Origin of the sequence: Maritimibacter sp. 55A14 (assembly GCF_003122205.1) — a bacterium.
GTDB lineage: Bacteria > Pseudomonadota > Alphaproteobacteria > Rhodobacterales > Rhodobacteraceae > QEYE01.
Map to the genome: position 1 here is coordinate 1 of NZ_QEYE01000025.1, position 48,386 is coordinate 48,386.

Genomic DNA, 48,386 nt, shown 5'->3' on the forward strand with positions numbered 1-48,386 from the left:
GGGATACGGTCGATCGGGATCTTCATCTCGGCGTTCTTCATCATCGAGATCACGTTCTGCTTCTCGAACCCGGCCTCCTGGGCGATCTCGCGCTGGCTCTTGCCGGAGACACCGATCGCCATCTTCAGCAGATCGGCGGTGGGGCTTTTCCTGGTCGAATTGTTCATGTGTCGGCACCTCTTCATGACTGACTTCAATTGCGTCGATGCACAGTGATAGTCAGTCGCGCGGGGTCCGTGCCCGGCACTTGGTTCTGATCTCCGGGTGGGTGCTGTTTCGGGGGGGGGGGCCGAGCCCGAGGGCTGCACACGTCATCAGGGGCCCAGTGAGCGTCACTGGCTGGCTTCAGGGGATTTCATGGGGGAGACAGTGACCGGGACCTTGCGCCAGCGTACGGGCGTTTCAGAGAAACCCGATGTACGTTTTCCGGTCCAGGACTTCGTGCAACCAAGGCCAGCCACCGAAGGTTCCATTCCGATACCGCCGCCGCAAGACCGCCAGCAGGGAGCGCGAAACGTCATGCCGTGTGGCCGTCGTCGACGCCTAGCGGTGTCCGGCAATGCTTTCCTCTAATCCGAAGCTTGTCGGCAACGCTCCAGTGTCGGCGGCGCGCCGCATCCGGTGCAGAAAGAACTTCGATTTCGGATCTGAACGTAGGATCTGCCATAAGGTCGGACTTAACATCGTTGCACCGATCCCGGAAGGATACGGTCCAGCCTGTAACCCATAGCTAATACGATCCGCACCAATATGCGTCACCCAGGCAGGGCCGCCGGGCTTGATCGTCATGATGTCTCACGCTGTCAGCGCCTCCAGCACGGGGCAATCGGGCACCTCGTCGCCGGAGCACTGCGCCGCCGTCTCGGCCAGGACCCGCTCGATGCGCTTGAGATCGGCGATCTTCTCACGCACGTCGGCAAGATGCCGTTCGGTGCGTTCCTTCACCTCGGCGCAGGTCTGCGTCCCGCGATCGACGAGCGCGAGCAACCCCCGGATTTCGTCGAGCGAGAAGCCCAGCTCACGCGCGCGCAGGATGAAGCCGAGCCGCTCCAAATGGCCGTCATCGTAAACGCGATAACCGGCTTCCGAGCGCGGCGGCGGTGGCATCATGCCGATCTTCTCGTAGTAGCGGATGGTCTCCAGGTTGCAGCCGGTCCGGCGCGCGAGCGCTGCCCGATGCAATCCCTTCCCTGACGTGCCGTGTTTCATCTTTTCTGCAAGAACCCCTTGAGCCTGTAGTTACTACAGACCTTACCTTGAATGATGAGCTAGATCGAGGACAGACCGACATGCTTGAAGCGCGAACCGGCTCGGAAGCCCACGAAGCCCAAGGAAAGACGGGGGAAAACAGAACGCGCTGGTACGCGGCCGGCGGGCTGATCGGCGCCGTTCTGGCGTCATCCTGCTGCATCGCACCGCTTGTTCTGCTGACGCTTGGCGTCTCGGGGGCATGGATCGGCAACCTGACGGCACTGGAGCCCTACAAGCCGTACTTCGCCGCAGTCACCCTCGTCTTCATCGGGCTCGGCTTCCATCAGGTGTATGTCAAGCCGAAGAAGGCTTGCGCCGAGGACAGCTACTGCGCGCGGCCGCAGTCCTCAATCATCACACAAACGGCCCTCTGGATCGGGACGGCGCTGGTCATTCTGGCGCTGACGATCAACTGGTGGGCGCCGCTGTTCTATTAGGAGACCGCCATGAAACGACCCCTCGTCATCACTGCCGCCGCCGCCCTGCTGAGTATCGGCGCGGCACTTGCCATGACACCCGTGGCACAGGCGAGCGCTCAGTCGGCAACTGGGGCGGCGGAAACCGCCGCGCAAACCTTCGCGATCGAAAACATGACCTGCGCCATGTGCCCGATCACCGTGCGCAAGGCCATGGAAGGGGTCGAGGGGGTGCGCTCCGTCCAGGTGGACTTCGAGGCCAAGACCGCCACGGTCGTGTTCGACCCGAGCGCCACATCTGCCGCGGCTATCGCCGCCGCGTCGACGAATGCGGGATATCCCGCCAAGCCGGAATCGTGAGGGAGCGCGAATGAAAGACGCCACGATCATCAAGACCGGTGTCATCGGCACGGTCATCGCCGCCATCTGCTGCTTCACGCCCGTGCTGGTCATCGGGCTGGGCGTGGTTGGCCTCTCGGCCTGGCTCGGCTGGCTCGACTATGTCTTGTTCCCGGCCCTCGCCGCCTTCATGGGAATCACGGCCTACGGTCTCTGGCGGCGCCAGCGGGCGGCCGCCTGCTGCAAAACCGGCAAAACGACAACAAAGGAAGACATCTGACATGACCGACTGTTGCACACCACCCTCGGGCGGGCGCTACGACCTGGCCGTTGTCGGCGCGGGCTCGGCGGGGTTCTCCGCCGCCATCACGGCGGCCGAACAGGGCGCGAATGTCGCGCTGATCGGCCACGGCACAATCGGCGGCACCTGTGTCAATGTGGGCTGCGTGCCGTCGAAGACCATGATCCGCGCCGCCGAGGCCCTGCATGTTGCGCGCGCCGCCAGCCGTTTCCCCGGCCTTGCCGGAGAGGCGCAGGTGACGGACTGGCCAGCTCTTGTGGACGCCAAGGACGACCTCGTGGCGAGCCTCCGCCAAGGCAAGTACGTCGACCTGCTGTCCGCCTGGCCCGGCATTTCCTATGTCGACGGGGCCGCACGCCTGAGCCCTGACGGCATCGCCGTTAACGGACAGACCGTCCCGGCAGGCAATGCCATCATCACGACCGGCGCCGTGCCGGCAAAGCCGGACATCCCCGGCATCGACAACGTGCCCTGGCTGACCAGCACCACCGCGCTGGAGCTGACGGACCTGCCCCGCTCGCTGATCGTGATCGGCGGCGGCTATGTCGGCTGCGAGCTTGCGCAGATGTTCGCGCGCATGGGCACGGCGGTGACGCTGGTGACCCGTTCGCATCTGCTACCCGAGGTCGAGCCGGAGGTATCGGAAGCACTGACCGGCTATCTGCGCGACGAGGGCCTGGCCGTGCGCGATGGCCTCGCCTATCGGCGGATCTTGCAAGCGAATGGCGGCGTTGCCCTGACCGTGGAGATCGACGGACAGGATGAAACGCTGACGGCGGAACAGGTGCTGGTGGCGACAGGGCGAACACCCAACACGCGCGGGCTCGGCCTTCCAGAGAACGGTGTGCAACTCGGCAACAATGGTGCCATCCCGGTCGACGAGCGGATGCGCACCTCGAAGGCCGGTCTCTACGCCGCCGGCGATGTGACCGGGCGCGACCAGTTCGTCTACATGGCCGCCTACGGCGCCAGGATCGCCGCGCTCAACGCGTTGAACGGCGACAGCCTCGTCTACGACAACGCCGCCATGCCCTGGGTGGTGTTCACCGACCCGCAGGTGGCGGGCGTGGGCCTGAGCGAGGCCGCGGCCAGAGACGCGGGCTATGACGTCAAGACCTCGGTCCTGCCGCTCGACCAGGTGCCCCGTGCGCTTGCGGCGCGCGATACGCGCGGGCTCATCAAGCTGGTCGCGGACGCAGGAACCGACCGCCTGCTCGGCGGCCAGCTCCTCGCGCCCGAGGGTGCCGACAGTGTCCAGACGCTGGCGCTTGCCCTCAAGACCGGCATGACGGCGAAGGCGCTCGGCGAGACGATCTTTCCGTACCTGACCACCGTCGAGGGACTGAAGCTCGCCGCGCAGACCTTCGACAAGGACGTGGCGATGCTGTCCTGCTGTGCGGGTTAGGCGTCTCCGTCACCTCGCGGGATGACCGCACGCGCGGCACCATGAGGGTCCGGTACGGCCCACGAGGAGGAAGCACATGGCGAATCCGACCAATGGCAGGACGGCAGAGAGCCGACCGAGCCGCAAGAGAAGGTTGCAGCCGATGCGTAAGTTGCTCCCGCCAATCCTGTTGGCACTCGCCCTGACCGTCGCCACGGCGGCCCACGCCGCCGGCCCCACCTACAGGGTGCATGTCGCCGGCCTCGCCTGCCCGTTCTGCGCCTACGGGATCGAGAAGAGCCTGGGCGCGATCGACGGGGTCGCGCGCGTCGAGACCCATATCGAAGACGGCGTGGTCATTGTCGAGATGGCCGAGGGCAAGACGCTCGACCGGGCGGAGGCGGCGCAGGCCGTTGAGGATGCGGGCTTCACGCTGGACGGTTTCGAGGCACCGGCGGGCGGCAGCCAATGAGGACAGACGACGCCCGCATGCAGATACACACCCCCTCTTCCCTCTCCCGATCCGCCCCTGGCCTGTTGCTTCTCGCCCTGACGGCGAGCCTTCCAACTGACGCGACCGCCGCTTCGCAGACCTTCAACACGGCGCTGCCCGTCGCCAAGGGCGAGTTCGTGTTTCGCCAGCAGCTCCTCTACCGTAAGGCCGATGATGACCCGAGCGCTTTGAGCCGGGATCTGGAGGTGCGGGGCAGCATCTCGGTGCTCGGCTTTGGCGCAACGGGCGATCTGGCCCTCTTCGGCGTCGTTCCCTTTCTCGACAAGAGCCTCGATCTCACGACCTCCGGCGGCGCGCGCGTGAACCGCGACACAAGTGGCCTCGGCGACATTCGCCTGTTCGGCCGCTACACGGCGTTTCGCGCCGACGCCAAGGGACGCACCTTCCGGATCGCCCCCTTCGCCGGCATCGAGCTTCCCACAGGCGATGACGACGATGCCGACAGCCTGGGTCCGCTTCCCGCCACGCTGCAACTGGGCTCGGGCTCCTGGGACCCGTTCTTCGGCGTCGTAGCCACCTGGCAGACGCTTCAATTCCAGATCGACGCGCAGGCCAGCTACAAGGTCAACACCGAGGCAAACGGCTTCGAGTTCGGCGATGAGCTGCGCCTCGACGCCTCGCTGCAATATCGCCTCTGGCCGCGCGAGCTGGGCGCGGGCGTGCCGGGGTTCCTCTATGGCGTGCTTGAGGGCAACTTCGTGCACCGGGCGAAGAACCGGATCGGCGGCGCCGATGATCCCGATTCCGGCGGCGAGCAGCTCTTCATCTCGCCGGGACTGCAATACGTGACCAAGCGATGGGTGGCAGAGGCCATCGTGCAGCTTCCGGTCGCCCAGAATCTCAATGGCGCGGCGCTTGAGGACGATGTCATCATCCGGACCGGGTTCCGGGTCAATTTCTGAGGGCGCCCGGATGGTGACGCGCAAGACGATCCTGAAAGCGCTCGCGGCCGTGGCCGGGGTGCTTGTGCTGCTGGTTCTGGCCGGCTGGATCGCCTTCGTCCCTTCGGCCAGAGAACCCGGCTACGAGTTCGTCAAGGCCTGGGGCGGCAAGGGCACCGCACCCGGCGAGTTCAGTGACCCGACCGGACTCGCCGTGGCCGGCAATGAGCTTTTCGTCGCCGATGCCCGCAACGGCCGTATCCAGGTCTTCGATCTCGACGGCACCTTCAAGCGGATGTTCGGTCAGCCCGGCGACGGTCCGCGCGAATTCGGGCGGCCGATGAACCTCACGATCCATAATGGCGCGCTCTATGTGCCGGAGTATTTCAACGACCGTATCCAAGTCTTCGGTCTCGATGGAACGTCCAAACGGCTCATCGGCGAACCGGGCGACGGTCGCGGCGAGTTCAACGCCCCGGGCGGTCTGGCCGTCGGGCCGGATGGCGGCCTCTACGTCGCCGACTTCTACAATCAGCGCGTCCAGCACCTGCGCGCCGATGGCAGCTTGGTGCGCCAGTGGGGCACGACCGGCGAGTTCGGCAATGGCCCAGGCGAATTCAACTACCCGACTGACGTGGCGTTGGCCAGCGACGGGCGTTTATTCGTCGCCGATGGCTATGGCGACCGCGTGCAGGTCTTCGGGCCCGACGGCGCATTTTCCCACAAATGGGGCGGCCCGTTCGCGATGAACATCTTCGGACCTTTCCAGGGATGGTTCGCCACGGTCACGAGCATCGCCATCGGCCCGGAGGGCAATGTCTTCGTTGCCGACTTCTACAACGACCGGGTTCAGAAGTTCGCGCCGGACGGCACCTTTCTCACCGCCTTCGGCGAGACCGGCGCGGGCCCCGGGGAACTCCGCCACGCCATGGCCATCACCGTGGCCGAGGACGGCAGTGTCTTCGTTGCCGACTTCCTCAACAACCGCATCCAGAAATGGCGGCCGCGAGAGTGAAATTGCCGGTCCTTGTTGTGCAAGGCCTTACACCACTGCGGACATAGGCTCTGGTCCGCTCACGTTGCCCGGGCGCTCTCGATCAACCCTGTGCAATCTTCTGCGGCGCACAGAACCGGCCCGAGCCCATTGCGATCTTGAGCTACCCAAGGTGGTCCGTTAGCTTCCGCGCCATCAACTATAATTGCGAGGATCGCGGCCATGGTGGGATCTCTCAGGGGGCTCTGGCCCTGCTCACACGAACGCGGATGACCGGGCTTCATCGTCGCTGCGATCATGGCCCCGCTCACTTTGTGGGATGCATGGGTTGTGATGCGCGCTGCGTGGGATGAGCTTCCCGTGCCTCCCGATGCGGGCATTCGGGCGCCGCGGCTCCCGCAGGGGCTCCGCCACCCACCAGGCAATGTGAGTGGACAAGACGACCGATCGCGCCTATTTCCTTCGCATGAAGCGCTTTCTGCCGGTCATGCCATTGCTGTTCCTCGCGGTGTTCGCGGCGGGTATCATCACGCATGCGGTGAGCGCGAATGCGATGGCGCTGGATATGGCGATTGCGGACGGCGGCGCGATGTCGATGGCCGACTGTCAGGGCTGTCCCACGGACAATGACGGCGATCCCGACGAGGCCGCCTGCGAGTTGGTCTGTACGGCGCCTGCGATGTCCCTCCTTTATGGCGCGGCGTCCGCCCAATATGTGACGCCTTTACTCGGTCACGCCCCGCCAATCGGCATGCCCCTTCCGAATGGGCTGCGCGCACCGCCGGATCCGTTCCCCCCTCGATCCCTCATCTGATCTGACGTCACGGACGCCAGCCTGGGCGCTACCGTGATCGTCCGCGTGCGTATCCGCGCATCTGACTGGCGCCGGAATACGTTTATCACTCACGTCACACACGCGAGTCCGTCGGCACGTATCAGATGAGACAAGAACATGAGCTCGAGATTTCCATCAGCGCTGACACGCCGCCGCTTTCTGGCCGGCAGCGCCGCGGCCGGTGCCGTACTGCCCCTGGGGCCGGCATGGGCCGACACCCACCGAACCTTCACATTGCGCGCGGCACCGGGGCGCGCGCGGCTCGTCCCCGCCCCCTGGGGCGAGAGCGATGTCTGGTGCTATGGCGGCACCGTACCGGGGCCCGGGCTCCGGGTGCGGCAGGGCGATCGCTTGCGCATCGAGGTGGAGAATGCACTGGCTGAGGAAACCACCGTGCACTGGCACGGGCTGCGGGTGCCGAACGCCATGGATGGCGTGCCGCATCTCACGCAGGCGCCCATAACGCCCGGCGGCACCTTCGCCTACGAGTTCGACGCGGTCGATGCCGGCACCTTCTGGTATCACCCGCACCAGCGAAGTTTCGAGCAGGTCGGCCGCGGGCTTTATGGTGCGCTGATCATCGAGGAGGCCGAACCGCCACGGGTGGACCGCGAGCTTCTCTGGGTGCTCGACGACTGGCGGCTGACGCAGGCCGCGGCCATCGCCGACGATTTCGGCGGCTTTCACGACAAGAGCCATGCCGGGCGTTTGGGCAACACCGTGACCATCAACGGTCGGGTGCCTGATGCCGTGCCCGTCCGCGCGGGCGAGCGGATCCGCCTGCGCCTGATCAACGCCGCGAATGCCCGCATCTTCGCGCTGGACTTCGGCAATCCCGCGCCGCGGATCATCGCGCTGGACGGGCAGCCGGTCGCGCCGCACGCCGCCCCCGGCGGGCGGGTCGTACTCGGCCCGGCGATGCGTGCCGATCTGATCCTCGACGTGACCGGAGCACGCGGCACGACGACCAGCGTCACCGACAGGTTTTCCGCGCGGGATGCCTATCGTCTCGTCGATCTGACCGTCGTCGAGACCCGCCTTCGGGATGCGCCGCCCGACTGGCCCATGGCACTTGTGCCCAACCCGCTGCCCGAGCCCGACCTCACCCGCGCCCTGCGCCACGCGGTGACCTTCACCGGCGGCATGATGGGCGGGATGGTCGAGCGCCAGATGGGTCTGGCCGGCGGCGGCGGCATGGGGGGCATGATGGGCGGTGGCATGATGAACCGGATGCACGATGGCGGCATCTGGTTTGTCAACGGCGTCGCGGCGGAGGGCCACATCCTCGACCCGCTGCTGGTGCTGGAGCGGGACGCGACCCACGTCATCGCGATGACGAACGCCACGGCCTTTCACCACCCGATCCACCTGCACGGCCATTCCTTCCGCGTGCTCAGCCGCAACGGCGCGCCGACGGCCCGCCGCGAGTGGCAGGACACCGTCCTGATGGCCCCGCGCGAGCGCGTCGAAATCGCCTTCGTCGCCGACAATCCCGGCGACTGGATGTTCCACTGCCACATCCTCGAACACCAGGCGGGTGGCATGATGGGCGTGATCCGCGTGGCGTGAGGGGAAAGACATCATGCACAAGACAGCCATCATCATCGCGCTTGTTGCGGCATTCGGCACCGATAACGCCCGTGCCGACGGGAACGTGGAGCGGGGCGCCGTTCTCTACCGGGCCTGCGTCGCCTGCCACGCGCTGGAACCGGGCCTGCATCTGACGGGGCCAAGTCTCGGTGGAATCTGGAACCGCGCGGCCGGGGAAGCTGCGGGTTTCACGCGGTATTCCGAGAACCTGCGCGGCGCGGGGTTCCAGTGGAACCGTGCCGCGCTCGACGGGTGGCTCGAGAACCCCGCCGCCATGATCGAGGGGACAACGATGGTCTATGCCGGCCTGCCGGACCCGGCGGCGCGGGCCGACCTGATCGCCTTTCTCGAACGTGCGGGCCAGCCCGGCGGGGCCGAGGCTCTGGTCGCCGAGGGCGTGATCCCTGCCGGTTACCTGCGCGCGCAAGCGCCGCAGCCGGTCCACGACGCGCCGGCCCATGCCCGCGTCATCGCCATGCGCCATTGCGGCGACGGATACGAGATCGAAACCGCGGACGGGGTCAGCAGCCTGCACTGGGAGAAAAACATCCGCCTGAAGATCGACAGCACGGAAACCGGCCCGCCCGACGGCACAGGCGTCGTCCTGCCCGCGGGCATGCGCGGCGACCGTTTCTCCGTCATCTTCGCGAGCCTCGCCGATCTGGAACGCATCGTCACGACCGAATGCGCAGACGGCGAGGAGTCGCGGCCATGAATGGGCGCGTCGCATCTTTGACGCGGCGGTCCGTCCTGTATCTCGGGGTCGGCGGCGCGGTGCTGGCCCTTGCGGGGACAGGCCGGACGGCGACGCCGGAACTGGCGGGGGCTGTTGCGCTTGCTTTCGACAGCGACGCGCTGATTGCCGCGGGCGAACAGGTCTGGCATCTCGATCTGTCTGGCGGCATCGCGGCGCGTCTTTCCACGCCTCGCACACCGATCCGGGCGCTCGCCTGCCATCCTGCGCGCGCGGGGCGGATCTTTGCGGCGACCAGGGCCGGTGGCGTTACCCGCTCCGACGATGGCGGGCGGTCCTGGCACACAGCCTACGGCGAGCTTCCACAGACGCCGATCACCGCGCTCGCCATCGCGGCAGGGGCGCCGGACACGGTCTATGCCGCAGTGGCAGGCGACGGGCTCTGGCGCAGCGAGGATGCCGGCGAAACCTGGTCCTTCGTGATGGACCGCCCCTGGATCGCCGAGGCCGAGCGCGATGTCCTGACGCTGGCCTCGGTCAATCTCGCAAGCGGCATGGGCGGCATATGGATCTATGCCGGAACGCAAGCGGGGTTGACCCGAGTGCCCGACTGCTTCTGCCGCTGGCAGGACGTGGTCGCGGGCGACGCGATGGAGGCGTTGGTCGCGGGCACCGCGCCCGCACCGGAAGCTCCTTTGCCAGAGAGTGAGACCATACTTGCCCTCGTCTCGGCCCTCGCCGCGCCGGAACGGCTCTTCGCTGCGTTGCACTCGGGCCTCTGGGCCTCGGCCGACGGGGGCGTGACCTGGGATGCGGTCTCGGATCACCGCGCGACGGCGCTCGCCATTCACCCGACTGATCCGAACCGGATCGCCGCCGCGACGCCGGATGGCCTGATCCTGAGCCAAGACGGCGGCGCCAATTGGGCCGCGCTCCCGACCATCTGAAAGGAGACCGCATGATACGCACTACTCTCGCAGCTTTCCTGTCGCTCGCCACCCCGGCGCTTGCGGCGGAACCCGTCACCATCTGGCGCAGCCCCGGCTGCGGCTGCTGCGACGCCTATGCCGACTACCTCAAGAATGAGGGCTTCGATGTCACGGTGATCGACGACCGCAATTTCGACCGCCGCTCCGTCGAGATGGGCGTGCCCGAGCGCGGGATCGGCTGTCACCTCGCAATGATCGACGGCTACGTCGTCAGCGGTCTCGTTCCCTCCGACATCATCGAGCGGCTGCTCGAGGAGCGCCCGGACATCACCGGCATCACCCTGCCGGGCATGCCCGCCAACGCCCCCGGCATGGCGCCGCAAAAGACGGGCAGCCTGCGCACCTATTCCTTCGGACCCGACGGCGTGGAGGTCTATGCCGATGAATGATGCCCCGATCATCCCGCGAACGCCCCTTGTCGCTGCCATTGGCGATGCGCTGAGGGCGCTTTTCACGCCGCGCGGCCTGGTCACGATGCTGCTGGCAGGCGCCTGTGCAACCGTCGCCTTCGACTTCTTCGGCCAGAGCCTCAGCCCGATGCTGGGCTTTGCCAACCTCGCACCCGTCCCGCTGGCCAACAATGTGATTCAGACGCTGTTTGGCGCCACTTACCGACCCGGCGCAGAGTTCCTGCACTATTTTGCGGGGATGGTGGCCTATCCGCTGGGCTGGATGCTGCTCGCACGGCCCATCGCGCGGACGCTGGCGCCGGGTCTCGGCTGGGTGATGCCCGCTGCGGTCTACGGTGTCCTGCTCTGGGTCTTCGCGCTTTACATCATGGCGCACCTGATTGCCGGCAACCCGGCCTTCCTCGGATTCACAGGCATCACCTGGGTCGCGCTCATCGGCCATATCCTGTTCGCGCTGGTCGCAGCCTGGGTGGTGGCCTGGCGGGAGGGTGGATCGTGACCGGCCGGGCGGCCAAGCGCCGCGTCAGCACAGGGCGTTGGTCACACGCCGCGCACGATCTCGGGCCAGCGTATGTCCGCGCGGGCGATGAATCCTGGAATGTCGCCTTGCCACCGGTGCTGGATTTCGTCGTTGAAGTTCAGGTACAGGCGGTTCTCGACGATCGACCAGTTCCGCGGCTGCGTGCTGTAGAGCTTACCCTTCTCGGCGACGGCCCAGGCGCAGAATCCGCCATACCGCGGGGCAAAGCGCTCCGGGTCGACCGCGAAGGCATCCCGGTTGCCGGCCGAGGCGAAGCGCCAGGTCGCGCCGTTCCACTTCATCGCGAAAGCGGCGTCGCCGGGGACGGTGCGGCCCTCAGTGAAATAGGCGACCGGATCGGTACCGCGGATGGCAAGTCCCTCGATGGCGAAAACGGGCATCGGCGGCAGTTCCTGGAAGCCCTCTCGGAACAGGGCGGAGCCGGCCACCAAGGCGGCAACTGTTACAGTCACCGCGCCGGACGTTGCCAGCAGACGGCGTCGGTTCAATCGGGTCATAACGCTCTCCAAGTCGGTCATGATGCCGTTAGTGGGCATCCAATACAATGGAAGGTAGACGCCGGATCGGCCATTGTTACCACACCTCGCGGCAAGTTGAGCCACAACACCCCACGGCTCGCCCGGCGCCATTTTGCAATCCTCCCCGCGATTCTCACGCTTGCCGTGTTCAGCCCCGAGGCGCGCGCCGAACCGCCGGAGGGGCTGACCTTCCTCGGCGCACCGGTCACGGCCGGACAGATTGCGCTCGGGCAGGAGGTCTACGCGGCCAACTGCGCCTCCTGTCACGGGGTCAGCCTGGAAGGCCAGCCGGACTGGCGCAGGCGGAACGAGAACGGCCGGATGCCGGCGCCGCCGCACGATGCCAGCGGCCATTCATGGCACCATGCCGACCGCCAGCTATTCGCCATCACCAAGCTGGGCGTGAGCGCCATCGTGCCCGGCTACGAAAGCGACATGCCAGCGTTTCAAGGCACACTCACCGACGACGAGATCGCGGCGGCTCTCGCCTGGATCAAGAGCACCTGGCCCGCGCGCCCGCGCGGCTTTCAGGCGGAGGTGACGGCCAATGACGAGGGCGGGTCATGACGATCAGGGCGGAGCAAAACAGGCGCCGGGTCTCGCCGCTGGCGGTGTTGCCCTTGATGATCTTTGCCGGGCTTGGCGCCGCCTTCTACTGGGGGCTATTCAACAATGACGACCGGCTGCCTTCGACATTGATCGGCAAGCCGGTGCCGGAGTTCAACCTGCCGCCCATCGCGGGCCGCAGCGACGGTCTTGCCACCGCCGACCTGACCGGCGAGATTTCCATCGTCAATGTCTGGGCGTCGTGGTGCGTTCCCTGCCGGGTCGAGATGCCGCTACTGGTCGAATTGGCCGAAACGGGGACAGTTCCAATATTCGGCATCAACCACAGAGATCCACCCGACGCCGCACTGGCCTTTCTGGGCGAACTTGGCGACCCCTATACCCGCATCGGCGCCGACCGGAACGGGCGCGTGTCCATCGATTGGGGGGTCTACGGCCTGCCGGAAACCTTCGTGATCGATGGCGATGGGCGGATTGCCTACAAGCATGTCGGGCCTTTCGACCGCCGCGCGCTGGAGCAGGTAATTCTGCCTGTCGTGCGTCGGTTGCAGGCGGAGGACGGATCATGAGGCGGCGCGACCTGCTGGCCGGCGCGCTGGCGCTCGCCGCCACGCCCGCTGCCGCGCGGCCGCTTATGCCGCTGCACGAGACCCCGCGCGAGATGCTCTCGCCGCCTTACGTCGATGGCGACGGGCGCGACCTGACATTGGCGGATTTTCATGGCCGCGTGGTGCTGTTGAACATCTGGGCCACCTGGTGCGCGCCCTGCCGCGAAGAGATGCCGACGCTCGATGCGTTGCAGGCACGGCTCGGGGGTGACGATTTCCACGTCCTGCCGCTCTCCATCGACCGGGCGGGACTGCGCCCTGTGCGGCGTTTCTACGATGAGATCGGGATCCGGCATCTGGACATGTATTTGGCCGAGGACATCCGCGCGATGGCGGCCTTCGCGGTCGCGGGTCTGCCGACGACGATCCTGATCGACCGGCAGGGATTTGAGTTGGGCCGCCTTGCCGGACCCGCCGAATGGGACAGCGCGCGAAACGTGGCGCTGTTCGAAGCCATCATTGCAAATGAGAGGACCTGACCGATGACCGAAACACCCTATCCGACACCCGAAGCGCGCCCTGCCGGCATCCGCCTGCCATTTGGCCGCAGGGGGCTGGTGATTGCCGCCATGGCCATCACCGGCGCCGGCATGGCCCTGAACTGGGGCTGGCTCACGGCGATCGGGGCCGCGCCACTGATCCTGAGCCTCGCCCCCTGCGCCGTGATGTGCGCCACCGGATACTGCGTCATGTGCAAAAGCAAGGGCTGTGACGCGGACAAGACCCCGGCTGACGCGCCGGGTATGACGAGGGACTGACCCCCAAATCCAGCCAAGGAGACGACCATGACGACGAACACCAGACTTCGCCTTGCAGTCGCGTTTGCGGCTCTGATCGCCGCGCCTGTGGCCTTTGCGCAGGACGACGCCGCGCCCGGCCAGATGATGCAGGGCGACACCATGAACGGCAACATGATGGGCGGTGACTTGTCCGGCATGCAGAACATGATGGGCATGATGCAGATGATGCAACAGATGGGCCCGATGATGGAGGCCTGCACCGAGATGATGCAGGCAATGGCCGACCATCCCCGCGAGAGCATGCCGCAACAGGACGGCTGACGCCCGCGCCGGCCCGGCCCGGACGGTCGGGCCTGCGCCCTCTCACACCGAAAGAGACCCGATGACTTCAAGCAACCTCTCCATGTCGATCCTTCGCCGCAGCCTCCGGGTGCTCGCCGGGGCGGCCACGCTCGGCGTTGGATCCGTGCTCCTCTGGCAGGCGCGCGCCCCGCAGGACCTGCCCGCCCCGCTTGTCACCGGCGAGGCGGCGATCACCAACGCCTATACGCTCACCGACCACACCGGGCGGACGGTCACGGCCGATAGCTTCGCCGGCCAGTGGCAACTCGTCTTCTTCGGCTTCACCCACTGCCCCGACATCTGCCCGACGACGCTCGGCTACATGGCGCAAGTGATGGACCTGCTGGGGCCGGACGCCGAGCAGGTCACACCGATCTTCGTCACTGTGGACCCCGCCCGCGACACCCCAGACGTGATGGCCGCCTATGTCGAGGCGTTTCATCCCCGCATGGTGGGCCTCTCCGGGACGGAAGCGCAGGTCGCAGAGGCGGCGGCCAATTTCCGCGTCTGGTATGAGCGCAGCGAGGATGCGACCGCGCCTGACGGCTACACCGTGGCTCATGCCGGCCACATCTATGTAATGGCCCCCGATGGCGGCTTCGTCGATGTCTGGCTGGAAGGCGACGCGCCGGCGGACGCCTTCGCCGCAAACCTTGCTTCGCTCATTCAATCGACTGGAAATTCTTCATGAAAACGATTGCAATTGCCTTTCTCGCCGCCGCGCTTCCGGGGCTCGCCGCCGCTGACGTGATCGTCACCGCCCCCTGGGCGCGGGCCAGCATCCTCGTCAGCCGGCCCGGCGCCGCCTATCTCACCCTGACCAGCGATACCGGCGACCGCCTGATCGCCGTCAAGACCCCGGCAGCCGACCGTGCCATGCTTCACGGCACGGAGACGGACGCGGACGGCGTGTCCCGGATGGCGCATATCGAAGCGCTCGACCTGTCGCCCGGTGAGACCGTCACGCTTGCGCCCGGCGGCATGCATCTGATGCTGATGGGCCTTGCCGCAAAGCTTGAGGAAGGCGCCTCCTTCCCGCTGATCCTGCGGTTCGAGTCGGCGGGAGAGGTCGCGGTCGACGTGCCGGTGCTCGGTGTCGCCGCCACCGGGCCGGAGGGCGAGGAATGAAGCGCCTCCTCTTCGCCGTCCTGCTGCTTGTGCTTCCCGCCCTTCAGGCTGCCGCCCACCATCCCGGCGAGCGGATCGACGAGGTGATGGCGGAACGCGAGCCCGCCTTCGAGCCCACCGATCCGGGTCGCGCGCCAAGGCTGCGCGGGGCCGGGGCTGACAACGCACCGCTGCGCCTCGCCGGCCTTCAGGAGCGGATCGTCGTGGTCAGTTTCGCACTCCAGGACTGCGGCACGCTTTGTGCCGCGCAGCAGGCGCTTCTGCGCGAAGTGCAGGCGGGGGTGAACGTCACGCCGATGCGGGAGCGGACGATCTTCCCGACGGTCGGTCCCGCCACCGACGAGGGATGGGACGATGAGAACTGGCTACGGCTTGCGGCGGAGGATGGCGCGGCCGAGGCGGCATCGGCCTTCGCCGCCCTCTCCGACCGCGGCGGCAACGCGCCGACGGTCCATGTCATCGACCGGGGCGGACGCCATTCCGCCATATTCCATGGAGCGGATTTCACCCGTGTGAACCTGATCCTCTATATCAATGAACTGACCAACGCGCCGCCGCCGGATCCGGGCTGGCTCGACTGCATCCTCGCGGTGTTCCAATGACCGCGGTAATGTTCCCTTGTGCGGCAGAGGGGCGAAACTGGCTGATCGCGCTGCGCCGCTATCTTGCCCTTGCGGCAGCCGCGCATCTTTTCTGGGAATTTGCGCATCTGCCGCTCTACACGATCTGGCTGACCGGAACTGCCGGCGAGCTGGTCTTCGCGGCGGTGCATTGCACGGGCGGCGATATCCTGATCACGCGCAGCGCACTCGTGCTCGCGCTCCTGCTGTTCGCCGCGTCCGGCTGGCCGCAGGCGCGGGCGGGACGAGTGCTCGCTGCCGCGATCCTGTTTGGCGTCGGTTACACGATCTTCAGCGAATGGCTGAACATCGATGTGCGCGGGGCCTGGGCCTATCGCGAGATGATGCCCGTCATTCCGCTGATCGACGCGGGTCTCAGCCCGATCATGCAATGGGTGGTCGTTCCGCTCGCCGCCTATGCCTACGCGATTGGCTGGCAGCCGTGGCGTCGGGCGGCAGGGGAGGCGGCGCATGGCTGACCTCTCGATCATCGGCATGGCCGCCGCGCTGCTCGCCGGCGCGATCTCCTTCGTCTCGCCCTGCGTGCTGCCGCTGGTGCCGGGGTATGTCTCCTACATCGCCGGGCGGTCTGTCGGCGGCGCGGCGCAGCCGGATCGGGGTCAGGTCGTCTGGCTCAGCCTCTGTTTCGTGCTGGGGTTCTCGACGGTCTTCATGATGCTTGGCGCCTCGGCCACCGCAATCGGCCAGTCGCTGCTGCGCTGGCGGTTTGAGCTCAACATCCTGGGCGGCGGCATCATGATCCTGTTCGGGCTCTTCATGCTGGGCGCCGCGCGCATACAGGCGATGGAGCGCGACTTCCGCTTCCACCTCGACCTGCCGGGTGGGCGGCCCGTGGCCTCCTATGTTCTCGGACTTGCCTTCGGCTTCGGCTGGACCCCCTGCATCGGCCCGATCCTCGGCGCGATCCTCACCGCGAGCGCCACCAGCGCGACGGTCGGACAGGGCGTGGCGCTGCTCGCGATTTACTCCGCCGGGCTTGGTGTCCCGTTTCTGATCGTCGCCGCCTTCACCGACCGCCTCACGGGTCGCCTGCGCGGCGCGGGCCGCCTCGGGCGCCGCCTGCACCAGGGTGCTGGCGCTGTGATGATCGTGATGGGGCTTGCGATGATCACCGGGCAACTGAGCGCGATGTCCTACTGGCTGCTCGATGCGTTCCCAGTGCTCGGACGAATTGGATAAAAGCAGCTTGAGAGCAGGATCTTATAATGGAACCGCCATTCCTGGCAGCACACAGCTTTCCCGAACGGCTGCGAGCACGAGCCTCGCCTCACTGACGCTTTCGATTTCCACCAACCGACTCGCCGGATCCCATGAGATCCTGGCAGTCGGGTCAAGTTCCCGGACAGCCTGGATAAGTCGGCGAACGTCCGAGGAACCAGTACAAAGCGGCAGGTCTATGAGCAATTTCCATTCCTCCACTTGAAGGAATGGCTTACTCCAGCGCTGGAAGGTCAAGCCTCATCCGGCGCAACGAGAGTTGGGCCACAGCTTTCGCCCAAGGTGATGTTTGCTGCTGTCGCGAAGCACAGAATGTGGCCGCCAGGATGCCTGCAGAGAACGGACAGTTTGTCGCTCAGTACGAACCTCTGAGCTGGCATCAATGTTGCACCAAGGAGCGAACGGCGGGTCCGGGGAAGCTGCGGTGCAGCGCTTGACGGACAGGTCAAAGCCCGGTCAGGGCCGGTTCCGGATCAAGGTCGGAGCCTCCCCTCTATAAGGATGGACATCCTTGGTGGATTTCTACCGAGGCTATGCACCCTATACACCGCCACCTGCCCTAGGACTTCGTGCAACCGCTGCCGCTCCGCGAATGTCTCGCTGATGCACGCTTTACGTCGCCTTTGAACATGCTCCCAGCTCGTACCGGCAAGAACATTCCCTTTTGTTGGCAAACATTTCCCGCACCTTGGACATTGCAAGCAGAGCACCTGACCCTATCTCGATCGGACGAACAAATCACAGCGGACAGGCAGGTGCGATGACGACCAAGGGGACGGGCATTCAAGGGACGGCGCGCCGTGGGTCCCCATCTCGTGATGATATCTACACGCTCATGGCAGATGCGCGTCCAATCCGGGCTGGAACCGGAGCATGAGACTTGCGAAAGAGGCGACCCGCGTCGCGAAGGACATCCAGATCGACCTCCAGGCAGGGAGACGCGTCAAGGATATCGGGGATGCAAACCGCATCGCGTTTCTGAGTGCCGAGCTGACGTCCGAGTTGCTCGCCGATGACCATCCGGATGCGATCTACGCGTTTTCTGTCCGGCTTGGGCCCGAACGCCTCGGAAAATACACCGACAGCGATGGGAACGTAGATTCCCATGCGCTTAGAAAGGAACTGGCAAGGACGCTGAAGCGGAACCTGCAACGTAACACGGATGAAGACATTGCCGGTATCCATTGGAATGTCCTCGAACTCCAAAGCCGGGACGGAAGCGAGCTCAACCCGTGTCTCCGAGGCATGGTGGCATTCCGGCCTGAATACGAAACACGGGTGATATCTGCCTTCCAGAGTTTCGGCACGTTCCGCTCACAACCAGGCCAGCCCGTCAGGTTCGAGCTGATCAGTACACCTGCAGATGCATTGAGATGGGCGGTGCACGCCATGAATGCCGGCGCGAAAAGCTACAGGTCCAGGGAAGCCATAGAGTGCACAAGCATGCTCTGGAGCGCTGCCTGCAGGAGAATATCCGGCACATCTGATCCGTGGATTACGGGGCTGTAGTCTCCATGCCGATGTCATCGATATGCGCGCGCCCGCCGAGATCATGTGACGCGATCACCTTTCCGACAAGAGGATCAAGGATGGGCAGCGAAGGCGAAAAGCCGGTGCCATGCGGACCCGAACCATAGCCGCGCTCGACGGCGTCCGTCGAACGATCTCGGGGTCCATCAAGGATCGCAGAACGCCGCCTTTTCCGGTCGATACTGCCGGCCTGTCCTGCGATGACCGACAGGCACGCCCTGACCGCCCCTGTACGGCGCACTGAGCGGCGTTAAGGGGTTGCCGGGACCGTGACGAGCCAAAATACGCAGCGCCGCTCTGTGGCGCGAATCCGAAGCCATTCCGGGATGCTGGAGACAACCACAGATGACGAACAGTTCGCATGAAACCTTCCCGCTGAAGTTCGGGGAATCTTTCGACTGGCCCTCCGACTTGGAACCACCGGAATGTGGATATCGACCGTTCGCTGCCAATGTCACGAGGTTCGGCCATTGTAACGTTGACGCAAGCTATTTCGGCGAAGAATGAGCTAACGCTCCGATCGAAAATGACTGACGCCCACGCTCACGTCACAATCTAAACGGCAACGCAAAGATCCACGAATTTCGATATCATAGTCTTCGGCCGGCCGGATCGAGGCTTCAAACGATCTGCGCCGCGCGGATGTCATGCGTGGCGAAGTCGATGAGGGCGCGGGTCTTGCGCGGGAGGGCCCGGCCTTCGAGGTAGATCGCGCTGACAGGACTGTGCTCGCACTGGTAGCCGGGGAACAGCTCCACGAGACGCCCGCTTTCCAGCGCCTTTGCCGCCGCGAACCTGGGGGAGTAGGCGATGCCGTGCCCATCGGTGGCAAGGTCGCATGCCGCCTGCGCCGAATTGACGTGAAAGCGTCCGGCCACTGTGACCGGCAGTTCCTTGCCGTCCCGGAACAACGTCCAGCGCCGGGGACTGCGCCGGTTTGTATCGACGATACAGGCATGGTGAGAAAGATCCTCGGGCATTTCGGGCGCCCCGATTTCGGCCAGGTAGTCTGGACTGGCTGTTATGACGCTCTCGAAACTGCCGAGCTTGCGCCCCTTGATCGAAAGCGTGTCGGTCACACCAATCCGAAACGCCAGGTCGATGCCTTCAGAAGCGAGGTCGACATAGCGATCGCTCAGCCGCAGATCGATGGAGAGGTTCGGATGTTGGGAGGCGAAACGCCCCAGCATCCTGGCGACATAAAGCTCTCCGAACGTGACCGGCGCCGAGATTCGGATCACCCCGGAAAACCCCTGCGAGCCTTCCGAGACTTCGCTGAGAATATCGTCAAGATCATCGAGCAGCCCCGGCGCGCGAGCCAGCAGATCTTCACCCACAGAAGTTAGCCCCACCTTGCGGGTGGTCCGTTGGAACAGCCGGACGCCGAGGTGAGCTTCCAGTTCAGCCACGTATTTGGATGTCAGGCGGTTGGACACGCCCAACTGGTCCGCGGCCGCCGTGAAGGAGCCGGTCTGCGCGGTGGCGACAAAGGCTTTGAGCTGGTCGACGATATCCATGGTGCCGTCATATTAGGAACAAAACATGGGCAGTCATTCCATATCTTCATCATTTCATGGATTGAGTGCAAGGCGTAAGTTCCTTTCAGAACAAACACGGGGCCAAGCGACACGCCGCCCCGCCATCAAAGGAACATACCATGACGCATATCCACGACACTTCCGCCGACTATGCCGGCTTCATCCTGCGCGTCGGCAGCGGCGCCCTCTTCATCGCCCACGGGCTGTTGAAAGTTCTCGTATTCACCGTTCCGGGCACAGTGGGCTATTTCGAAAGCCTTGGCCTGCCCGGTATCTTCGCCTACCTGACCATCCTCGCGGAACTGGGCGGCGGCGCTGCGCTGATCCTCGGTGTGGGGGTGCGCGCGGTTTCCCTCGCGCTGATTCCGGTGCTTCTTGGGGCGACATGGGCGCATTCGGGCAATGGCTGGAGCTTTTCCGGCGAGGGCGGCGGCTGGGAATTCCCCGCGTTCTGGACCCTCGTTCAGGTTTCGATCGCGCTGCTGGGGGCCGGTGCCTACGCGGTAAAACTCCCGATCCTCGAACGCCACCTCGGCAAATTCGCCTGACCGGAAACGGCTCAAACTCGGCGGGGCGCCACGATGGTCGCCCCGCTTTCTTTCGAGGAACATCGACATGAGCAGCGCACAAGCCCTTCGCGACCTGCATGACAGCCTGCCCGGCAGCGACCGCATGCCGCTGGTCTTTCTGGGCCATGGCAGCCCGATGAACGCCATAGAGGATACCGGTTTCAGCCGGGCGTGGACGCAGCTGGGCCGCAGCTTGCCTCGGCCGCAGGCCATCCTCGTGGTGTCGGCCCACTGGATGACGCGGGGCTCAACGCTGGTGAACGTATCGGAGATGCCACGCACCATTCATGACTTTTCTGGCTTTCCTGACGCGCTCTACTCAGAGCAGTACCCCGCCCATGGCGCGCCCGCGCTGGCGCGCGACGTCGTCGCGCTTCTGGCCAGCCACCGCGCCGCCGAAGACGACACATGGGGGCTGGACCATGGCGCGTGGACGGTTCTGAAGTTCCTCTACCCGGAGGCGGATGTACCAGTGTTCCAGATCTCGATTGATATGACGCAGGACCTGCCGTGCCAGCTTGAGATCGGCGAGGCGCTTTCGGCCCTGCGGGATCGCGGAGTGCTGATCCTGGGTTCCGGCAACGTGGTGCACAACCTGCGCGCCATGCAGTTCGGCGGCGCGCCACTGGACTTCGCCGTGGAGTTCGACACGCTCTTCGCCGACCGACTGATCGAAAGAGATTTCAGCGGACTGGCGGATCGGCAGGGACTGGGCGGCCTCCTGACAATGGCGCACCCCACTGTGGATCATTACCTGCCTGCGCTGACCATCGCAGGAGCGTCGGACGCCAAGGATTCGCTGACTTTCATGACCGACGAGATCGATCTCGGATCCGTTTCGATGCGGTCCTTCATGTTTCACGCTGCCTGAGGAGAAATAGAATGTTAGTGGACGGCAAATGGGTGGAGAATTGGCAGCCGGTGCAGAAGGCTGACGAGAAGGGGAATTTCATTCGTCAGGTATCCTCTTTCCGTAACTGGATCACTCCTGATGGTCGCCCGGGCCCAAGCGGCGATGGCGGCTTCGAAGCGGAGGCCGGTCGCTATCGGCTTTATGTCGCGCTGATATGTCCCTGGGCGTCGCGCACCTTGATGGCGCGTAAGCTCAAGGGTCTGGAGGAATTGATCGAGGTTGTGGTGGTCAATCCCGCGCTTAGCGATCAGGGCTGGCAATTCGGCGGCTATGAAGGCGCGGACGACGACCCGCTGATGGGCGCGCGCTACATGCATGAGATCTACACCCGCGCCGACCCGCATTTCACCGGCCGCGCCACCGTTCCGGTGCTCTGGGACAAGAAGCGCGACGTCATGGTGAACAACGAAAGCGCCGACATCCTGCGCATGTTGGACACCGCCTTCGAGCCCATCGCGCCCAGCGATCTGCGACTCTACCCTGACGCATTGGCGGACGACATAGACAGCCTCAACGCCCGCATTTACACTATGCTCAACAACGGGGTCTATCGCGCCGGTTTCGCGTCATCGCAGGAGGCCTATGACGAGGCGGTCTCGGACGTGTTTGCCATGCTCGACGAGCTCGAGGCGAGATTGACCGGGGACTACCTGTTCGGCGACCAGTTGACCGAAACCGACATACGCACCTTCGTGACCCTGATCCGGTTCGATGCCGCCTATCACGGGCTGTTCAAGACCAACCGCAGACAGATTGCAGACTACCCGCGCCTCTCGGACTATATGCGTCGCATTTACCGGCTGCATGGTGTCGCCGAGACTGTGAACATGGACCACATCACGCGGGGGTATTACTCGATCAAGGCCCTTAACCCTACTGGCATCGTTCCAGCTGGCCCCGAACATATCAAGGTGCTTACGGAGTAGGCTTGCCAAAGGCCGCTGGGCAAAGGATTGATACCGGTTTGCACTCGGTCATAGGAAAACCGTGAACTTGCCTGACGACGTTTCGGCGAGGTCTGCACTCCCATTGTTAATGTGATCTATCGCAAGTCCATCTGTTTCAGTCTCGACGGCCCCAAGCACCTTCCGGCACCTCGTCAAGAGCAGTCCACCAGGCATCCGTGCGCTCGACCGGGCGCGAGGCCAAGTCGAGTGCCGCTTGCGCGACTGCATCGATGTAGCCTTGACGGATTTCCGGCGTCGTTCTCGGCACGCCGAATGCCACGCAGGGCTCGGCGACATCGAAACCCATGTATTCCAGAACGAGCCGCCGCATCGGCATGAGGAGCGGGTCGATCGGGCCGTATACGCCTTCGTCGGAGAACCGTTCCGGAGTTCCGCCGGTCGTCACGCTGAGCATCGCCTGGCGCCCCTTGAGCACACCGGTCGCGAAACGCCGACCGTCCACGTAGGCGAAGCCGTAGCTCAGGACCCTGTCTACCCACCCCTTGAGCAGCGCCGGCGGGCCGCCCCACCAGATCGGGAACTGCAAGATCAAATTGTCGGCCTCCGCCACGCGTGCCTGTTCGCGGGCGATATCCGACGCGAACAGGCCGTAGCGTGTAGCGTTGGCTTGCTCGGCCTGCACGTGGAAACGGCTTTCGTCGGCCCGGACGGTGACGTCAGCGGGGCCGACATCCGCGCGAAATCCCTCCTTTGCAAGATCAGAAATCGTTACCCGATGCCCTGCCACACGCAGGGCGTCTGCGGCCCCTAGCGCGAGAGCATGGTTGAACGAATGCGGGTCGGGATGAGCAACCACGATGAGCACGTTGCGCGTATCGGACATCCTATGCGCCTTCAGAACAGGTGGCGGGGGATGAACAGCGTAGCCTGCGGAACCAGCGCGATAAGCGCCAGGACCAGAAGGCAAATGCCCACAAGCGGCAGCGCTTCGCGGATCACCCGGGTCACGGGCTCGCCGGAAATGGCCGAGGCGATGAATAGCAGGATCCCGACCGGGGGCGTGGCCATCCCGATCACCACGTTCAGTACCACGACCGTTCCAAACTGAACCGGATCCATCTCGATCAGCGCCTGGAATTTCAGTAGAATCGGCATCGTTAGGATCAGGATCGAGATCGGCTCGAGAAACATGCCCAGAAGCAGCAGGAAGATGTTGAGCAACAGTAGGATGATCCAGGGATTTTCGGTGATCGACAGCATCAGCTCCGCGATCAGGGTAGGCACCTGTTCAAGCGTGAAGACGAAGGAAACGATGCTCGCCATCGAAGTGATGAACAGGATCGAGGCGGAGACCAGCGCGGTGGCGATCAGCGCCTCCCAGACCCGCTTCACGGTGAGATCCCGGTAGATAAATCCGATCAGCAGGGCATAGGCGACCGCAACAGCTGCGGCCTCCGTTGGAGTGAAGATGCCCGCTTTGATGCCGACGAGGATAATCAGCGGAAGGATCAGTGCCGGCAGCGTCCGCCGGGTTGCCAAGAGCCGGGCTCGCGCTCCCATCTTCTCGGTGATCGGGAAGCCCTCGCGCTTGGCTCTCCAGGTGGCGTAGACCAAGAGGCCCGTGGCAATTCCGATGCCGGGCACTACCCCCGCCAGGAAAAGCTGACCGATCGATGCGCCGGACAGCACGCCGTAGATGATCATGGTAATGGAGGGCGGGATAATCGGCCCCATCACCGAACTGACCGCGATCAGCGCGGCGGCATAGGCCGGCGGCATGCCCTGGCGCGACATTGTGGGGATCAGAATGGTGCCGAGCGCCGAGGCCTCCGCCGTGGCGCTGCCAGAGATACCGGCGAAGAAGCCTGAGGACAGGATCGAGACCGATGACATCCCGCCCCGGCGGTGCCCGACCATGGCGCGCGCGAACGTCACGATGCGTTCGGTCACGCCGCCGACGTTCATCAGTGTGCCAGCCAGAAGGAAGAGCGGGATGGTCAGCAGGACGAACTGGTCGATGCCAGCCATCATGCGCTGTGGCAACATCAGCGCCATCATGCCGTTGCCGGACAGGTACAGATAGGCGGTGCCTCCGATCCCGAGCGCCAGCGCGATAGGGATGCCCGAGGCCAAGAGGCCAGCGAAGACGAGGAAAAAGCTACCCATCAGGAATCGGCCTCCGTGGTATCGGGGGGCGCTGGCGCCGCGTTGTTCAGAAGCTGCGGGCGGAAGGTGACGACAAGATCGGCGATCACGTGCAGAGCCATCAGGACGAAACCCACCGTAACCGAAACATAGATATAGCGAATCGAGAGGCCCAGCGCGTTGCCGGTCAGGGCGGACCAGATGAAGTCCAGCGCGGGGATAGTCTGGTTGTCGAACCGCGAAGAGAAATCAAAGCCGTACCAAGACAGCAGTCCCAGAAAGGCGAGGATCGGAACCGACATAGCCGCTCGGAGAATCCACTGCCCGCGCGGTGGCAATGCTGAAGGCAGGAAATCGAGCGCCACCAGCTCGCCCCGGGAATAGGCCATCCCGAGCACCAGGAAGGTTTGCCAGATCAGCAGGTAGCGGCAAAGTTCTTCAGCCCAGATCAGGCTATCGCCCATCACATAGCGGGCGAAGACCTGTACGACCATGATACCCACGATCAGCGCCATTGACACCCCGGCAAGGGTACGGATGACGCGGACATATCCGCGGGTCAAAGACGTCACGATTTTATTGGCAGAGGGTGTCAACATGGAAATGCAATGTCCGCCGCGCCGGTGGTTTCAGCGCGGCGGCCAATGTCCTCAAGTGCCCGTCGCCGCGGCGACAAACTCGGCGATCAGCGGATCTTGCTGGCTATACTCGGCATTGACCGAAGCGACGGTCTCGCGCACGGCGGCGGCGTCTTCCAATGGAGCGATCTCGACGCCCTTGGCAATCAGCTCTTCGCGGCCGGTAAGATCCTGCTCCTTGGCATAGCCAAGGGCCTCGCCGGTTGCGCGTCTGCCCGCTTCCTGGACGGCGTCCTGTTCTTCTTCGCTCAACGTGTCCCAGAAACCGTCGGACATGACCAGCGACATGTGCCACGGGTAATGGCCCGTCAGGGTAAAGTGCTTGCCGATCTCCCAAAGGTTCTCACCCAGCATCGAGGAGACGTTGATTTCGACCGCGTCGATCACGCCGGTTTCCAGAGCTCCGTAGATCTCGCCATACGGCATGCCGACCGGGGCTGTGCCAATCGCCTCCCAGATTGCCTTGTGCAGCGGAACCGGGACTATGCGGGTCTTGAGCCCTGCGAAGTCGTCGAGAGTGGTTACCTGGTTCTTCACCGACAGGAAGTTGCGCTGTCCCCCATCGATCAGTGACAGGCCGACCAAACCCGCGGGACGCAAATCGTCGAGAATCTGCTGCCCGATTTCGCTCTGTGCAAGCTCCCCGAAGTGGTCGTAATCGCGCACAAGGAACGGAAGCTGCCAAGCGTTCATCGCAGGGCGCCCGGTGACAAGCGGAAGAAGTACGCCCGACGCAGTGCACATTTCAAGCGACCCGGCAATCGTGGCCTCGAGCACCTGTTTGTCGTCGCCGAGCTGGCGGTTGGGAAATATCTGGACGTTGAAACCGCCCGGCAACATTTCTTCCAATGCTGCGGCAAAGGACGTGCATTGGATATGCCCAGGATGGACCTCGTTTGCCGCGTGGGCGAGGCGGATGCTCTTGCCGGCGGCCCGGGCAACATACGGCATGGCCAGTGAAACGGTCATCGCGGCACTGGTGTGAAGCAGGGTTCTTCTGGTGATCATCTTGGTTCTTCCTCCTAAGATATGATGTGAGGCGGTGTGCGCGTGAAATGATCTGCCCGTCAGTCGGGCATAGGGTAGTCATGTGCGTTCAGTACCCAGCCGGGCTTGCTGGAAAAGTCCTCCCGGGGCGGGCCGAAGATATCGACGAGAAGGTTGCTGCCGGTTCCGGTCGCGCGCGTCGTGTGAATAACCGGCGGCGGGATGACCAGCATCGAAGGCGCGCCCATTTCGAGCGCCTGATCTTCGCGCCAATCCGCCATGTCACTTGTCCACTGCCAGCGCAGGTAGTGCGTGAACTCGCCAGTCAGCGCCAGCGAGCCTTGCTCGAAGTCATCATGGTGATGTGGGGACATCTTTGACGGATCGCGCGGGCCTTCGAACGGATCGAGCACATTTACCATCAGAGTTGTGCAACGGAAGATCCGGCCGAAGCGTCCATCTTCCTTCGGCACGTTGAGCGAGTAGGTCCGGATTTTCCAGCCATCCACCGGATCGGGCCACGGTCGGAACTCCGGGATATGTCGGCGAGGCTGGTCATACCCGCGGGCATTACCGCAGCCCTCGCACAGATCTTTGCTGGCTGTCGAAAACAGCCGGACAAGCACACCGCCCTCGGGCATCGTCACGACGCTATCGCCCGGCGGAACGAAGGCGATGGAGAAGCCGGGGACGGCCTCCGTTGTCCCGTTCCACGTGATCTCGGCTCCCGTTTCGGGCAGCAGAACGCAATACTCGTCGGACTGGTCTTCACGGGTGAACGTCGCGCCTGCTTCAGCCTGCGTATAGCAGACAAGGAAGTTGTGCCCGCGATGCAGCCAGCTTTGGCCGTTGGCGTCATCGACCTGCGGGGCGGTCTCGTAAAAACATGCGACCTGCGGCTCTGCGATCAGGCCGGTCTGCGCCAGCACGCCCGGATTGGACGAGGCGAGCGACGCGCGCGGATCGGTCTTGTCGTACATGCGTATCCCTTCCGAGTTTGTTCCGCACAGCATAACACTGTTCTTGCAAACGGAACATAGAAGTGGGATGATCGTTTTGTCAAGTATCGTATTCTTTAGCTGCCAATCCTCTTGCACGGCGGCGAAACAACAGGGAAAAGCGGATGATGAAACCCGATAGCACCAACAAGAAGGATACGATCCAGAGCGTTGCCTTGGCTCTGCAAGTTCTCGAGACCCTTGCGGACACTTCAGGGGACATGGGTGTAACGGCGCTCGCATCTGCGCTCGGCACGACGAAGAGCCGGATCCATCGCCATCTACAGACGCTCGTTTCGTTGGGCTATATCTCGAGAAACCCCCAGACAGAACGCTATCGGATCGGGACGCGGCTGATTGCATTGGGACAGGCGGCCTCCGGTTTTACTGATCTCACTTCGGTCGCTCAGCCTCACTTGCGCACGCTACGCGACAGGACCGGTCAGGCGGTCAGCCTTGGTGATATCGAATCAAACGGCATTCGGATCCTGCAAACGCTGCATGGCAATATGGAGATAGAGGTCGGTGTCAGGCCAGGCTCGCTACTCGGCTTCTGTACTTCGGCGCAGGGCAAGGTTGCGCTCGCCAGTATGACTGACGAGAAGATGCAATCGCTAATCCCTGAGAAGATTCAAGCGGCGACAAAATACACGATCACCGACCGCGACGAACTGATCTCGCACGTAGGCGAGATTGCCAAGCGTGGCTGGGCGACTGCACCTAATGAAACACTGCTGGGCCTCAACGCGCTGGCCTGTCCGATCTTTAATTCGGAGGGCGAGCCAGTCGCAACGATCGCGCTCGTCAGCCTGACGCAGCACATCGAAACACCGCCGCAGCCGGAACAGGTCGATGCCGTGCGCGAGGCCGCCGCACAGATATCGCGCGAACTGGGCTACACGCCCTGACCTGAGCAGGCTCATCACAAGCTGTCCTCGCCTGGCTGCGCCCCCGTCATTTCCATGCCGGCAGAAGAGGCGTGTCTTGACATGTCGGAGAAACGAAAATAGTGAGAGGCTGTTCCGTTCAGTGGAACAATGGTTTGCGTAGCGTAACACGCTTGGATAATCGGGCAGCCTGGGAGAAAGCGAAATGACATCCATTGAAACCATCGAACGCGACGAAGCCGACCGGATCAGCGAGATTCTCAAGGGCGCGGTCGATCCGCATGTCCACAGCGGCCCCTCGATTGCGCCGCGCGCCATCGACCATCTCAACCTTACCAAAACGCTGTCGAATGCCGGCTTTGCCGCTGTCGTTACCAAGGATCATGACTATTCTGGCGTGATGTGTGCCCAATTGATCCGGGATCATTACCCTGATCTGACCACGCAGCTCTTCTCGGGCATTGTGCTCAACAACGTGGTGGGTGGAATCAATCCCCATGCCGCGGAACATACGGCGGCGATGGACGGACGAATCGTCTGGTTGCCGACACTGGCCGCGGAAAACCACCTCGAGTGGGAAAAGAACTCGGGCTGGACGCACCCGGCCTCGACCCAGAAGATACGGCCCGCGTCGCCGGTGCCGCTCTTTTCGGATGGCGAGCTGCGCCCGGAGGTGCTCGACCTGCTCGATGTCATGGCCGCGACCGGCATGGCGCTGGCAAGTGGCCATATCCACGCCTCGGAAACCAGGAGAGTGTTCGTCGAGGCACGCAAACGCGGCGTCGAGCGCCTGATATTCACCCACCCGGAAGACATCGTCGGCGGTACGCTTGAGGATGCCAAGGCACTGGCCGACATGGGCGTCTATGTCGAGCACTCCCTGGCGTTCTTCGTCGAGGGTTCGAAGTTTCGCACCCGCACCCACGAGGAGCTGAGGGCACACATTGACGCCGTCGGGCCCGAGCGGACGATCCTGTGTTCCGACCTCGGCCAGGCCGGCACGCTGAGCCCACTTGAAGGCATGCGCCGTGGTGTCGCCACCTGCCTTTCCCTGGGGTATTCGGACGCGCAGATCCACAAGATGGTCGCCACCAACGCGGCGGCAGTCATCGGGCTGAACGCATGAGGGGAAACACGGGAAACGGAAAGGAACCCGGCATGGCGACGGACCTCAGAGCGCGCATCCACGCGGGCGATACGCTTGTGGGCACATTCATCAAGACGCCGGCGCCGCATATCGTCGAGATTCTTGGCCATTCTGGGCTCGACTTCGCGGTGATCGATCAGGAACACGCCCCGATCGGGCTGAGCCAGATGGACATGATGGCGCTGGCCGGAAAGGCTGTCGGCCTGCCTCTATTGTCGCGCCGCTGGGGTGCGCAAAGGGACTGGATTGCGCCGCTGCTCGACTTAGGCCTCACCGGTGTGATGGTGCCGCATGTACTCGACCAGACGGATGCTGAGGCGGTCTGCGACGCGGTGCGCTTCTCGCGCGGAAAACGCGGGCTGTCGCCATCGCCGCGGGCCGGCAATTACGGTGGGCTTAGCATCCCGGATTACCGCGAAATCTGCGATGCGCGCAGCGTGGTCATGCTGCAAATCGAAGATGAGAGTGCACTCGACCATCTTGACGAAATTGCAGCGATCAACGATATCGACATGCTTTTTGTCGGCCCAGCCGACCTTTCTCAATCCATGGGCGTAGCGATGCCATCCCCGGAGCTTGATGCGGCCATTGGGCGCGTCATCGCGGCGGGACAGAAAGCCGGCGTCGCCGTGGGCCTTTTCGTCGGCGATCCCGCGCAGATCCCCGTATGGCGCGAACGTGGCGTCACCCTATTCGTATGCGGCTCCGACCAGGCGCTCCTGCGCAAATCCGCGACGCAGCTTATGGCGACGGTTTCGCAGTAGGACACACCGGCATGGGCGGTCGGTTGGACACGGGCTCCGTCCCGTTCGGTAACCGAACGTCGTCGCTATCCATCGCTATCGAGGAAGTGAAGTTTCCATCAGCACCTATGTGACATCTGATTTGAATTCGTCACGGAGGGTTTCTGACTCATCGGAACCGCCTCGGAGTGGAGATGAGACAGAAACCCGGAACGCCCAAAGAACCTGCCGAAAAGGTCGTGAAGGACATTCTGGGGAAAACCAGGAAGCTGCCTTCGGCCGAAGAAAAGATCCGGATCGTCCCGAACCAAGGTCGGAGCCTCCCCTCTATAAGGATAGACGCCCTTGGGGGATTTATACCGAGGCTATGCACTCTATAGACCGCCACCGGCCTTAGGACTTCGTGCAACCGCTGCTGCTCCGCGAATGTCTCGTTGATGCACGCTGTACGTCTCCTTTGAGCATGTCCCGAGCTCGTACCGGCAAGAACATTCCCTTTTGTTGGCAAACATTTCCCGCACCCTGAGCATCGCACGCAGAGCACATAACCCTATCTCGGTCGGACCACCAACTTACAGTGGACAGGCAGGTGCGATGACACCCGGAGCGGCAGGCATTCAAGAGACAGCGCGGTTCGGTTCCCCATGTCGTGATGCTGTGCATACGCTCATAGAAGATGCGCGTCCGATCCGAGTTGGAACCCTGACATGATAATCGGACAGGAGGCGATCGGCGGATAAACCCTGCGTGCAACAGAATGTCGTCAAGCAGCAGAACTTCGTTCCGGGCCCGTATGGCAACACGACAGGACATGGTCGGTGCCATGACGGATTACGGTCAAATCGCTTTAGCCAAGATGTATGGGCACCGGCACGCCCGCCGCCTAAACAAGCACCTTGTCCGGGGCGCGAGACGAAGGCGCGCGACATCGCGGAAAGACGGGAGCGGGCGTCCCTGCGCGGGTCAATCATTATGGCCGCGTTTGACCGTGAAGCCAGAAAGATCCAGATACTCGGATGATCAAGCAGTAAACTTGGACCATTCGGCATTAAAGCGACAGGTGATTTGGGGTTCCTTGTCGCTGCACCGAAGCGGATGGAAAGGAGCCCTTCTGCCGCAGGGCTGCGGCGCCCCTACTCCGTGCGGATCGGGGGCGTTCCCATCGATCAAACAAGGAAGTCCGATGTCTCGTAAGCTCACCTTCGCCGCCGTTGCGCTGACCGCGCTCTGCGCCCTCAATCCCTGGCGTAGCGTTCGTGCAATGCGGACGGGACATTTCCTTGTCTTGATAAATTCCGCCGTGGTCGCACTTCTCACCGCTCCTGCCGCCTCGCAAGAACGAATGGAAGTGCATTTGGTGCTGGCCTTCGACGTCTCGGCAAGCGTCAATGACGTGGAGTTTAACTTGCAGCGCCAAGGCACCGCTTGGGCCCTGCGCACGAAATCGGTCGCCACCGCGATCGACGAAGCATCAGGCGGCGTGGCGGTCGCGGTCGTCCAGTGGTCCTCCATCAGCCGTCAGGCGCTGGGCCTCGACTGGGTCACCCTGCATACCTTGGACGACGCACTGAGTTACGCCGATTCAATCGAGGCCCTGCCCCGCCGCATTCCCGGTGGCGGCACCATGATCCATTCCGGCCTCGACTTCGCCGCGACCATGTTCGATACCGCGCCGGGCACCGCCATCCGGCAGGTGATCGACATCGTTGCCAACGGGCGCTCCGACGACCACGACAAGCTGCTGGCGTCCCGTGACCGGCTGCTGCGCCGGGGCATCGTGATCAATGGGCTCGCCATCGAAGAACACCGAGACGACCTGACCAGCTATTTTCACCGCTTCGTCATAGGCGGGCCGAGCGCCTTCGTCGTCACTGCGCAGGATTTCGAGGATTTCGGCACCGCCATGCAGATGAAGCTGTACCGCGAGGTTGCAGGCCCCGTGATTGCAGAACGTCCGTACAGAACAGTTGTCTTTGCCAATGCATGGAAAGGCTATGCGCGCCAGCAATGACGACCCGACCCTGCACCATGCGCGCAAGTGGTGGCTGGCCGCACGTGGTGGACCCCGCGGCCGCGGGCAGTGCCGTCACGGTGGGCAGGCTTCCCCGCACACGCGGGGATAGACCTTGGTCTGCGAGCACCTTGCCGAGCCGTTCCCGGGCTCCCTCGCAAATGCGCTGAACGGCCCTGGCGCGTCTAAGCCTACGACGTACGTTGGTCCAAGAGCCAACAGACAGCAGCGAACCCGGTAGCCCGCCTTCAATGATCCGGGCGCACGAAGTTCCTGCGGGCCCTTTCGACGTCGGACCTGATGGCGCAGGCTCTGACGTGATCGTTGATCAAACCGGTGGCTTGCATGAAAGCGTAGACCGTCGTTGGGCCGATGAATTTCCAGCCCCGCTTCTTGAGCTCCTTCGACAAGGCGATCGAGGTTGTCGAAGTCGAAACCGATTGTGGTTCAGGAAGCTCGCGCTCATCAGGCTCATAGCTCCAAAGGAATGCTGCAAGCGAGCCCTCGCGCTCGACAAGGTCCTGAGCACGCCTGGCGTTGTTGATGACCGCCTCGATTTTTCCCCGGTGACGAACGATACCCTCATCCCGCAGCAAGCGCGTGACGTCGGCTTCAGTAAACCGTGCGACCCGGTTGAAATCGAACCCATGAAAAGCACGTCGGAAGTTCTCGCGCTTGGCAAGGATGGTCCGCCAGCTCAAGCCTGACTGAAAGCCCTCCAGGCAAAGTTTCTCGAACAGGGCATGGTCATCAGCGACCGGAACCCCCCACTCGCCATCGTGATAGGCGAGAAACTCCGGCGCCACGCCGCACCATCGGCAACGCGGTTTCCCATCCGGCCCTTCAATCGTTTCACCCATATGTCCGGTTTCCTTTTCTCGTGGGTTCCAAGGCTGTCACGCGGGCCGTTCACGCGGCAGTAGAAGACGCAGCCACCCAATCGTTCGCCACAGCGTCGAGGTCCGCCATTGCTTTGGACAACGCTGCTTTTCGCGCAGTGTGATCGGCAAACTGCATGGGCTGCGCATCGACGAATTCCGGTTCCGACACGCCCATGAAGCCGAATGCGGCGCGCAGTGCGTGGGTCAGCGCGTCCATATGCGCCAACTGACCGCCGGGTCGAAGATCACCGCCCCGGCTGGTGATGAACAACACCTTGTGTCGATTGAGCTGCCCGATGTAGCGGCCATCATCTGTAACGACGTAGGTCACCCCCGCACGCACCAGGTTGTCAACGAATGCCTTGAAAGTCGAGGGTATGGTGAAGTTGTGCATCGGCATCGCGAACACAAGTGCGTCGGCGACCAAAACGCGGCGGCAAAGATCATCTGAGATTTTCAACTCGGCAACCATCTCGGGCGTCCGTTCGGCCGGTGGAGTGTAGATCGCCCGCGTGAACAACGCTGTCGGATGCGGGGGCGGTTCCGCCGCTACATCCAGGTAGTCGATCGAATGATCCGAGAGGCGGCCCGACAGCCGATCGAGAAAGTAGCGAGACAACATGCGCGAGTTCGAGTTCTCGCCCCTGGGGCTTGCGTCCACATGCAACAGTTTCAACGGTTCTCTCCGGGATTGCGGGATTGCGACTCTGCATTGTCATGGAACCGGGTGAGCATGCCGCCACCCGGTTCAACTGATGGGTTCAGCCGTCTCGCCGTATGGGAATCGCGACCGGGCGGATCGGAGAGCCGGTGGCTCCCCGCAGTTTCAGCGGAGTGGCCATGAACAGGAACTCGTAAACCTCATCCTCGGACAGCTCTTCGAGCCAGACGAGTTCCATGAACGACACGCCTTTTTCGGCCAGAAGATAGGAGTGGACCGGCGCGAAGTTCTCAGAGTTCCCGGACGGGAAGCTTTCCAAGCCGAAGTTGTCGGCGCCAAGAAGCATCGCCTGCTGCTCCTCGGCGAGCCACTGCGCCGCCTCCAGACTCAAACCCGACTGCTGGAACAGGGAAAGCTTTGTCTTGTCAGGCCAAAGGATCATCTGACCAGTCCGGACAAGGACGACATCACCCGGCGACAAGGTTGTTTCCTGCCTTGCGAGCGCTTGCTTCAGGTCCTCCACCGTTATTGAGTAGGACGGAGGGAGATGCTCCATGTCCTTGGATTGCGCGACATCGATCATCACCCCTCTGGCCACGATCGGCGGATACTTGTCTGCGCCCGATCTGGTCCAGCCGCGAACGCCGAGCGCGTCGTTGGCCGCGACGCCATTCCAGATTTCGCCGTGCAGGCCAAAATGGCTCAGCGCGTCGAGATGCGTGCCCGTATGAGTGTTCATCGATATTGCTTCGCTCGAGTGGGACAGCAATTCGTCACGGCCGCGCGCCGGCGTATGGGTCATCCACATCTGATAGGTCGGGTCGCCAAAGGCGGCGCTGCAGCAGTCCGGCATGCCGACAAAGAGGTCCACTGCCAGGTCGTACACCTTACCGGTGTCAACCTGCTTCAGGACGTCAAAACGGGAGTTTTCGGTCATCATGTTGAGCGTACCGATTTCATCCTCGGCGCCCCATGGACTCGTTCCCGCCACATTGGCGGGCTCGGCTAGAGTACCCGTGCCCACCGCCATGAGCACTGCAACGAGGCAAGCCCTTACCAAGTGTTCCGACAGTCTTTTCATAGTATTTTCTCCTTCTTTCAAGTGGTTGCTGCACTCGCCCATTCGGGACGGCTATCATGTCCTGACGGTTCACGCGGACGCAGAATTACCGTCACTGAATGGGTTTCACTCAGTGTCGTCATAGTTTGGCAACTTGGGTGGTACGTCGCTCCGGCGGCGCCCTCCGGCCTGATTGTTCTCAGAACTGGTACGACTGGCGCGATCAGATCAGCCCGATGAACAGACGTCGCTCAGCCAGATAGAAACTCCAGGTTCCTATCGGTCTTCTTCGGCGTGATCTCGAGTATCTCCGCGCGAACGACATCCTCCGAGACAAACGGGTCTTCGCTCACGCGCTTTCTGAGGTCCGGCAGCGACGTATTGTGCGCGATGATCGCGCCGCCGGCGTTCGGCTCAAGACTACCGGCCATGGAGAATACCCCATCGTTGAACCCGCGCTTGATCCATTCGTTGTGGCCGTCCATGAACTGGCCGGCCTGTGCCTTGTTGCCGGTGAATTTCAGCAGCACGATGAACATTGGTCGTTGTCTCCTTCGTCTTCGATTTGCAGCGGTCGGTCCTGGTGCCGATCCGCTGACGCATCTTTCGCGCCAATTGATTACGTGCCCTGCTCTAGATGCCCTCGGCGCAAGATTTCACCCAGTCGCACATGTGCCGGACTTCCTGCCGGACGAATTGCTCATCGTGAAAGGCGCTTGCCAGCGTAGCGACACCCTGGCTTCGGGCGAGAAGGTGCATCGCCAGGTCATCGGCATCCGCCTCGCGGCCGAGCAAGGTAAATTGCCGCGCAAGCCAGGTCCGGAACAGCGAGAACAGTTCGCTCGCATCCGCGTGCGAAGCGTGATTTAGCTTCGCAAGTTCCGTGTTGAGCGTACCGACCGGGCAACCGTAGGCCATGATTTTTGCCTGGTTCGCGATCAGGATGTGAATGAAGCTGCGGATGCGTTCCTCTGGATCGTTACCCTCTTGCTCCCACTGCACGAGCATCTTCCGGGTGTTCTCGAGCCGCAGGTCGATGACGGCATCAAGGATCTCGTCTTTGCATTTGAAGTGATAGTAGAAGTTCCCGCGCGATATTTTCACCTTCTCGGCGATATCCGCGAAGGACGTGTGTGCGTAGCCCTGCATGTAGAACAGCTGATCGGCGGCATCGATGATGTGATCCCGGGTGGTTAATTCATTCATCCCACTCTCCATTCGCTTACGCCGCCCAAAGGACGACGTTTCTGACCGTTCCAGGTGCGCGCTGCACTTCGATTCTTTGGCGGCGAGGCCGCTAGGACGAATGTCCTACGAATCTGTTTAGGACATCCATCCTAGGTCGTCAAGCCACCAATGACGCCGGCCTGACTGCAGATTTCAATCACACCAGACCCTCCGCCTGCCGGTACCGGTAAGTTCAACCAGCACCAACTGGAATCAGATGAACCTCCAGTTCCGCGTCCTGCGCCGCGCCCACTTTGCGATAGAAGGCCCGTGCCGATGCATTATCGGCCCACAGGTCCAGCACAATCGCATCGCATCCCAATTCCACGGCCTTCTGGCGCAGCGCCACCACGAGCGCTTCGCCTAGACCACGGTTTCGGCACCGGTGTGTGACCACCAGATCGCCGAGCCATAGCCTTCGGGATCGTGTATGAATTTCGAAGCGCCTGCTGTAGGACGCAAAACCCACAACTTCCGCACCGATTTCGGCAACGAGGCAATCGAACCACCTGTCTTCCCTGAACCCAAGCCGGAACAACTCGTCCGTTTCGACGCCCGGATCGGGATCGGCCACATGGCTGGCCAGTTCACGCGCCAGTCGCGCGATAGCCGGGACATCGGCCTCTAGAGCGGATCGAATGCGCATCATGCCAACTCCCGGTTTGTTTCAGTTCCGGCCATCTGATCGTAGTGCCGTATCGGAGAACTTGGACTCAATGCGGTCATCCGACAGCCTCGGACACTTGACAGTTACAGGTCCTTAGCTTGCCATCTCTGATAGGTTAAAAAGCGTACCATGCTGCACCTGAAGGCCGCGATCTACAACCACCGGACCAGACGCTCTGATCTCGATCTCTTGGTAAAGGGAGTTCTTCGCGTCGGGAACTGAGACCAATTCGACCAATGGTTGAAATGATCCAGACCCGGCGCCGGCATGGTTTTGCAGGCAGGTAATGGGCATCTGTCGGATGGCTGGCTCCAGGCAGTTTTATGAGGGGAAACATCGATCCGTTCGACCAGCTGGGCGACGGCGCGCGCGGCTCCGCCGGTCGAGGCAGGCGAGCCGACATCCGCCCGCCTCGCCTTCGCTGCGGCGATCGCGATCAGTCTCGTTGCCGGCTAGGACCGGGTCCTCGCCTCTGCGGGCGAGAGTCTCGGCAGGGCGTGAGGGACAGGCGCTTGGGCCCCGTGTTACGTGATGCTGGCTGCGATTTCGGGCCAGCGCCGGTCGGCCTCGGCAATGAAGCCGGGAATATCGGATTCCCACCTGCGTTGGATTTTGTCGTTGAAGTTGAGGTAGAGGCGACTGTCCACGATCGACCAGTTTCGCGGCTGGGTACTGTAGAGCTCGCCACGCGCAGCCACGGCCCAGGCACAGAAGCCCCCATATTGCGGGGCAAAGCGCTCTGGCGCGGCGAGGAAGTCATCGCGATTCTCGGCACTGGCAAAGCGCCAGCGCGCACCGTTCCACTCGGTCTCGAAGGCTGCGTCGCCGACGACCGGACGGCCTTCGCGGAAGTAAGCGACCGTATCGGTTCCGCGGATCGCCAGCCCTTCGACCATGAAGATCGGCGTCGGCGGCAGTTCTTTGAAGCCAGCCACACGTTCGAAGACGCACCTCCGGAGGGCCAGCGCCACACCGGCGACAGCGAACGCCGTGCCGCCTGCGATCATGAGATTGCGTCGCGTACAGAAATCCATGGGTTCATCTCCTTTCTTCGGTCGTAACCGGTATGCCAGCACGGCCTTGAGGCAGAAGATCACCGTCCCGCGAGCGCACCATATCGTGCCGGCGGAGTGAGGTTGACGTCACTGACTCCGCGCCGCATCCACGGTATTGGGGCATGGCGGCAAAAAGGGTTGTGGCGTCCTTCGAAATCGCGGCGCCGCACGAGTTGTCCGAATGGGCCTCAAGTTGAGTGCTCACCTTGCTGCACATGAGCTTGAGACCAACGAAGACCACGGCTTGAATCAGGGCACGCTGGCCGCGCGCATCGGTGCCCGCGATAGCGGATGTTTGCGGTGGCGGCGGCTCTGCATTTCGTATGTCCATTTTGTCAGGCCTCTGTGCGGTCGAGAGGTGACGAGAATTCGACCGGAAGCGCTGTTGAGGGAAGCGCGCCCGCGACATGCCAGACCTCGTCGCAAGTGATATCCACGAAACGCTCTGCCCCGGCGAATGCACCGATACGGTCTGACATCCAGTCGATCGTCGCACGGCCGGTGACAAGCGCGGCCGCGCCGGTCGTGAAATCCGGCACGAACAGACCCACACGGCCATCGGCCTCGATATTGCCGAGCGTGTTGAAGTAGCGGTTGCCGGAGTAATCGGGAAAGGAGAGCGTACCGTTCTCATTGTTGCCGAGAAAGCCGGGGCGCCCGCCGCGATGTGAGACGTCCAGTCCTTCATTCGCGCTCCCTGCAGGATTCGCGCCGCGCGACGCTATGAAAAACGTATCCGCACCGGCAATGATTTCTCGGACCGCCTCACTCTTCAACTGCGCCTGCCGTCGCACAGGGGACGGTGGATCATTTCGTGACGACTCGTAGATGCGGGTCTGGATGTATTTCGGGCAGTTACCGAAGCTCTGTTCCACGGCGATCACCAGGCCGTCGACGCCAGAAGCGATTTGGCCGTTCAATCTATTGCGGCGGCGTGTCGCAAGATCGATCCCGAGCAGCCCGATCCCAGCGCCGGGATCGGTGTCGAGTTCGAATTCCTCCGCGAGGGCAGGCAGGCGGCTCAGCGACAGCTGTCTCGGAGATAGCGCCCTTGCGTATCCTGGCGCACCGGATACCGGTACTGCCCACGGCCGGCCCCGCCGATCGAGAAGGGCAATAAACATCAGTGGCAGGGTCTCGAAAAACGCCTGGTGCTGCGCAGGCATGGCGTCGCGGATCGCGCGCGTCGCCATCTCTCGCGCTCGCTGCGGCACGCCGGCGCGGTCCTGAACCGCGATCTCGCCGGCGTGGAATGGGGTGGAGTGGTTCATGTCTCGTTCCTGCTGATATTTCAGTCAACTTCCGGCAGCGTCAGGCCCGCCATCCCGGTGAAGCGTCCTTTCGAAGTGAAAGCGACGTACCGCCCCACCAAGGGTCTTGTTGGTGTCCTGCGTCGCGACGTCCTGCCGGATCTCGCGATACCCGGCGGTTCGATAGAGGGCGAGTGCGGCCGCTTGCAGCTCCGATGTGCTGAGGATCAACCGCGTGCAATCAGCCTTTCGAACTTCGGTCTCGGCGTGGGCCAGCAATTCGCGCCCGAGGCCGCGGCGCCGAAACTGCGGATCGACATACATGCGGCGCAGTTCGGCCACGCCCGGTTCCGCCAGTTCGAAACCGACCATGCCGACCAGTTCGCCCGCGGCGGTGGCAACAAAGAACTGTCCACCCCGCGCCGCGTAGTAGGACGCGATAGTGTCGATTTCCTCGCGCAGCGCACGCGCGATATAGGTTTCGAATCGTACCGCCAGATGAGGTGGGGCCATGAGCCTGTTCACTGTGATGAAGAGCGCGCGCACTGCCGCCGCATCATCCGATTCGAACGGCCGGATGACGATCCGGTCATCAACGGATGTCCGGGTGAGGGGCGCACCGGCCCGTTCGGCGGGCACCGCGGGCTGGGTGCGGGACTCGGCATCGCGTTTCATGGCGGGGATCTTTTCTCTAGGGACTGGCAACCCGTGACAGGCCCGCCGACAGTTCGACGGGCCTGCACGTCAAGCTTTGGCCTGGCCGGCGGAGACGACCGGGAAGTCGATATCGGTTTCCGCGACGTGGTTGAGGTAGTTGGTGAAGATGTTCGCCACCACGTTCGCCACGGTCTCGACGATATCGGCCTCGCTCAGCCCGGCGGCGCGCGCGGCTTCCATGTTAGCGTCTGTTATCTTTCCCCTCGTAGCCACGATGGTGACGGCGAGTTTCAGGATTGTCGCAGTGCGCGGATCGTCCGCGCGGCCCGCGAGATGCCCCTTGATCGTCTCGGGCTCGACCTTGATGCCTGCTGAGATTGCCGAATGCGCCGAAGCGCAGTAGTCGCAACCATTGGCGCCTGCAACCGCCAATGCGATCGCCTCGCGGGTGCGAGCGTCAAGGCCGCCGCCCGCCAGCGTCTCGTTCAGACCGAGCATGGCGGCGAGAACCTTCGGCTGGTTCGCGGCGACGCGGTAGAGGTTCGGCACCATGCCTATCTTGCCCTTGATCGCGGTGAAGAGAGCGGCGGCCTCGGGGCCTGCGGCGGTGTCGGCGACTTGCGTGATGCGTGCCATTGGACTTGTCCTTTCGATGAGTTCGGGATCAGACCGCGGCCATGTCCGTTTCAGGTTTGGATAGGCCGATGACGGTTACCACCGCGGCACCGTTCAGCCAGTAATAGGCCGCGTCAAGCCCGGAGAAACCGAGCGCGATGGGCAGGATCAGGAAAAGGACGCCGACGGCGAAATCGACGACGAGGTGCAGCTTGTAGGGCAGCACCCGGATCACACCGAGGTGGTGATCGGTGAAGACGGTCAGCAGCAAGGCCGTGACGCCGACGATGGGTGAGATGTTAAGCGCGAGCGGGTTCGACCCGCCGAGCCCGAGCAGGAACGGCAAGCCCATAAGCGCGAGCGCGACCGGATAGTCGAGCCAGGCATGGATGGTCTTGGTGACGAAGCGCATGGCGCAGGGTCCTTTCGACAGGGGTTCGGAAACGGCAGGTGCGCCGCAAGACCTAGATAGATCCGATCAGAAGGACGGTGAATGTCAGGAGATCCGCAATCTATGCGCGATCGTCCGGCGTTGCGGCCGACTAATCCCGTTTCCGCAGACGCGCCCGGTGCGGTGGCGACCCTCACCTTTGCGGCAGATCGATCACGCGGATTTCGATTTCGGTATTCCTGCGGACGACCACGCGATCATAGAAGGCTCGGGCGGAGGCATTGCAGACCCGCAGATAGGCGACGACGGCGCGACGCCCCGGATTCTGCGCGCGTCGACCGACCGCCTGCAACGGCAGGCGCCCGATCCCCTGGCCCCGAGCGTTCTCGGCCACGACCAGATCGGCCAGCCAGAGAGTCTTTTGCCATGTGTGCGATTCGAAGCGGCGGCCATAGACTGCAAGACCCAGTAGCCCGTCCTAGCGTTCGGCCACATGAATCTCGAGCCATGGCTCTCGCCCGAAACAGGCCTCGACGATCAGCGACGTGTCGCCACCGGGATTGGCGACATGCGCGGCCAGCGCGCGCGACAGGCGCGCAAGCGCAGCGGCATCGTCGGGCCGCGCCTCCCGGGTCATCGCCGGATGCGCCCCGGTCACGCCGCGGTCCGGGAGTCACGCGCAGTCTTGCCGGACTGCCGGGCCGCGGCGGGGGTGACGCCGATCTCTTTCTTGAACACCCGGCTGAACGCCGATTCCGAGGCATAGCCCGAGACCTCGGCGGCCTCGGCCACCGACAGGCCGCGCTGCGCCAGCGCCTCGCGGGCGATCTGCATGCGCCATGCGGTCACATAGCTCATGGGGGTGACCCCAAGCCGCGCCGAGAAGCGTTCGGAGAAACCGGTGCGCGACAGGCCCGCAACGCGCGCGAGGCTGGCCACGGTCCAATCGGCCGCAGGGTCGCGATGAAACATGCTCAGCGCCCGCGCAATCTGTGGATCGGCGAATCCTGCGATCCCCGGTATCCCGTCAGGCGATTGTTCGATGAAGGCACGGATCGCCTGGGCAAAGATCGCCTCGGACATTTTCAGTGCGATGAGATCACCGCCAAGGCGCGCGCCGCCTGCCTCGGCCCCGATGACCTTGAGCGTCGCTTCGAGCCACGACCCGGCCTCCTCTCCATAGCCGCGCAGATGGATGAAGGGAGGAAGTCGGTCGAAGAGCAGGTGACGCGATCCCTCCGCCAGTGCGAAATGGCCGCAGATCAACTGCGTGTCCCGGTGAGTTTCATCGCCACCCCAGACCAGCGTGCCATAGCCCGGAAACCCCGAGCGGGACAGCACGTCATCGAGCGGCAATGCATCCTCGGGTCCGGTGTGGCGGCACGATAGAACATGCTGCGTGCCATGCGGGATGATGACGAGATCACCCTGCGCAAGGATCACCGGCGCCGGCTGGCCCGCAACACGCACCAGCGCCTCGCCGCGATGGGCGAAGTGAAACCGGGCCACATCGCGATAGGCCGGCACGCGCACGCCCCACGGTTCGGTAAAGCTCGTGCGGAAATAGAGCGTGCCGCGAAACGACAGGCGCGTGAGGATATCGCTGAGCAGGTCCAACATGGATTGCAGTCTAAACCACCTGCGCGAAAACACCAGATCACTGGACGATCTGGAATGAATTTTGGACGATATGACATTCACCATTCGCATGAATTGGTTTGAACAGGCGTTCCTGGGCAGCAGGCGGATTCGGGGATATCGCCCCGATCCAGGCATGCCCCGCTGTCGTCACGCATCAGGAGACACCGACATGAAGCTTTTCGTTATTGTTCTGTCCATCGCCGCCGCCGGACTGCCTGCGCGCGCCCAGATGGCGACCCATGCCGACCCCATCGAGGTCGAGCCCGTGCTCGAGGTCCCGTCCGAGGACTATCGCACTGGCTGGGTGCAGATCGGGGCCTTTTCGGTGCTCGCGGACACGCCTGCGGATGGCGCCCACGAGATCCACGCCGTTTTCATCGACAAGCCCGCGCTCGAGACTTATCTGCGCGACGGTGCCTTTGCCGAGGGCACCAAGATCGTCAAGGAGGTGTGGGGAGCCCGGACCGAGGATCTCACGACGGGGCGCGCCAGCTATGCCGACACGCTCAAGGGCCGTTTCGTGATGGTCGCCGATCCTGATGGCAAGCTTGGCGCCGGGCCACGCTTTGGCGACGGCTGGGGATGGGCCTTTTTCCCCGGCGAGGAGACCAGGATCACGGATACGGAGAGCTACCGTGACGGTTGTCTCGCCTGCCATGAACCGGCTCGCGATCAGGGACTCATCTACCTTCAGGGCTACCCGGCGCTGCGCCGCTGAGGGCCGCTTCTTACCGCTCCGGCTGCGGCACGCGGCCTTATTGCTCGATATGACTAATATGTAACGCAAACGCCCGAAAGGCGGACAATCGGGCAGGAAAAGCGAACGCGCCAACATTCAAACGACAATGCGCCACAGGCATTCTGTCGCTACTGCAATCTGTTCAGGAGAACTGACAATGAACACCCTCTGCAAATCTCTCGCGCTCGGCATGGCCATAGCCGTCTCAACCGTGGCGGCCAATGCCAACGAGCCGATGAACGATCTAGAGATCGCGCATACCGCCTATACCGCCGGCGGTCTCGATATCCGTTACGCGCATCTTGCGCTCGCCATCTCGGAGAGCGACGCGGTGCGCGAATTCGCCCAGACGATGATCCGCGATCATTCGGCCGTCAATGACGCCGCCGTGGCGTTGATAACCAAGCTTGATGTCACCCCGCAGGACAACGCGCTGAGTCAGGCGCTTGTCGAGGGGGCTGCCGCCAAGCGGGCAGAGTTGATGACGTTGAGCGGCAAGGCGTTCGATTGCGCCTACGCCACCAACGAACTCGGATATCACCAGATCGTCAACAAGACCGTCGCCGAAAGCTTCATCCCCGCAGTGACGGTGGAACCGCTCAAGAACCTGCTCGAAGAAGCGCTTGTGACGTTTCGCGCGCACGAAAAACATGCCGAGCACATGGTGGCCGGGTTGAAATGCGCGGGCTGACTCCGATCACGCGCCGCCGCTTCGGTCAGGGTCTTGGCGCCGCCATCGCCCTGACTGAAGCGGCAGGCCGCACCCGCGCGCATGCCGGCACACACGAAGTCGCCGTGCGGATCGACGATTTCACCTTCATGCCGTCGAAGATCGAAATCCTCGTGGGGGACAGCGTCACATGGGAGAATGGCGATGTGGCACCGCATACCGCGACGGCCCTCGACAGAACCTGGGATGCCGGACCGCTTGAGCGCGGGGCGCATGGCCGCGTCACCTTCACCGAACCAGGGGAGCACCGGTATCTCTGCGCCTTCCATCCTCATATGCAAGGCTCGGTTTTGGTCCGGCACCGCGACGGCGGGTGACGGGCCGCATAAGCACAGCGGATCGCATCAGCGATACGCCGCGAGGAAAGAATGGAGACATGCATGACCCAGCCAATCACGCTCGTCAGCCATGCGCTTTGCCCCTATGTCCAACGCATCGCTATCGCGCTCGCCGAAAAGGGCGTGGCGCATGAACGGCGCGTGGTGGATCTCGGCAACAAGCCGCAATGGTTTCTCGATATCTCGCCGCTGGGGCAAACGCCGGTCCTCAAGGTGGGAGAGGCCGCGCTTTTCGAATCCGCGGCAATCCTAGAATATCTCGAGGAGACGCAGCCCAACCCGCTGCATACAGCCGATCCGGTCGAACGCGCGCGCCATCGCGCCTGGATCGGGTTCGGCTCGGAGGTACTCGACACGATCGCGGGGTTCTATTCGGCGCGCGACGCCGAGACTTTCGAGGCAAGGACGGTCGCTCTTGGCGACCGCTTTCGGTTGCTTGAGGAACATCTGGGCGCGGGGCCGTGGTTTTCGGGCGCGGATTTCAGCCTTGTCGATGCGGTCTTTGGTCCGGTCTTCCGATATTTCGACGTGTTCGACGGGATCGCCGATTTCGGCATTCTGACCGGGCTGCCCAAGGTCTGCGCCTGGCGGATGCGGCTTGCTAAACGACCCTCGGTTCGCGACGCGGTGAGCGCGGATTACAGCGCGCTGCTGCACGCCTTCCTGTTGCGCCGCGACGGGGTGCTGGCCGGGCGGATCCGATCTTCCAGCGCCGCCTGAGCGAATGCGCGCTCTGCCACACCCCATGCCGCACCCGGATCGTGAACTGGCCTTCTCGCGCCTTCCGCAGGTGCCGCTTGCAGCGATTGTCGATCACATGTCCGACCCGCGCGTCGTCCGGCACATGCCACTCTTGACCGGTCCCTGGGATACGGATGCAGCACAACGCTTCGTTGCCGCCAAGCAAGCCTGCTGGCGGCGCGACGGGCTGGGGCACTGGGCGATCCTGGCTGGAGGCCGCTACGTCGGCTGGGGCGGGTTCCAGAAGGAAGGCGAGGACTGGGATTTTGGCCTCGTGCTGCGGCCGCAAGACTTCGGCCTTGGTGCGCGCATCACGCGAGCAGCGCTGGACTTCGCCCGCGCCGACCCGCGCCTCCCCTATGTCACCTTCCTGTTGCCGACTTCGCGCAGCCATCTCGGTGCGCTCCACCGCATCGGCGCGCGGCCCCTTGGCACGGTGCTGCATGAGGGCGCGCGCTTTCTCAGGTTTCGTCTCGATACCCCGTGCCCCGGCACACCTCCCTCCAAGCACGAATGAAAGGATATGCCATGACCGTCATTGACCATCTCAGCCTCGGCACTGCCGATATCGCCACCGCGCGAGACTTTTACGCTCGTATGTTCGAGCCACTCGGCATCACCTGCCTAGCCGAAGGTGACGGGTTTGCCGCCTTCGGCCGCGACCGGGTGGCCTTCCTGCTGTTGCCCCCCTTCGACGGCAAGCCCGCAAGCGCGGGCAATGGCGCGCATGTCGCGTTTGCCGCGCCCTCTCGCGACGCTGTCGAGGCGGCCCATGCCGCTGGCCTCGAAGCGGGGGCGCGCGATGAAGGCGCGCCGGGCGTGCGCGAAGCCTATCCGATGCCCGATGTCTATGCTGCCTATCTGCGCGATCCCTGGGGCAACAAAATCGAGCTGGTCCATGGCGGCTTCTCGGCCTGACGGCACACCGGCAGTGATCGAACGGCTGCGGGCCGCCATCGCGGCCTGCACCGCCTGCGCGGATCTTCTGCTCGGGCCGCGACCGCTCGACTAGATCGGCGCGGGCACGCGTATCCTGATCGCCGGCCAGGCACTGGGCCGCCGGGCGCATCTGGCCGGCCGGTTTTTCGATAATGCCTCGGACACACGGTTGCGAGACTGGCTCGGCATCGAAGAGGCGACGTTTCGCGATCCCGCGATGATCGCGATGTTGCCGATGGGGTTCTGCTATCCCGGAACCGCTCGCTCCGGCGACCTGCCGCCGCGGACCGAATGCGCACCCCCCTGGCGCAGGCAGTTGCTGGAAGCACTTGTTGAGGTGCGGCTGACGATCGTGATCGGACGCCAACGCGCAGGCCTGGCACCTGCCGGAAACGGCGGGGCTGTCCCTTGCGGACGCGATGCAAGACTGGCGCGCGCGTTGGCCCGAGGCGATCTTGCTGCCCACCTTCGTGCTCGGCATGTTCACGTCGAAGGGCGTCTCAACCCCACCCGCGCGGTGCGGCTGCTGTGGGGCAAGTTGCAGTTGCTGATGGTGGTGGTCCTTCTGCTCACCGGCAGGCTGGAGAGCCTGCGGACGGCCTCGATCGTCACGGCCTTTCCGTCCATGCTCCTGATAATCATAATCGCCGTTTCGCTCTATCGCGACCTTGCGCAGGAGATCGTGGCGCGCGACGAAAAGGCGAGGCTGCTCGACATGCGCATCGAGCGCCTGCTCCTTCGCGAATCCGAACGGGATGCGGCCGAGAAGGCCGGGGCGGAAATCCACCCGACCGTCCCGGAAGAAGGCGCGCCGACGGAGCCTTCAGGCGGGGACGATGACAGGCCCGCCGAGTAGGGTAGAGCGCTCGTCCTCCGAGCGGAGCAGGTCAATTCTCTTGCATTCGAATTCGAAAGACAGCTGACCAGAGCGGGCCTTTGCCGGGGATTGCCGTGTGCGTCCGCTCCCGGCCGGAAACGGCGGCGTCGAGCCAGCCGATGGACGGCTGTTTAGTCCGCATGGTGAATGACGCGTTTCGCTGACCCTCGGCACCGCAGCGGACGGCAGGAAGCGGGAACGCAAGCGCGGCGCCGGCGCGGAAAGTGAACGGCTGGTCCGGGCTGATTGTGTTGAAAAAGTCCCCGCGACGCTCCGACTCCTCCAAAATGCAGAACACTGTTCCCAATCGGCTTGCCAGCGGCGGGATTTCGGGGTGCTTTGCGAAATTCTCAGAACATCTTCCCGCGAAAATCGCCCATCAGGCTCGGTTGAAGAGTTTTTCAACACAACTGGCTGGTTCCGGACCAAGGTCAGAGTACCGCCTCTATAAGGATGGACATCCTTGGTGGATTTCTACCGAGGCTATGCACCCTATACACCGCGACCTGCCCTAGGACTTCGTGCAACCGGTCCTGCTGCTCAAATCTCTCGTTAACACACGTCGTACGTCGCCATGGAACACCCTCCCAAATCGCACCGGCAAGAACATTCCCTTTTGTTGGCAAACATTTCCCGCACCCTGAGCATTGCAAGTGGAGCACCTGGCCCTATCTCGGTCGGACCACCAACTCACAGCGGACAGGCAAGTGCGATGACAACCGGAGCGGCAGGCATTCAAGGAACAGCGCGGCATGGTTCCCCATGTGGTGATGCTGTGCATACGCTCATGGCAGATGCGCGTCCGATCCGAGTTGGAACCCTGACATGATAATCGGACAGGAGGCGACCCGCATCGCGAAAGACATCCAGATCGACCTCCAGGCAGGGAGACGCGTCAAGGATATCGGGGACGCAAACCGCATCGCGTTTCTCAGTGCCGAGCTGACGTCCGAGTTGCTCGCCGATGATCATCCGGATGCGATCTTTGCGTTTACCGTCCGGCTCGGACCCGAGCGCCTCGGAAAGCACATCGACTGTGATGGGAACCTCGATTCTCATGCCCTTCGAAAGGAACTGGCAAGGACGCTGAAACGAAATCTGCAACGTGACGCAGACGAGGAAATCGTCGGCTTGCACTGGAATGTGCTCGAAGCCCGGATCCGGGACGGAGGTGAGGCCGACCCGTGTCTCCGTGGCATGGCCGTATTTCCCCCTGAATACGAGGCACGGGTGCAATCTGCCTTCCAGAGTTTTGGCACGTTTCGCTCACCACCAAACCAAGCCGTCAGGTTCGAGCTGATCAATACACCGCCGGACGCATTGAGATGGGCGGTGCACGCCATGAATGTCGGCGGGAAAAGTTACAGGACCAGGGAAGCCGTGAAGTGTACAAGCACGCTCTGGAGCGCAGCCTGCAGGAGAGTGTCCGGCACATCCGATCCGTGGATTGCCGGGCTGCAGCCCCCCGTGTCGGTTTCACAGATGCCCATGCCTGCGTCCAAATCCTGTGATGCGGTTACCTGTCCGACAAGAAGATCGAAGATGAGCAGAGAGGCCAGAATGCCGGTCCCATTCGGCCCTGAACCATAGCCGCGCTCGATGGCGCCCCTCGAACGAGCTTGGAGCCCATTTCCGAGCGCAGAACGCCGCCTTTTCCGATCGATGCTGCCGGCCTGCCCTGCGACAACCGACAGGTGTGCCCTGAGCGCCTCTGTGGCGCGCGCTGAGCGGCGTTAAGGGGTCGTCGGACGTTAGGGGGGCCCAGAACACGCTGCGCTGCTCTGTGGCGCGAATCCGAAACCATCCAAGGACGCAGGAGACGAGGACAGATGACGAGCAGCTCTTATGAAACCTTCCCGCTGAAATTCGGGGAACCTTTCGACTGGCCCTCCGACTTGGAGCCACCGGAATGTGGATATTCGATCTCTCCACATAAGAACAAGCAGCCCTTGTATGCGGGTCGGATGTTGCTGGAGCCGGACATCGATCTGGGCCTTTACCG

At 63.4% G+C, this 48,386-nt stretch carries 62 protein-coding genes and 1 pseudogene; 40 read left to right on the plus strand and 23 right to left on the minus strand.

Features of this window, described 5'->3' with window-relative positions:
- Positions 1-543: 543 nt before the first annotated feature.
- Complete coding sequence (locus tag DDZ14_RS19475; protein WP_146193169.1) at positions 544-789, minus strand: hypothetical protein; 246 nt, start codon at positions 787-789, stop codon at positions 544-546.
- Between the two features lie 6 nt (positions 790-795).
- Positions 796-1,209, minus strand: coding sequence for a helix-turn-helix domain-containing protein (locus tag DDZ14_RS16560; RefSeq protein ID WP_109426092.1), 414 nt, complete (start codon positions 1,207-1,209; stop codon positions 796-798).
- Between the two features lie 80 nt (positions 1,210-1,289).
- On the opposite strand from DDZ14_RS16560, the gene DDZ14_RS16565 reads away from it, so the two are divergent.
- From DDZ14_RS16565 to DDZ14_RS16625, 13 genes are all read left to right on the plus strand, one after another.
- Positions 1,290-1,688, plus strand: a complete 399-nt coding sequence (locus DDZ14_RS16565) for a mercuric transporter MerT family protein (protein ID WP_109426093.1) — start codon at positions 1,290-1,292, stop codon at positions 1,686-1,688.
- 9 nt (positions 1,689-1,697) lie between these two features.
- A complete protein-coding gene (locus DDZ14_RS16570) occupies positions 1,698-2,027 on the plus strand; it encodes a heavy-metal-associated domain-containing protein (RefSeq protein WP_109426094.1) in 330 nt (109 codons plus the stop codon).
- Positions 2,028-2,037: 10 nt separating this feature from the next.
- The gene (gene merF, locus DDZ14_RS16575) at positions 2,038-2,286 is read left to right on the plus strand and encodes a mercury resistance system transport protein MerF (protein WP_109426095.1); all 249 of its coding nucleotides are present in this window, start codon (positions 2,038-2,040) and stop codon (positions 2,284-2,286) included.
- Between the two features lies 1 nt (position 2,287).
- Positions 2,288-3,712 (plus strand): mercury(II) reductase, encoded by a 1,425-nt coding sequence (gene merA, locus DDZ14_RS16580; RefSeq protein ID WP_109426096.1) that lies wholly within the window; start codon positions 2,288-2,290, stop codon positions 3,710-3,712.
- A gap of 142 nt (positions 3,713-3,854) precedes the next feature.
- Positions 3,855-4,163, plus strand: a complete 309-nt coding sequence (locus DDZ14_RS16585) for a heavy-metal-associated domain-containing protein (protein WP_109426097.1) — start codon at positions 3,855-3,857, stop codon at positions 4,161-4,163.
- On the plus strand, positions 4,160-5,107 hold the full coding sequence (locus DDZ14_RS16590) for a transporter (RefSeq protein WP_199221365.1): 948 nt from the start codon (positions 4,160-4,162) through the stop codon (positions 5,105-5,107). The genes DDZ14_RS16585 and DDZ14_RS16590 overlap by 4 nt, the downstream gene beginning before the upstream one ends.
- 10 nt (positions 5,108-5,117) lie before the next feature.
- Positions 5,118-6,101, plus strand: a complete 984-nt coding sequence (locus DDZ14_RS16595) for an NHL repeat-containing protein (RefSeq protein WP_109426099.1) — start codon at positions 5,118-5,120, stop codon at positions 6,099-6,101.
- A 409-nt stretch (positions 6,102-6,510) separates the two neighbouring features.
- Positions 6,511-6,894, plus strand: coding sequence for a hypothetical protein (locus tag DDZ14_RS16600; protein WP_109426100.1), 384 nt, complete (start codon positions 6,511-6,513; stop codon positions 6,892-6,894).
- 138 nt (positions 6,895-7,032) lie between these two features.
- Positions 7,033-8,484, plus strand: coding sequence for a multicopper oxidase family protein (locus DDZ14_RS16605; RefSeq protein ID WP_109426101.1), 1,452 nt, complete (start codon positions 7,033-7,035; stop codon positions 8,482-8,484).
- 13 nt (positions 8,485-8,497) lie between these two features.
- On the plus strand, positions 8,498-9,220 hold the full coding sequence (locus DDZ14_RS16610) for a cytochrome c family protein (protein ID WP_109426102.1): 723 nt from the start codon (positions 8,498-8,500) through the stop codon (positions 9,218-9,220).
- Positions 9,217-10,146, plus strand: coding sequence for a hypothetical protein (locus DDZ14_RS16615; RefSeq protein WP_233252623.1), 930 nt, complete (start codon positions 9,217-9,219; stop codon positions 10,144-10,146). The genes DDZ14_RS16610 and DDZ14_RS16615 overlap by 4 nt, the downstream gene beginning before the upstream one ends.
- Before the next feature lie 11 nt (positions 10,147-10,157).
- Entirely contained in the window at positions 10,158-10,577 is a 420-nt protein-coding gene (locus DDZ14_RS16620; protein ID WP_109426103.1) for a DUF411 domain-containing protein, read from the plus strand.
- Positions 10,570-11,097 carry a hypothetical protein gene (locus DDZ14_RS16625; protein WP_233252624.1) on the plus strand — a complete coding sequence of 176 codons (528 nt, stop codon included), beginning with the start codon at positions 10,570-10,572 and terminating at the stop codon, positions 11,095-11,097. Before DDZ14_RS16620 ends, DDZ14_RS16625 begins: the two co-directional genes overlap by 8 nt.
- 41 nt (positions 11,098-11,138) lie before the next feature.
- Here DDZ14_RS16625 and DDZ14_RS16630 read toward each other — a convergent pair whose 3' ends face one another.
- Positions 11,139-11,657, minus strand: a complete 519-nt coding sequence (locus tag DDZ14_RS16630) for a YHS domain-containing (seleno)protein (RefSeq protein WP_233252625.1) — start codon at positions 11,655-11,657, stop codon at positions 11,139-11,141.
- Between the two features lie 117 nt (positions 11,658-11,774).
- Here DDZ14_RS16630 and DDZ14_RS16635 point away from each other — a divergent pair, with 117 nt between their 5' ends.
- The 11 genes from DDZ14_RS16635 (at position 11,775) to DDZ14_RS16685 (ending at position 18,410) form a co-directional block, all read left to right on the plus strand.
- Complete coding sequence (locus DDZ14_RS16635) at positions 11,775-12,224, plus strand: cytochrome c (protein ID WP_369915247.1); 450 nt, start codon at positions 11,775-11,777, stop codon at positions 12,222-12,224.
- Positions 12,221-12,793, plus strand: a complete 573-nt coding sequence (locus tag DDZ14_RS16640) for a DsbE family thiol:disulfide interchange protein (protein WP_109426106.1) — start codon at positions 12,221-12,223, stop codon at positions 12,791-12,793. The genes DDZ14_RS16635 and DDZ14_RS16640 overlap by 4 nt, the downstream gene beginning before the upstream one ends.
- A complete protein-coding gene (locus DDZ14_RS16645) occupies positions 12,790-13,311 on the plus strand; it encodes a TlpA disulfide reductase family protein (protein WP_109426107.1) in 522 nt (173 codons plus the stop codon). The genes DDZ14_RS16640 and DDZ14_RS16645 overlap by 4 nt, the downstream gene beginning before the upstream one ends.
- A gap of 3 nt (positions 13,312-13,314) precedes the next feature.
- Complete coding sequence (locus DDZ14_RS16650; protein ID WP_109426108.1) at positions 13,315-13,590, plus strand: hypothetical protein; 276 nt, start codon at positions 13,315-13,317, stop codon at positions 13,588-13,590.
- A gap of 27 nt (positions 13,591-13,617) precedes the next feature.
- Entirely contained in the window at positions 13,618-13,893 is a 276-nt protein-coding gene (locus DDZ14_RS16655) for a hypothetical protein (RefSeq protein ID WP_109426109.1), read from the plus strand.
- A 61-nt stretch (positions 13,894-13,954) separates the two neighbouring features.
- Positions 13,955-14,605 (plus strand): SCO family protein, encoded by a 651-nt coding sequence (locus DDZ14_RS16660; RefSeq protein WP_109426110.1) that lies wholly within the window; start codon positions 13,955-13,957, stop codon positions 14,603-14,605.
- Complete coding sequence (locus tag DDZ14_RS16665; protein ID WP_109426111.1) at positions 14,602-15,042, plus strand: copper chaperone PCu(A)C; 441 nt, start codon at positions 14,602-14,604, stop codon at positions 15,040-15,042. Before DDZ14_RS16660 ends, DDZ14_RS16665 begins: the two co-directional genes overlap by 4 nt.
- Positions 15,039-15,644 carry a cytochrome-c oxidase gene (locus DDZ14_RS16670; RefSeq protein WP_109426112.1) on the plus strand — a complete coding sequence of 202 codons (606 nt, stop codon included), beginning with the start codon at positions 15,039-15,041 and terminating at the stop codon, positions 15,642-15,644. Before DDZ14_RS16665 ends, DDZ14_RS16670 begins: the two co-directional genes overlap by 4 nt.
- Complete coding sequence (locus DDZ14_RS16675) at positions 15,641-16,141, plus strand: hypothetical protein (protein WP_109426113.1); 501 nt, start codon at positions 15,641-15,643, stop codon at positions 16,139-16,141. The genes DDZ14_RS16670 and DDZ14_RS16675 overlap by 4 nt, the downstream gene beginning before the upstream one ends.
- Entirely contained in the window at positions 16,134-16,862 is a 729-nt protein-coding gene (locus tag DDZ14_RS16680; RefSeq protein WP_109426114.1) for a cytochrome c biogenesis CcdA family protein, read from the plus strand. The genes DDZ14_RS16675 and DDZ14_RS16680 overlap by 8 nt, the downstream gene beginning before the upstream one ends.
- Positions 16,863-17,774: 912 nt before the next feature.
- Complete coding sequence (locus DDZ14_RS16685) at positions 17,775-18,410, plus strand: hypothetical protein (RefSeq protein ID WP_109426115.1); 636 nt, start codon at positions 17,775-17,777, stop codon at positions 18,408-18,410.
- Positions 18,411-19,051: 641 nt separating this feature from the next.
- Here DDZ14_RS16685 and DDZ14_RS16690 read toward each other — a convergent pair.
- A complete protein-coding gene (locus DDZ14_RS16690; protein WP_109426116.1) occupies positions 19,052-19,948 on the minus strand; it encodes a LysR family transcriptional regulator in 897 nt (298 codons plus the stop codon).
- Between the two features lie 140 nt (positions 19,949-20,088).
- Here DDZ14_RS16690 and DDZ14_RS16695 point away from each other — a divergent pair, with 140 nt between their 5' ends.
- From DDZ14_RS16695 to DDZ14_RS16705, 3 genes are all read left to right on the plus strand, one after another.
- A complete protein-coding gene (locus DDZ14_RS16695) occupies positions 20,089-20,517 on the plus strand; it encodes a DoxX family protein (RefSeq protein ID WP_109426117.1) in 429 nt (142 codons plus the stop codon).
- Between the two features lie 67 nt (positions 20,518-20,584).
- Positions 20,585-21,409 (plus strand): 4,5-DOPA dioxygenase extradiol, encoded by an 825-nt coding sequence (gene ygiD, locus DDZ14_RS16700; RefSeq protein WP_109426118.1) that lies wholly within the window; start codon positions 20,585-20,587, stop codon positions 21,407-21,409.
- Between the two features lie 11 nt (positions 21,410-21,420).
- Positions 21,421-22,377 carry a glutathione S-transferase family protein gene (locus DDZ14_RS16705; RefSeq protein WP_109426119.1) on the plus strand — a complete coding sequence of 319 codons (957 nt, stop codon included), beginning with the start codon at positions 21,421-21,423 and terminating at the stop codon, positions 22,375-22,377.
- 136 nt (positions 22,378-22,513) lie between these two features.
- Here DDZ14_RS16705 and DDZ14_RS16710 read toward each other — a convergent pair whose 3' ends face one another.
- From DDZ14_RS16710 to DDZ14_RS16730, 5 genes are all read right to left on the minus strand, one after another.
- A complete protein-coding gene (locus tag DDZ14_RS16710) occupies positions 22,514-23,242 on the minus strand; it encodes an NAD(P)H-dependent oxidoreductase (protein WP_109426120.1) in 729 nt (242 codons plus the stop codon).
- Between the two features lie 11 nt (positions 23,243-23,253).
- On the minus strand, positions 23,254-24,525 hold the full coding sequence (locus DDZ14_RS16715; protein WP_109426121.1) for a TRAP transporter large permease: 1,272 nt from the start codon (positions 24,523-24,525) through the stop codon (positions 23,254-23,256).
- The gene (locus DDZ14_RS16720; protein ID WP_158275550.1) at positions 24,525-25,019 is read right to left on the minus strand and encodes a TRAP transporter small permease; all 495 of its coding nucleotides are present in this window, start codon (positions 25,017-25,019) and stop codon (positions 24,525-24,527) included. Before DDZ14_RS16720 ends, DDZ14_RS16715 begins: the two co-directional genes overlap by 1 nt.
- A 135-nt stretch (positions 25,020-25,154) precedes the next feature.
- Complete coding sequence (locus DDZ14_RS16725) at positions 25,155-26,150, minus strand: TRAP transporter substrate-binding protein (protein WP_109426123.1); 996 nt, start codon at positions 26,148-26,150, stop codon at positions 25,155-25,157.
- Positions 26,151-26,209: 59 nt separating this feature from the next.
- Positions 26,210-27,109: a hypothetical protein gene (locus tag DDZ14_RS16730; protein WP_109426124.1), complete on the minus strand. Its 900-nt coding sequence runs from the start codon at positions 27,107-27,109 to the stop codon at positions 26,210-26,212.
- A 143-nt stretch (positions 27,110-27,252) separates the two neighbouring features.
- Here DDZ14_RS16730 and DDZ14_RS16735 point away from each other — a divergent pair, with 143 nt between their 5' ends.
- The 5 genes and pseudogenes from DDZ14_RS16735 (at position 27,253) to DDZ14_RS16750 (ending at position 31,915) form a co-directional block, all read left to right on the plus strand.
- The gene (locus DDZ14_RS16735; RefSeq protein WP_109426125.1) at positions 27,253-28,035 is read left to right on the plus strand and encodes an IclR family transcriptional regulator; all 783 of its coding nucleotides are present in this window, start codon (positions 27,253-27,255) and stop codon (positions 28,033-28,035) included.
- A 184-nt stretch (positions 28,036-28,219) separates the two neighbouring features.
- Positions 28,220-29,140, plus strand: coding sequence for a DUF6282 family protein (locus DDZ14_RS16740; protein WP_109426126.1), 921 nt, complete (start codon positions 28,220-28,222; stop codon positions 29,138-29,140).
- Positions 29,141-29,172: 32 nt separating this feature from the next.
- Positions 29,173-29,925, plus strand: a complete 753-nt coding sequence (locus tag DDZ14_RS16745; protein ID WP_109426127.1) for an HpcH/HpaI aldolase/citrate lyase family protein — start codon at positions 29,173-29,175, stop codon at positions 29,923-29,925.
- A gap of 173 nt (positions 29,926-30,098) precedes the next feature.
- Positions 30,099-30,236, plus strand: a pseudogene (locus DDZ14_RS20285) (IS3 family transposase); the annotation flags it as partial.
- A gap of 851 nt (positions 30,237-31,087) precedes the next feature.
- Positions 31,088-31,915, plus strand: a complete 828-nt coding sequence (locus DDZ14_RS16750) for a DUF1194 domain-containing protein (protein WP_158275551.1) — start codon at positions 31,088-31,090, stop codon at positions 31,913-31,915.
- Between the two features lie 248 nt (positions 31,916-32,163).
- Here the strand turns inward: DDZ14_RS16750 and DDZ14_RS16755 are convergent, their stop codons facing one another.
- The 14 genes from DDZ14_RS16755 to DDZ14_RS16815 all read right to left on the minus strand — a co-directional run bounded on the left by DDZ14_RS16755 (position 32,164) and on the right by DDZ14_RS16815 (position 41,999).
- A complete protein-coding gene (locus DDZ14_RS16755) occupies positions 32,164-32,775 on the minus strand; it encodes a DNA-3-methyladenine glycosylase I (RefSeq protein WP_109426129.1) in 612 nt (203 codons plus the stop codon).
- 49 nt (positions 32,776-32,824) lie between these two features.
- Positions 32,825-33,472: an FMN-dependent NADH-azoreductase gene (locus DDZ14_RS16760; RefSeq protein ID WP_109426130.1), complete on the minus strand. Its 648-nt coding sequence runs from the start codon at positions 33,470-33,472 to the stop codon at positions 32,825-32,827.
- Positions 33,473-33,557: 85 nt separating this feature from the next.
- The gene (locus DDZ14_RS16765) at positions 33,558-34,538 is read right to left on the minus strand and encodes a cyclase family protein (protein WP_109426150.1); all 981 of its coding nucleotides are present in this window, start codon (positions 34,536-34,538) and stop codon (positions 33,558-33,560) included.
- 230 nt (positions 34,539-34,768) lie between these two features.
- The gene (locus tag DDZ14_RS16770; RefSeq protein WP_109426131.1) at positions 34,769-35,056 is read right to left on the minus strand and encodes a YciI family protein; all 288 of its coding nucleotides are present in this window, start codon (positions 35,054-35,056) and stop codon (positions 34,769-34,771) included.
- A gap of 94 nt (positions 35,057-35,150) precedes the next feature.
- Entirely contained in the window at positions 35,151-35,723 is a 573-nt protein-coding gene (locus tag DDZ14_RS16775) for a TetR/AcrR family transcriptional regulator (protein WP_109426132.1), read from the minus strand.
- Positions 35,724-35,937: 214 nt separating this feature from the next.
- Positions 35,938-36,393 (minus strand): GNAT family N-acetyltransferase, encoded by a 456-nt coding sequence (locus DDZ14_RS16780; protein WP_109426133.1) that lies wholly within the window; start codon positions 36,391-36,393, stop codon positions 35,938-35,940.
- A gap of 542 nt (positions 36,394-36,935) precedes the next feature.
- On the minus strand, positions 36,936-37,445 hold the full coding sequence (locus tag DDZ14_RS16785; protein WP_158275552.1) for a YHS domain-containing (seleno)protein: 510 nt from the start codon (positions 37,443-37,445) through the stop codon (positions 36,936-36,938).
- A gap of 356 nt (positions 37,446-37,801) precedes the next feature.
- Positions 37,802-38,737: a pyridoxamine 5'-phosphate oxidase family protein gene (locus DDZ14_RS16790; RefSeq protein WP_109426134.1), complete on the minus strand. Its 936-nt coding sequence runs from the start codon at positions 38,735-38,737 to the stop codon at positions 37,802-37,804.
- 24 nt (positions 38,738-38,761) lie between these two features.
- Complete coding sequence (locus DDZ14_RS16795; protein WP_109426135.1) at positions 38,762-39,391, minus strand: GNAT family N-acetyltransferase; 630 nt, start codon at positions 39,389-39,391, stop codon at positions 38,762-38,764.
- Positions 39,392-39,460: 69 nt separating this feature from the next.
- The gene (locus DDZ14_RS16800) at positions 39,461-40,009 is read right to left on the minus strand and encodes a carboxymuconolactone decarboxylase family protein (protein WP_109426136.1); all 549 of its coding nucleotides are present in this window, start codon (positions 40,007-40,009) and stop codon (positions 39,461-39,463) included.
- Between the two features lie 28 nt (positions 40,010-40,037).
- Complete coding sequence (locus DDZ14_RS16805; protein WP_109426137.1) at positions 40,038-40,400, minus strand: hypothetical protein; 363 nt, start codon at positions 40,398-40,400, stop codon at positions 40,038-40,040.
- Between the two features lie 172 nt (positions 40,401-40,572).
- Positions 40,573-40,848, minus strand: coding sequence for an N-acetyltransferase (locus DDZ14_RS20290; protein WP_109426138.1), 276 nt, complete (start codon positions 40,846-40,848; stop codon positions 40,573-40,575).
- Between the two features lie 9 nt (positions 40,849-40,857).
- Positions 40,858-41,016 (minus strand): hypothetical protein, encoded by a 159-nt coding sequence (locus tag DDZ14_RS19480; RefSeq protein WP_233252628.1) that lies wholly within the window; start codon positions 41,014-41,016, stop codon positions 40,858-40,860.
- 17 nt (positions 41,017-41,033) lie between these two features.
- A complete protein-coding gene (locus tag DDZ14_RS16815; protein ID WP_109426139.1) occupies positions 41,034-41,999 on the minus strand; it encodes an AraC family transcriptional regulator in 966 nt (321 codons plus the stop codon).
- Positions 42,000-42,189: 190 nt separating this feature from the next.
- Between DDZ14_RS16815 and DDZ14_RS16820 the strand changes: the two genes are divergently transcribed.
- The 8 genes from DDZ14_RS16820 (at position 42,190) to DDZ14_RS16865 (ending at position 47,974) form a co-directional block, all read left to right on the plus strand.
- On the plus strand, positions 42,190-42,738 hold the full coding sequence (locus DDZ14_RS16820) for a cytochrome P460 family protein (protein WP_109426140.1): 549 nt from the start codon (positions 42,190-42,192) through the stop codon (positions 42,736-42,738).
- A gap of 178 nt (positions 42,739-42,916) precedes the next feature.
- Positions 42,917-43,450, plus strand: a complete 534-nt coding sequence (locus DDZ14_RS16825; protein ID WP_109426141.1) for a DUF4142 domain-containing protein — start codon at positions 42,917-42,919, stop codon at positions 43,448-43,450.
- Positions 43,438-43,806, plus strand: a complete 369-nt coding sequence (locus tag DDZ14_RS16830) for a cupredoxin family copper-binding protein (protein ID WP_109426142.1) — start codon at positions 43,438-43,440, stop codon at positions 43,804-43,806. The genes DDZ14_RS16825 and DDZ14_RS16830 overlap by 13 nt, the downstream gene beginning before the upstream one ends.
- A gap of 63 nt (positions 43,807-43,869) precedes the next feature.
- Positions 43,870-44,547 carry a glutathione S-transferase family protein gene (locus tag DDZ14_RS16835; RefSeq protein WP_109426152.1) on the plus strand — a complete coding sequence of 226 codons (678 nt, stop codon included), beginning with the start codon at positions 43,870-43,872 and terminating at the stop codon, positions 44,545-44,547.
- A gap of 25 nt (positions 44,548-44,572) precedes the next feature.
- Positions 44,573-45,085, plus strand: a complete 513-nt coding sequence (locus DDZ14_RS16840; protein WP_109426143.1) for a GNAT family N-acetyltransferase — start codon at positions 44,573-44,575, stop codon at positions 45,083-45,085.
- 11 nt (positions 45,086-45,096) lie between these two features.
- Positions 45,097-45,486: a VOC family protein gene (locus tag DDZ14_RS16845; protein ID WP_109426144.1), complete on the plus strand. Its 390-nt coding sequence runs from the start codon at positions 45,097-45,099 to the stop codon at positions 45,484-45,486.
- Between the two features lie 151 nt (positions 45,487-45,637).
- Positions 45,638-46,363, plus strand: a complete 726-nt coding sequence (locus tag DDZ14_RS19905) for a BCCT family transporter (protein ID WP_233252630.1) — start codon at positions 45,638-45,640, stop codon at positions 46,361-46,363.
- An 846-nt stretch (positions 46,364-47,209) separates the two neighbouring features.
- The gene (locus DDZ14_RS16865) at positions 47,210-47,974 is read left to right on the plus strand and encodes a hypothetical protein (protein WP_109426147.1); all 765 of its coding nucleotides are present in this window, start codon (positions 47,210-47,212) and stop codon (positions 47,972-47,974) included.
- The last annotated feature ends 412 nt before the right edge of the window (positions 47,975-48,386 follow it).

Coding starts and splice junctions, on each gene's coding strand:
- DDZ14_RS16705 (WP_109426119.1), top strand. CDS start 21,421: ATGTTAGTGGACGGCAAATGGGTGGAGAATTGGCAGCCGGTGCAGAAG.
- DDZ14_RS16815 (WP_109426139.1), bottom strand. CDS start 41,999: ATGTTGGACCTGCTCAGCGATATCCTCACGCGCCTGTCGTTTCGCGGC.
- DDZ14_RS16740 (WP_109426126.1), top strand. CDS start 28,220: ATGACATCCATTGAAACCATCGAACGCGACGAAGCCGACCGGATCAGC.
- merF (WP_109426095.1), top strand. CDS start 2,038: ATGAAAGACGCCACGATCATCAAGACCGGTGTCATCGGCACGGTCATC.
- DDZ14_RS16845 (WP_109426144.1), top strand. CDS start 45,097: ATGACCGTCATTGACCATCTCAGCCTCGGCACTGCCGATATCGCCACC.
- DDZ14_RS16830 (WP_109426142.1), top strand. CDS start 43,438: ATGCGCGGGCTGACTCCGATCACGCGCCGCCGCTTCGGTCAGGGTCTT.
- DDZ14_RS16610 (WP_109426102.1), top strand. CDS start 8,498: ATGCACAAGACAGCCATCATCATCGCGCTTGTTGCGGCATTCGGCACC.
- DDZ14_RS16570 (WP_109426094.1), top strand. CDS start 1,698: ATGAAACGACCCCTCGTCATCACTGCCGCCGCCGCCCTGCTGAGTATC.
- DDZ14_RS16585 (WP_109426097.1), top strand. CDS start 3,855: ATGCGTAAGTTGCTCCCGCCAATCCTGTTGGCACTCGCCCTGACCGTC.
- DDZ14_RS16665 (WP_109426111.1), top strand. CDS start 14,602: ATGAAAACGATTGCAATTGCCTTTCTCGCCGCCGCGCTTCCGGGGCTC.
- DDZ14_RS16840 (WP_109426143.1), top strand. CDS start 44,573: ATGCCGCACCCGGATCGTGAACTGGCCTTCTCGCGCCTTCCGCAGGTG.
- DDZ14_RS16620 (WP_109426103.1), top strand. CDS start 10,158: ATGATACGCACTACTCTCGCAGCTTTCCTGTCGCTCGCCACCCCGGCG.
- DDZ14_RS16745 (WP_109426127.1), top strand. CDS start 29,173: ATGGCGACGGACCTCAGAGCGCGCATCCACGCGGGCGATACGCTTGTG.
- ygiD (WP_109426118.1), top strand. CDS start 20,585: ATGAGCAGCGCACAAGCCCTTCGCGACCTGCATGACAGCCTGCCCGGC.
- DDZ14_RS16675 (WP_109426113.1), top strand. CDS start 15,641: ATGACCGCGGTAATGTTCCCTTGTGCGGCAGAGGGGCGAAACTGGCTG.
- DDZ14_RS16835 (WP_109426152.1), top strand. CDS start 43,870: ATGACCCAGCCAATCACGCTCGTCAGCCATGCGCTTTGCCCCTATGTC.
- DDZ14_RS16680 (WP_109426114.1), top strand. CDS start 16,134: ATGGCTGACCTCTCGATCATCGGCATGGCCGCCGCGCTGCTCGCCGGC.
- DDZ14_RS16640 (WP_109426106.1), top strand. CDS start 12,221: ATGACGATCAGGGCGGAGCAAAACAGGCGCCGGGTCTCGCCGCTGGCG.
- DDZ14_RS16795 (WP_109426135.1), bottom strand. CDS start 39,391: ATGAAACGCGATGCCGAGTCCCGCACCCAGCCCGCGGTGCCCGCCGAA.
- DDZ14_RS16660 (WP_109426110.1), top strand. CDS start 13,955: ATGACTTCAAGCAACCTCTCCATGTCGATCCTTCGCCGCAGCCTCCGG.
- DDZ14_RS16720 (WP_158275550.1), bottom strand. CDS start 25,019: ATGGCGCTGATCGTGGGTATCATGGTCGTACAGGTCTTCGCCCGCTAT.
- DDZ14_RS16615 (WP_233252623.1), top strand. CDS start 9,217: ATGAATGGGCGCGTCGCATCTTTGACGCGGCGGTCCGTCCTGTATCTC.
- merA (WP_109426096.1), top strand. CDS start 2,288: ATGACCGACTGTTGCACACCACCCTCGGGCGGGCGCTACGACCTGGCC.
- DDZ14_RS16715 (WP_109426121.1), bottom strand. CDS start 24,525: ATGGGTAGCTTTTTCCTCGTCTTCGCTGGCCTCTTGGCCTCGGGCATC.
- DDZ14_RS16785 (WP_158275552.1), bottom strand. CDS start 37,445: ATGGATTTCTGTACGCGACGCAATCTCATGATCGCAGGCGGCACGGCG.
- DDZ14_RS16775 (WP_109426132.1), bottom strand. CDS start 35,723: ATGAATGAATTAACCACCCGGGATCACATCATCGATGCCGCCGATCAG.
- DDZ14_RS16750 (WP_158275551.1), top strand. CDS start 31,088: ATGTCTCGTAAGCTCACCTTCGCCGCCGTTGCGCTGACCGCGCTCTGC.
- DDZ14_RS16825 (WP_109426141.1), top strand. CDS start 42,917: ATGAACACCCTCTGCAAATCTCTCGCGCTCGGCATGGCCATAGCCGTC.
- DDZ14_RS16780 (WP_109426133.1), bottom strand. CDS start 36,393: ATGATGCGCATTCGATCCGCTCTAGAGGCCGATGTCCCGGCTATCGCG.
- DDZ14_RS16605 (WP_109426101.1), top strand. CDS start 7,033: ATGAGCTCGAGATTTCCATCAGCGCTGACACGCCGCCGCTTTCTGGCC.
- DDZ14_RS16565 (WP_109426093.1), top strand. CDS start 1,290: ATGCTTGAAGCGCGAACCGGCTCGGAAGCCCACGAAGCCCAAGGAAAG.
- DDZ14_RS16630 (WP_233252625.1), bottom strand. CDS start 11,657: ATGACCGACTTGGAGAGCGTTATGACCCGATTGAACCGACGCCGTCTG.
- DDZ14_RS16735 (WP_109426125.1), top strand. CDS start 27,253: ATGATGAAACCCGATAGCACCAACAAGAAGGATACGATCCAGAGCGTT.
- DDZ14_RS16650 (WP_109426108.1), top strand. CDS start 13,315: ATGACCGAAACACCCTATCCGACACCCGAAGCGCGCCCTGCCGGCATC.
- DDZ14_RS16655 (WP_109426109.1), top strand. CDS start 13,618: ATGACGACGAACACCAGACTTCGCCTTGCAGTCGCGTTTGCGGCTCTG.
- DDZ14_RS16690 (WP_109426116.1), bottom strand. CDS start 19,948: ATGGATATCGTCGACCAGCTCAAAGCCTTTGTCGCCACCGCGCAGACC.
- DDZ14_RS16865 (WP_109426147.1), top strand. CDS start 47,210: ATGATAATCGGACAGGAGGCGACCCGCATCGCGAAAGACATCCAGATC.
- DDZ14_RS16595 (WP_109426099.1), top strand. CDS start 5,118: ATGGTGACGCGCAAGACGATCCTGAAAGCGCTCGCGGCCGTGGCCGGG.
- DDZ14_RS16755 (WP_109426129.1), bottom strand. CDS start 32,775: ATGGGTGAAACGATTGAAGGGCCGGATGGGAAACCGCGTTGCCGATGG.
- DDZ14_RS16710 (WP_109426120.1), bottom strand. CDS start 23,242: ATGTCCGATACGCGCAACGTGCTCATCGTGGTTGCTCATCCCGACCCG.
- DDZ14_RS16645 (WP_109426107.1), top strand. CDS start 12,790: ATGAGGCGGCGCGACCTGCTGGCCGGCGCGCTGGCGCTCGCCGCCACG.
- DDZ14_RS16805 (WP_109426137.1), bottom strand. CDS start 40,400: ATGCGCTTCGTCACCAAGACCATCCATGCCTGGCTCGACTATCCGGTC.
- DDZ14_RS19480 (WP_233252628.1), bottom strand. CDS start 41,016: ATGACCCGGGAGGCGCGGCCCGACGATGCCGCTGCGCTTGCGCGCCTG.
- DDZ14_RS16765 (WP_109426150.1), bottom strand. CDS start 34,538: ATGAAAAGACTGTCGGAACACTTGGTAAGGGCTTGCCTCGTTGCAGTG.
- DDZ14_RS16820 (WP_109426140.1), top strand. CDS start 42,190: ATGAAGCTTTTCGTTATTGTTCTGTCCATCGCCGCCGCCGGACTGCCT.
- DDZ14_RS16725 (WP_109426123.1), bottom strand. CDS start 26,150: ATGATCACCAGAAGAACCCTGCTTCACACCAGTGCCGCGATGACCGTT.
- DDZ14_RS16695 (WP_109426117.1), top strand. CDS start 20,089: ATGACGCATATCCACGACACTTCCGCCGACTATGCCGGCTTCATCCTG.
- DDZ14_RS16800 (WP_109426136.1), bottom strand. CDS start 40,009: ATGGCACGCATCACGCAAGTCGCCGACACCGCCGCAGGCCCCGAGGCC.
- DDZ14_RS16560 (WP_109426092.1), bottom strand. CDS start 1,209: ATGAAACACGGCACGTCAGGGAAGGGATTGCATCGGGCAGCGCTCGCG.
- DDZ14_RS16685 (WP_109426115.1), top strand. CDS start 17,775: ATGAGACTTGCGAAAGAGGCGACCCGCGTCGCGAAGGACATCCAGATC.
- DDZ14_RS16730 (WP_109426124.1), bottom strand. CDS start 27,109: ATGTACGACAAGACCGATCCGCGCGCGTCGCTCGCCTCGTCCAATCCG.
- DDZ14_RS19475 (WP_146193169.1), bottom strand. CDS start 789: ATGACGATCAAGCCCGGCGGCCCTGCCTGGGTGACGCATATTGGTGCG.
- DDZ14_RS16790 (WP_109426134.1), bottom strand. CDS start 38,737: ATGAACCACTCCACCCCATTCCACGCCGGCGAGATCGCGGTTCAGGAC.
- DDZ14_RS16770 (WP_109426131.1), bottom strand. CDS start 35,056: ATGTTCATCGTGCTGCTGAAATTCACCGGCAACAAGGCACAGGCCGGC.
- DDZ14_RS16670 (WP_109426112.1), top strand. CDS start 15,039: ATGAAGCGCCTCCTCTTCGCCGTCCTGCTGCTTGTGCTTCCCGCCCTT.
- DDZ14_RS16590 (WP_199221365.1), top strand. CDS start 4,160: ATGAGGACAGACGACGCCCGCATGCAGATACACACCCCCTCTTCCCTC.
- DDZ14_RS16625 (WP_233252624.1), top strand. CDS start 10,570: ATGAATGATGCCCCGATCATCCCGCGAACGCCCCTTGTCGCTGCCATT.